General features: G+C 59.8%; 45 protein-coding genes and 2 pseudogenes (2 of these 47 cut by a window edge). 34 read left to right on the plus strand and 13 right to left on the minus strand.

Annotated elements, in window-relative coordinates:
* From rimM to PCPL58_RS08775, 9 genes are all read left to right on the plus strand, one after another.
* On the plus strand, positions 1 to 151 hold the end of the coding sequence (gene rimM, locus PCPL58_RS08735) for a ribosome maturation factor RimM (protein ID WP_065349245.1). The gene continues 389 nt to the left of window position 1, outside the view; only the last 151 of its 540 coding nucleotides appear in the window; the start codon falls outside the window, past its left edge; it ends in the stop codon at positions 149 to 151.
* A gap of 5 nt (positions 152 to 156) precedes the next feature.
* The gene (gene trmD / locus PCPL58_RS08740; RefSeq protein WP_065349246.1) at positions 157 to 909 is read left to right on the plus strand and encodes a tRNA (guanosine(37)-N1)-methyltransferase TrmD; all 753 of its coding nucleotides are present in this window, start codon (positions 157 to 159) and stop codon (positions 907 to 909) included.
* Between the two features lie 44 nt (positions 910 to 953).
* Positions 954 to 1,304: a 50S ribosomal protein L19 gene (gene rplS, locus PCPL58_RS08745; RefSeq protein WP_002552524.1), complete on the plus strand. Its 351-nt coding sequence runs from the start codon at positions 954 to 956 to the stop codon at positions 1,302 to 1,304.
* Between the two features lie 103 nt (positions 1,305 to 1,407).
* Positions 1,408 to 2,304: a site-specific tyrosine recombinase XerD gene (gene xerD / locus PCPL58_RS08750; RefSeq protein ID WP_065349247.1), complete on the plus strand. Its 897-nt coding sequence runs from the start codon at positions 1,408 to 1,410 to the stop codon at positions 2,302 to 2,304.
* A gap of 145 nt (positions 2,305 to 2,449) precedes the next feature.
* The gene (gene dsbC / locus PCPL58_RS08755; protein WP_003364987.1) at positions 2,450 to 3,190 is read left to right on the plus strand and encodes a bifunctional protein-disulfide isomerase/oxidoreductase DsbC; all 741 of its coding nucleotides are present in this window, start codon (positions 2,450 to 2,452) and stop codon (positions 3,188 to 3,190) included.
* A gap of 136 nt (positions 3,191 to 3,326) precedes the next feature.
* Positions 3,327 to 4,631 (plus strand): homoserine dehydrogenase, encoded by a 1,305-nt coding sequence (locus tag PCPL58_RS08760; RefSeq protein WP_054080742.1) that lies wholly within the window; start codon positions 3,327 to 3,329, stop codon positions 4,629 to 4,631.
* A gap of 98 nt (positions 4,632 to 4,729) precedes the next feature.
* Positions 4,730 to 6,139, plus strand: a complete 1,410-nt coding sequence (thrC, locus tag PCPL58_RS08765; protein WP_065349248.1) for a threonine synthase — start codon at positions 4,730 to 4,732, stop codon at positions 6,137 to 6,139.
* Between the two features lie 183 nt (positions 6,140 to 6,322).
* Positions 6,323 to 9,889 carry an ATP-binding protein gene (locus PCPL58_RS08770; RefSeq protein ID WP_065349249.1) on the plus strand — a complete coding sequence of 1,189 codons (3,567 nt, stop codon included), beginning with the start codon at positions 6,323 to 6,325 and terminating at the stop codon, positions 9,887 to 9,889.
* Between the two features lie 113 nt (positions 9,890 to 10,002).
* Complete coding sequence (locus PCPL58_RS08775; protein ID WP_072365658.1) at positions 10,003 to 11,283, plus strand: EAL domain-containing response regulator; 1,281 nt, start codon at positions 10,003 to 10,005, stop codon at positions 11,281 to 11,283.
* On the opposite strand, the gene PCPL58_RS08780 is transcribed toward PCPL58_RS08775, so the two are convergent.
* On the minus strand, positions 11,256 to 11,918 hold the full coding sequence (locus tag PCPL58_RS08780) for a response regulator (RefSeq protein ID WP_003364962.1): 663 nt from the start codon (positions 11,916 to 11,918) through the stop codon (positions 11,256 to 11,258). The genes PCPL58_RS08775 and PCPL58_RS08780 overlap by 28 nt on opposite strands.
* 289 nt (positions 11,919 to 12,207) lie before the next feature.
* Here PCPL58_RS08780 and PCPL58_RS08785 point away from each other — a divergent pair, with 289 nt between their 5' ends.
* Entirely contained in the window at positions 12,208 to 12,504 is a 297-nt protein-coding gene (locus PCPL58_RS08785; RefSeq protein WP_065349250.1) for a DUF3509 domain-containing protein, read from the plus strand.
* Positions 12,505 to 12,675: 171 nt separating this feature from the next.
* Here the strand turns inward: PCPL58_RS08785 and PCPL58_RS08790 are convergent, their stop codons facing one another.
* On the minus strand, positions 12,676 to 13,515 hold the full coding sequence (locus PCPL58_RS08790; RefSeq protein ID WP_065349251.1) for a TIGR02285 family protein: 840 nt from the start codon (positions 13,513 to 13,515) through the stop codon (positions 12,676 to 12,678).
* Between the two features lie 325 nt (positions 13,516 to 13,840).
* Here PCPL58_RS08790 and PCPL58_RS08795 point away from each other — a divergent pair, with 325 nt between their 5' ends.
* The 3 genes from PCPL58_RS08795 (at position 13,841) to PCPL58_RS08805 (ending at position 17,380) form a co-directional block, all read left to right on the plus strand.
* On the plus strand, positions 13,841 to 14,383 hold the full coding sequence (locus PCPL58_RS08795; protein WP_003314240.1) for a YaeQ family protein: 543 nt from the start codon (positions 13,841 to 13,843) through the stop codon (positions 14,381 to 14,383).
* A 62-nt stretch (positions 14,384 to 14,445) separates the two neighbouring features.
* On the plus strand, positions 14,446 to 16,161 hold the full coding sequence (gene recJ / locus PCPL58_RS08800) for a single-stranded-DNA-specific exonuclease RecJ (protein WP_003364955.1): 1,716 nt from the start codon (positions 14,446 to 14,448) through the stop codon (positions 16,159 to 16,161).
* A 112-nt stretch (positions 16,162 to 16,273) separates the two neighbouring features.
* Entirely contained in the window at positions 16,274 to 17,380 is a 1,107-nt protein-coding gene (locus PCPL58_RS08805) for an NADH:flavin oxidoreductase/NADH oxidase (RefSeq protein WP_003391177.1), read from the plus strand.
* 65 nt (positions 17,381 to 17,445) lie between these two features.
* Here the strand turns inward: PCPL58_RS08805 and PCPL58_RS08810 are convergent.
* A pseudogene (locus PCPL58_RS08810) lies at positions 17,446 to 19,533 on the minus strand (response regulator).
* A 299-nt stretch (positions 19,534 to 19,832) separates the two neighbouring features.
* On the opposite strand from PCPL58_RS08810, the gene PCPL58_RS08815 reads away from it, so the two are divergent.
* Complete coding sequence (locus PCPL58_RS08815) at positions 19,833 to 20,579, plus strand: tellurite resistance TerB family protein (RefSeq protein ID WP_044309237.1); 747 nt, start codon at positions 19,833 to 19,835, stop codon at positions 20,577 to 20,579.
* A gap of 274 nt (positions 20,580 to 20,853) precedes the next feature.
* On the opposite strand, the pseudogene PCPL58_RS08820 reads toward PCPL58_RS08815, so the two are convergent.
* A pseudogene (locus PCPL58_RS08820) lies at positions 20,854 to 24,514 on the minus strand (dermonecrotic toxin domain-containing protein); the annotation flags it as partial.
* Positions 24,515 to 24,809: 295 nt separating this feature from the next.
* On the opposite strand from PCPL58_RS08820, the gene PCPL58_RS08825 reads away from it, so the two are divergent.
* The 13 genes from PCPL58_RS08825 (at position 24,810) to PCPL58_RS08885 (ending at position 39,807) form a co-directional block, all read left to right on the plus strand.
* Positions 24,810 to 26,432: a methyl-accepting chemotaxis protein gene (locus PCPL58_RS08825; protein ID WP_065349252.1), complete on the plus strand. Its 1,623-nt coding sequence runs from the start codon at positions 24,810 to 24,812 to the stop codon at positions 26,430 to 26,432.
* Between the two features lie 7 nt (positions 26,433 to 26,439).
* Entirely contained in the window at positions 26,440 to 26,976 is a 537-nt protein-coding gene (locus tag PCPL58_RS08830) for a chemotaxis protein CheW (protein ID WP_003364934.1), read from the plus strand.
* Positions 26,973 to 28,241, plus strand: coding sequence for a CheR family methyltransferase (locus PCPL58_RS08835; RefSeq protein WP_003364932.1), 1,269 nt, complete (start codon positions 26,973 to 26,975; stop codon positions 28,239 to 28,241). The genes PCPL58_RS08830 and PCPL58_RS08835 overlap by 4 nt, the downstream gene beginning before the upstream one ends.
* Positions 28,241 to 28,930 carry a chemotaxis protein CheW gene (locus tag PCPL58_RS08840; protein ID WP_003433418.1) on the plus strand — a complete coding sequence of 230 codons (690 nt, stop codon included), beginning with the start codon at positions 28,241 to 28,243 and terminating at the stop codon, positions 28,928 to 28,930. Before PCPL58_RS08835 ends, PCPL58_RS08840 begins: the two co-directional genes overlap by 1 nt.
* A complete protein-coding gene (locus tag PCPL58_RS08845) occupies positions 28,927 to 31,302 on the plus strand; it encodes a hybrid sensor histidine kinase/response regulator (protein ID WP_046719801.1) in 2,376 nt (791 codons plus the stop codon). The genes PCPL58_RS08840 and PCPL58_RS08845 overlap by 4 nt, the downstream gene beginning before the upstream one ends.
* Positions 31,299 to 32,309 carry a chemotaxis response regulator protein-glutamate methylesterase gene (cheB, locus tag PCPL58_RS08850; RefSeq protein WP_065349253.1) on the plus strand — a complete coding sequence of 337 codons (1,011 nt, stop codon included), beginning with the start codon at positions 31,299 to 31,301 and terminating at the stop codon, positions 32,307 to 32,309. Before PCPL58_RS08845 ends, cheB begins: the two co-directional genes overlap by 4 nt.
* A gap of 45 nt (positions 32,310 to 32,354) precedes the next feature.
* Complete coding sequence (locus PCPL58_RS08855) at positions 32,355 to 33,359, plus strand: response regulator (protein WP_065349254.1); 1,005 nt, start codon at positions 32,355 to 32,357, stop codon at positions 33,357 to 33,359.
* 116 nt (positions 33,360 to 33,475) lie between these two features.
* Positions 33,476 to 34,571, plus strand: a protein-coding gene (gene prfB / locus PCPL58_RS08860) for a peptide chain release factor 2 (protein ID WP_096102164.1) whose coding sequence is annotated in 2 segments (ribosomal slippage) — positions 33,476 to 33,547 and positions 33,549 to 34,571 — 1,095 coding nt in all. Because the reading frame shifts where the segments join, the coding sequence is not laid out codon by codon here.
* Between the two features lie 69 nt (positions 34,572 to 34,640).
* Complete coding sequence (gene lysS, locus PCPL58_RS08865; protein ID WP_003364921.1) at positions 34,641 to 36,143, plus strand: lysine--tRNA ligase; 1,503 nt, start codon at positions 34,641 to 34,643, stop codon at positions 36,141 to 36,143.
* 92 nt (positions 36,144 to 36,235) lie between these two features.
* Positions 36,236 to 36,961, plus strand: coding sequence for a TetR/AcrR family transcriptional regulator (locus PCPL58_RS08870; RefSeq protein WP_065349255.1), 726 nt, complete (start codon positions 36,236 to 36,238; stop codon positions 36,959 to 36,961).
* 134 nt (positions 36,962 to 37,095) lie between these two features.
* Complete coding sequence (locus tag PCPL58_RS08875) at positions 37,096 to 38,373, plus strand: flavohemoglobin expression-modulating QEGLA motif protein (RefSeq protein ID WP_003433414.1); 1,278 nt, start codon at positions 37,096 to 37,098, stop codon at positions 38,371 to 38,373.
* Positions 38,374 to 38,593: 220 nt separating this feature from the next.
* Positions 38,594 to 39,490 carry an alpha/beta hydrolase gene (locus PCPL58_RS08880; protein WP_065349256.1) on the plus strand — a complete coding sequence of 299 codons (897 nt, stop codon included), beginning with the start codon at positions 38,594 to 38,596 and terminating at the stop codon, positions 39,488 to 39,490.
* On the plus strand, positions 39,487 to 39,807 hold the full coding sequence (locus tag PCPL58_RS08885; protein ID WP_003364912.1) for a hypothetical protein: 321 nt from the start codon (positions 39,487 to 39,489) through the stop codon (positions 39,805 to 39,807). The genes PCPL58_RS08880 and PCPL58_RS08885 overlap by 4 nt, the downstream gene beginning before the upstream one ends.
* 80 nt (positions 39,808 to 39,887) lie before the next feature.
* Here PCPL58_RS08885 and PCPL58_RS08890 read toward each other — a convergent pair whose 3' ends face one another.
* Both PCPL58_RS08890 and PCPL58_RS08895 read right to left on the minus strand, forming a co-directional pair.
* Positions 39,888 to 40,670 (minus strand): OmpA family protein, encoded by a 783-nt coding sequence (locus PCPL58_RS08890; protein WP_003364910.1) that lies wholly within the window; start codon positions 40,668 to 40,670, stop codon positions 39,888 to 39,890.
* A gap of 59 nt (positions 40,671 to 40,729) precedes the next feature.
* Positions 40,730 to 41,143 (minus strand): DUF4398 domain-containing protein, encoded by a 414-nt coding sequence (locus PCPL58_RS08895; protein WP_003409265.1) that lies wholly within the window; start codon positions 41,141 to 41,143, stop codon positions 40,730 to 40,732.
* 380 nt (positions 41,144 to 41,523) lie between these two features.
* On the opposite strand from PCPL58_RS08895, the gene ppc reads away from it, so the two are divergent.
* From ppc to PCPL58_RS08925, 6 genes are all read left to right on the plus strand, one after another.
* Positions 41,524 to 44,160: a phosphoenolpyruvate carboxylase gene (ppc, locus tag PCPL58_RS08900; protein WP_003433410.1), complete on the plus strand. Its 2,637-nt coding sequence runs from the start codon at positions 41,524 to 41,526 to the stop codon at positions 44,158 to 44,160.
* Positions 44,161 to 44,442: 282 nt separating this feature from the next.
* Positions 44,443 to 45,090: an adenylate kinase gene (gene adk / locus PCPL58_RS08905; protein ID WP_003364903.1), complete on the plus strand. Its 648-nt coding sequence runs from the start codon at positions 44,443 to 44,445 to the stop codon at positions 45,088 to 45,090.
* A 92-nt stretch (positions 45,091 to 45,182) separates the two neighbouring features.
* A complete protein-coding gene (tsaB, locus tag PCPL58_RS08910) occupies positions 45,183 to 45,857 on the plus strand; it encodes a tRNA (adenosine(37)-N6)-threonylcarbamoyltransferase complex dimerization subunit type 1 TsaB (protein ID WP_003433409.1) in 675 nt (224 codons plus the stop codon).
* 244 nt (positions 45,858 to 46,101) lie between these two features.
* Positions 46,102 to 46,413: a hypothetical protein gene (locus PCPL58_RS08915; RefSeq protein ID WP_003364898.1), complete on the plus strand. Its 312-nt coding sequence runs from the start codon at positions 46,102 to 46,104 to the stop codon at positions 46,411 to 46,413.
* Positions 46,414 to 46,415: 2 nt separating this feature from the next.
* A complete protein-coding gene (locus tag PCPL58_RS08920) occupies positions 46,416 to 47,279 on the plus strand; it encodes a DUF72 domain-containing protein (protein WP_065349257.1) in 864 nt (287 codons plus the stop codon).
* 133 nt (positions 47,280 to 47,412) lie between these two features.
* The gene (locus PCPL58_RS08925; protein WP_065349258.1) at positions 47,413 to 48,102 is read left to right on the plus strand and encodes an extensin-like domain-containing protein; all 690 of its coding nucleotides are present in this window, start codon (positions 47,413 to 47,415) and stop codon (positions 48,100 to 48,102) included.
* A gap of 10 nt (positions 48,103 to 48,112) precedes the next feature.
* Here PCPL58_RS08925 and PCPL58_RS08930 read toward each other — a convergent pair whose 3' ends face one another.
* The gene (locus tag PCPL58_RS08930; protein WP_003364895.1) at positions 48,113 to 48,736 is read right to left on the minus strand and encodes a hypothetical protein; all 624 of its coding nucleotides are present in this window, start codon (positions 48,734 to 48,736) and stop codon (positions 48,113 to 48,115) included.
* Between the two features lie 96 nt (positions 48,737 to 48,832).
* Between PCPL58_RS08930 and PCPL58_RS08935 the strand changes: the two genes are divergently transcribed.
* The gene (locus PCPL58_RS08935) at positions 48,833 to 49,642 is read left to right on the plus strand and encodes a class I SAM-dependent methyltransferase (protein ID WP_003364894.1); all 810 of its coding nucleotides are present in this window, start codon (positions 48,833 to 48,835) and stop codon (positions 49,640 to 49,642) included.
* A 71-nt stretch (positions 49,643 to 49,713) separates the two neighbouring features.
* Here the strand turns inward: PCPL58_RS08935 and PCPL58_RS08940 are convergent, their stop codons facing one another.
* The 6 genes from PCPL58_RS08940 to PCPL58_RS08965 form a co-directional block, all read right to left on the minus strand.
* Positions 49,714 to 50,403: a DUF4197 domain-containing protein gene (locus PCPL58_RS08940; protein WP_003364891.1), complete on the minus strand. Its 690-nt coding sequence runs from the start codon at positions 50,401 to 50,403 to the stop codon at positions 49,714 to 49,716.
* A 317-nt stretch (positions 50,404 to 50,720) separates the two neighbouring features.
* Positions 50,721 to 53,222, minus strand: a complete 2,502-nt coding sequence (gene plsB / locus PCPL58_RS08945) for a glycerol-3-phosphate 1-O-acyltransferase PlsB (protein WP_058398134.1) — start codon at positions 53,220 to 53,222, stop codon at positions 50,721 to 50,723.
* A gap of 177 nt (positions 53,223 to 53,399) precedes the next feature.
* The gene (locus tag PCPL58_RS08950) at positions 53,400 to 53,777 is read right to left on the minus strand and encodes a hypothetical protein (RefSeq protein ID WP_003433406.1); all 378 of its coding nucleotides are present in this window, start codon (positions 53,775 to 53,777) and stop codon (positions 53,400 to 53,402) included.
* A 19-nt stretch (positions 53,778 to 53,796) separates the two neighbouring features.
* Positions 53,797 to 54,606, minus strand: a complete 810-nt coding sequence (locus PCPL58_RS08955; protein ID WP_003433405.1) for a putative RNA methyltransferase — start codon at positions 54,604 to 54,606, stop codon at positions 53,797 to 53,799.
* Positions 54,606 to 55,757 (minus strand): succinyl-diaminopimelate desuccinylase, encoded by a 1,152-nt coding sequence (gene dapE, locus PCPL58_RS08960; protein ID WP_065349259.1) that lies wholly within the window; start codon positions 55,755 to 55,757, stop codon positions 54,606 to 54,608. Before dapE ends, PCPL58_RS08955 begins: the two co-directional genes overlap by 1 nt.
* A gap of 99 nt (positions 55,758 to 55,856) precedes the next feature.
* Positions 55,857 to 57,671 carry the 3' portion of a glycosyltransferase family 2 protein gene (locus PCPL58_RS08965; protein ID WP_065349260.1) on the minus strand. 699 nt of this gene lie beyond the right edge of the window, so the window shows 1,815 of its 2,514 coding nt (coding positions 700–2,514); the start codon falls outside the window, past its right edge; the stop codon is at positions 55,857 to 55,859.

Raw genomic sequence — 57,671 nt, forward strand, 5'->3', positions numbered from 1 at the left:
CGAAACCGGTTCGAACGATGTAATGGTTGTAAAGCCCTGCGCGGGTAGCCTGGATGATCGCGAACGCCTGTTGCCCTATACAGAGCAATGCGTGTTGGCAATCGATATGGCTGCTGGCGAAATGAAGGTGGATTGGGACGCGGACTTCTGAATGCCATGGCCAGCCTGCGCATAGAAGTCATCAGTCTGTTTCCCGAGATGTTTTCCGCCATCAGCGAATACGGCATTACCAGCCGTGCGGTGAAACAAGGGCTGTTGCAGCTTACTTGTTGGAATCCGCGGGATTACACCACTGATCGCCATCACACTGTGGATGATCGCCCATTTGGCGGTGGTCCTGGCATGGTGATGAAGATCAAGCCCTTTGAAGATGCTCTGGTTCAGGCCAGGCAAGCGGCAGGGGATGCGGCGAAGGTGATTTACCTGTCGCCACAAGGCCGCCAGCTGAATCAGTCTGCGGTACGCGAACTGGCGCAGGAGGAAGCGATTATCCTCATCGCCGGTCGTTATGAAGGCATTGACGAGCGTTTTATTGATGCTCATGTCGATGAAGAGTGGTCGATTGGTGACTATGTTCTTTCCGGTGGCGAGCTGCCGGCGATGGTCCTGATTGACGCGGTTACGCGGCTGCTGCCTGGAGCTTTAGGGCATGTGGACTCCGCGGAGGAAGATTCCTTCACGGACGGTCTGCTGGATTGCCCGCATTACACCCGACCTGAGGTGTATGCGGATCAGCGTGTTCCCGACGTGTTGCTAAGTGGCAATCACGCGCACATCCGGCGTTGGCGTTTACAGCAGTCCCTTGGGCGGACCTATGAACGACGCGCTGATCTTCTGGAAAGCCGCTCGCTTTCTGGAGAAGAGAAGAAGCTGCTGGCGGAATACATCCGCGAGCGGGACGATAGTTAACGTATCGATGGTCGATCCAGACGGATTACCTTAGGAGCACCAGCATGACTAACAAAATCATTCTTGCCCTCGAAGCAGAGCAGATGACCAAAGAGATCCCTACCTTTGCACCAGGCGACACCATTGTCGTCCAGGTTAAAGTGAAGGAAGGCGACCGCGCTCGTCTGCAAGCATTCGAAGGCGTTGTAATTGCCAAGCGTAACCGTGGCGTGAACAGTGCTTTCACTGTTCGTAAAATCTCCAACGGTGTTGGCGTTGAGCGTACTTTCCAGACTTACAGCCCGCAAATCGACAGCATGGCTGTGAAACGTCGCGGTGACGTTCGCAAGGCCAAACTGTACTACCTGCGTGACCTGTCCGGTAAAGCAGCGCGCATCAAGGAAAAACTGTCCTGATACAGTTTTTCGATGCATAAAAAAGGCAGCCCCAGGGCTGCCTTTTTGCTGTCTGCTGTTTGATGATTCACCCCTTGTCTACCGACACACGCACTGAGTGAACATGGCTGCCATCGACCATCCGCTGATTGACCGGTTTCTGGACGCGCTCTGGCTCGAAAAGGGCCTGTCCGACAACACCCGGGATTCTTACCGCAGTGATCTGGCGCTGTTCAACGGCTGGCTGCAGGAGCGCAACGTTGATCTGATCAGTGCCGGGCGTGAAGTCATCCTCGATCATCTTGCCTGGCGCGTTGAAAATGCCTACAAGCCGCGCTCCACGGCGCGTTTCCTGTCTGGCGCACGTGGCTTCTACCGCTACCTGCTGCGCGAAAAGCTGATTTCCGTCGATCCCACCCTGCAGATCGACATGCCTCAGTTGGGCAAGCCGTTGCCCAAATCGCTTTCCGAAGCTGACGTCGAAGCATTACTTGCTGCTCCCGACCCGAGCGAGCCCATCGGCGAGCGTGACCGCGCCATGCTTGAGGTGCTGTATGCCTGCGGTCTGCGCGTGACCGAATTGATCAGCCTGACCCTGGAGCAGGTCAATCTGCGTCAGGGCGTGCTGCGCGTGATGGGCAAAGGCAGCAAGGAGCGACTGGTGCCCATGGGCGAAGAGTCCATCGTCTGGGTCGAGCGTTACCTGCGCGGCGCCCGCGACGAGTTGCTGGGCGGAAAGCCCAGCGACGTACTGTTCCCCAGCACCCGTGGCGATCAGATGACCCGCCAGACCTTCTGGCACCGTATCAAGCACCAGGCAACGGTTGCAGGCATTGGCAAATCCCTGTCACCGCACACCCTGCGCCATGCCTTCGCCACCCATCTGCTCAATCACGGCGCTGACTTGCGCGTGGTGCAGATGTTGCTCGGGCACAGTGATCTCTCGACAACGCAGATCTACACCCATGTGGCGCGGGCGCGGTTGCAGGAATTGCATGCCAAGCATCATCCACGCGGTTGACTCACGACGTATTTTGCGAAGCTTCTTACGTCGCTCCGAGTCGGCCCCGCGAGCCTTATGTGGTAGGCTTTGCCGGTTTCGCCTATCAAGGCTGGCACTCCTTTTTTCGACAGTTGCCAGCCTGTCCGCCGTCATAGGAGTTTTCATGCGTTTGCCACAGATTTTCGCTGCCGCGGCTTTGATGCTGGCCGGCACCTTCAGTATGTCTGCCCTGGCTGATGCAGCCCCTGATCAGGCCATCCGCAAGACGCTCGACTCGCTGGAATTGCAACTGCCGGTCGAGAGTATCTCGCCGAGCCCGCTCAATGGCCTTTATGAAGTGAAGCTCAAGGGCGGCCGCGTCCTGTACGCCAGTGCCGACGGTCAGTTCGTGGTTCAGGGCTATCTGTTTCAGGTGCAGAACGGCAAGCCGGTCAACCTGACCGAGAAAACCGAACGTCTGGCCATTTCCAAGACCATCAACGCCATTCCTGCTTCCGAGATGGTGATCTATCCGGCAGTGGGCGAGACCAAGTCGCACATCACAGTATTCACCGACACGACTTGCCCGTATTGCCACAAGCTGCACGAAGAAGTCGGCCAGTTGAACAAGATGGGTGTCGAAGTCCGTTACCTGGCATTCCCGCGTCAGGGCCTTGGCTCTCCGGGTGACGAGCAGTTGCAGGCGGTGTGGTGTTCCAAGGATCGCAAAGGCGCGATGGACCGCATGGTCGATGGCAAGGACATCAAGGCCGCCAAATGCGACAATCCGGTCAGCAAGCAATATGAGCTCGGCCAGTCGATCGGCGTGAACGGGACGCCTGCGATTGTCCTGGCCGACGGTCAGGTAATTCCGGGTTATCAGCCTGCAGCTCAGGTTGCCAAGCTGGCAATGGGCGCCAAATAAGCCGGTGTTTTCAGGCGCGCCTTGTGCATACACGGCGCAAGTGGCCGAAGTGTCGTCAAAATTTCAGCCGCATGGCGCCATGCGGCAGTTTTTCCACAGCCGATTCAGGTTCGGCTGTTTTTCGGGGAGTTCATCAGTGAAACCGGTCAAAGTAGGCATATGTGGGCTGGGTACTGTCGGTGGCGGTACCTTCAACGTACTTAAGCGTAACGCCGAGGAGATTGCCCGCCGTGCCGGGCGTGGAATCGAAGTTGCGCAAATTGCGGTTCGTACACCAAACCCCAATTGCCAGATTACCGGTACGCCTACCACCAGCGATGTGTTTGCCATTGCGACCAACCCTGAAATCGACATCGTCGTGGAGCTGATCGGCGGCTACACCGTTGCCCGCGAACTGGTACTCAAGGCCATCGAGAATGGCAAGCACGTGGTGACCGCCAACAAGGCGCTGATCGCGGTGCATGGCAACGAGATCTTTGCCAAGGCGCGTGAGAAGGGCGTGATCGTTGCTTTTGAAGCCGCTGTTGCCGGCGGTATTCCGGTCATCAAGGCCATTCGTGAAGGCCTGTCGGCGAACCGTATCAACTGGGTGGCCGGCATCATCAACGGCACCGGCAACTTCATCCTCACTGAAATGCGCGAGAAGGGCCGTACCTTTGCCGATGTTCTGGCCGAGGCTCAGGCCCTGGGTTATGCCGAAGCCGATCCGACCTTCGACGTCGAAGGTATCGACGCTGCGCACAAGCTGACCATCCTCGCCTCCATTGCCTTCGGCATTCCGCTGCAGTTCGACAAGGCCTACACCGAAGGCATCACCAAACTGACGACTGCAGACGTCAACTATGCCGAAGCGCTGGGCTATCGCATCAAGCACCTGGGCGTTGCACGCAGCACGGCTCAAGGCATCGAACTGCGTGTACACCCGACGCTGATCCCGGCCGATCGCCTGATCGCCAACGTCAACGGCGTCATGAACGCGGTGATGGTCAATGGCGATGCGTCCGGCTCGACGCTGTTCTACGGCGCGGGTGCCGGTATGGAGCCTACGGCTTCTTCCGTGGTGGCCGATCTGGTCGATGTGGTCCGTGCGATGACCTCGGATCCGGAAAACCGGGTCCCTCATCTGGCCTTCCAGCCCGATTCGTTGTCAGCCCACCCGATCCTGCCGATCGAAGCCTGCGAAAGCGCCTACTACCTGCGCATTCAGGCCAAGGATCACCCGGGCGTGCTGGCCCAGGTCGCGAGCATCCTGTCCGAGCGTGGCATCAACATCGAATCGATCATGCAGAAGGATGTCGAAGAACACGATGGCCTGGTGCCGATGATCCTGTTGACTCACCGGGTAGTGGAGCAGGGTATCAATGACGCCATTCAAGCCCTGGAAGCCCTGCAGGATGTCGTTGGCCCGGTGGTTCGTATCCGCGTCGAGCACCTTAATTAACATCAACTGCAAGCTGTCAGTTCCAGGCCGCAAGCCGATCGTTTCGACCTTGCAGCCCTGGAGCCCTGGCTTTCAGCCCAGACCAAAGGTTTGATCCCATGCGCTATATCAGTACTCGCGGCCAGGCGCCGGCCCTGAATTTCGAAGACGTGCTGTTGACTGGTCTGGCCAGCGATGGTGGCCTCTATGTGCCGGAAAACCTGCCACGCTTCACGCAGGAAGAGATCGCTTCCTGGGCAGGTCTGCCTTATCACGAACTCGCCTTCAGGGTGATGCGCCCCTTCGTGGCTGGCAGCATCCCGGATGCCGACTTTAAAAAGATTCTCGAAGAGACCTACGGCGTGTTTGCCCACAGCGCTGTTGCGCCGCTGCGCCAGCTGCATGGCAACGAGTGGGTGCTTGAGCTGTTCCATGGCCCGACGCTGGCCTTCAAGGACTTCGCACTGCAACTGCTTGGCCGCCTGTTGGACTATGTACTGGCCAAGCGTGGCCAGCGTGTCGTGATCATCGGCGCGACCTCGGGCGACACCGGTTCTGCGGCCATCGAAGGCTGCCGTCGCTGCGATAACGTCGACATCTTCATCCTCCACCCGAACAATCGTGTATCCGATGTTCAGCGTCGGCAGATGACCACGATCTTCGGCGACAACATCCATAACATCGCGGTCGAAGGCAACTTCGACGACTGCCAGGAAATGGTCAAGGCCAGCTTTGCTGACCAGAGCTTCCTGAAGGGCACACCGCTGGTCGCGGTCAACTCGATCAACTGGGCGCGGATCATGGCTCAGATCGTTTACTACTTCCACGCCTCGCTGCAGTTGGGCGGACCTGCGCATTCGGTATCGTTCTCGGTACCGACCGGTAACTTCGGCGATATCTTTGCCGGTTATCTGGCGCGCAACATGGGGCTGCCGATCAACCAGTTGATCGTCGCCACCAATCGCAACGACATCCTGCACCGCTTCATGAGCGGCAATCAGTACGTCAAGGAAACCCTGCACGCCACGCTGTCGCCTTCCATGGACATCATGGTGTCGTCCAACTTCGAGCGCCTGCTGTTCGACATGCACGGTCGCAACGGCGCTGCCATTGCCGGGCTGATGAGCACGTTCCGCCAGGGTGGCGGTTTCAGCGTCGAAGAAGAGCGCTGGACCGAGACCCGTAAACTGTTCGATTCGCTGGCAGTCAGTGATGAGGATACCTGCACGACCATTGCCGAAGTGTTTGCCAGCACCGGCGAGCTGCTCGACCCGCATACCGCTATCGGGGTGAAGGCCGCGCGCGAATGCCGCCGCAGTCTGGACACGCCGATGGTGATTCTGGGCACCGCGCATCCGGTCAAGTTTCCGGAAGCGGTGGAGAAGGCCGGTGTAGGAAAAGCGCTTGAGCTACCTGCACATTTGTCTGATTTGTTCGAGCGTGACGAGCGCTGCACTGTTCTGCCAAATGACCTGAAAGCCATACAGGCGTTTGTCAGCCAGCACGGCAATCGCGGTAAACCGCTCTGACAGAAGCGTCGTGTAACAACTTTAGGCCCGCCACTTGGCGGGCCTTTCTGTTTCTACGTGCCAAACTTCGCTGGTTTTTCGAACCATTGAGTTGAGTCATTCGTAGTGAAGCAGGCAAGTATGCAAGGCGTAGTCAGGGAGGCAGGCAACACATCGAGATGCCGCGCATGGCGCAGGGTATGGATGTTGCTGGCGATGGTTTTTGCCGGGGCAGCCAATGCGGCGCAAAGCTTGCCGTTTTCACTGACAGCCCCTTTTGTGGCTTCGGCGGATCTGATCCTCGAAGATCAGGACCGGGCCTGGCTCGACCAGCGAAAGGTGCTTCGGGTCGGCATTGCGATCGCAGACTACGAGCCGATCGATATCACCAGTGACCGCAACCGTTATCAGGGCATCAGTGCCGACTACCTGGGGCTGGTCAGCGACCAGTTGAACCTCCCGGTGCAGGTCACCGGGTTTGCCAAGCGTTACGAGGCTATCGAGGCGCTGCGCGACGGCAACATAGACCTGCTGACCAGTGCCAACGGTTTCGAGCGCGGTGTGAAAGGACTGTCCTTCTCAACCGAATACATGCCTGATCGATCGGTGGTCGTTGGCCGCGGCAACGATCTGAGCCCGTTGTCGAGCCTGGCCGGCAAGAAGGTCGTACTGCTTGACGGCTATGCCGATTCGGACGTCGTGCATCGCGTTTACCCTGACAGCCAGATCATTATCGCGCCTAACCTCTACAGTGCTCTGGAAGCGCTGAGTCAGGGTGAAGTGGACGTGTTCATCGGCAACGAAGTCATCGTCCGTACCTATACCGCCCTGCGGCCCTACCTCTATTTGCAGATCAAATTCGAAAGTCGTTTGCCCCCGGTGGGGTTCTCCTTTGCGGTGCGTGACGACGAGCAGCGCCTGCTGACCTTCATCAATCGGGCCCTGGACAGCATTGCACCTTCGACCAGTCGTGAAGTGCTCGGCCGCTGGACCATGGGTCTGGGCGCTGACGTGGAGGGGCAACGCATTCGCCTCACCAGTGCCGAGCGACGCTGGCTGCTCAAGCATCCGAGTGTGACCATTGCGACCGTGCAGCACCCACCGTATATCTACAAAGACAGTAACGGCCACTGGGTGGGATTGAACGCAGATGTGCTGTCACGTATCTCGCGCATGACCGGATTGCAGTTCGTCCATCAGGAATCGCCTTCCACGCAGCAGTCCATCGACATGCTGCGCGCCGGTCAGGCCGACATGAATACCACGCTCGCGGAAAATGCCGAGCGCCGCCGGTTTCTGGACTTCACCTATTCGTTCGGCGGCAATAGCTGGATGTTCGTGGTGCGCTCCGACCGCTCGTCGCGCATATCGCTCGACAGTCTGGCCGGGAAAGTACTGGCCCTTCCGGCCAGGCATGCGCTCGAGGACCTCATCAGGCGCGAGCACCCCTCGATCCAGCTGCGACTGGTGGACACCTATGATCAGGCCCGTGCGCTGGTGGAAAGTGGTGCTGCCGATGCGACCATTCAGAATGAAGTGGGGGCCTACCTGTTTCCGTCCGGACAATTGAAGGTTGCCAGAAGTGTTGAAGGCCAGTGGTCGCCCGACAGATTTTCAGTGATCAAGACCCAACCCGAACTGCTGGGGATTCTGAACAAGGCGCTGGAAGAGTTCCCGGTAGCCGAATTGCGTTCGGTCCGTCTGAAGTGGCTGGGATCGGCGCTGCCTCAGCCGTCGCTCTGGGCGCGCATACCGCAATGGGTATTCTGGGTAGTGTCCCTGGCACTGCTGACCGGTCTAGTGTCGCTGATCTGGAGCAGTCGCCTCAAGGTGCAGATTCGCCAGCGCCAAAGGGCGCAACGACAGCTCAATGATCAACTGGCCTTCAAACACGCTCTGTTCGACGGTATCCCCAATCCGATTTATGTACGCGATCTCAAAGGGCGTCTGATTTCCTGCAACCGTAGCTACGAGCAGAGTCTGGGCATCAGTTTCGAACAGATGAATGGTCGACGCCTCACGGACGTCAATCTGATCCCGCGCGCGCTGGCCGAGCAGATGCACACCGATTACCTCAATCTGCTGGAAAATCATCAGCCGGTCTTTTCCGATCGCACCATCGAACTGCCTGGCAAACGTATGGACGTCTGGCAATGGACGGTCCCGTTCTTCGCCGCCGATGGACAGTTGCAGGGGCTGCTTGGCGGCTGGATCGATATCACCGAGCGCAAGCAACTGGAGCAGCAGCTTCAGGAGGCCATGCATCTGGCCGCTCAGGCCAACGAGGCAAAAAGCGCTTTCCTGGCCAGCATGAGCCATGAAATTCGCACGCCGATGGGGGCAATCATTGGTTTGCTGGAACTGGAATGCGAACAGGCCTTGCGCCTGGGCAGGATTCCCTCGCAAGGCTTGCAAGTGGCCCACCGCTCAGCTACGGAGCTGGTAGCGCTGATTGGCGAAAGCCTTGATCTGGCCAGAATCGAAGCGGGCGGCATGCAGTTGTCACTGGCTGTCACTTCCCTGGAAGGGCTTTTCGACGGGGTGATCGAGCTTTTTTCCGCGCAGGCTCGGGAAAAGGGGGTGGAACTGCGCCTGGAGTTCTCCGGGCAGGCGCGGGGCGACTACTGGCTGGATCCCTTGAGGTTGCGTCAGGTGCTGCACAATGTGCTGGGCAACGCGTTGAAGTTCACTCGGCAAGGTGCGGTGGTCGTGACGCTTGATGTGACCAGTGACTCGCCTGAGTCCACGCGTCTGCGCATTGGCATTCAGGACAGTGGCGAAGGGATCGATCCGCAGCGTCAGCAGCAGGTATTTCAGCCTTTCACCCAGGCAAATGACGACACGGCCGCACACTACGGGGGCAGCGGGCTGGGGTTGAGTATCACCCGGCAACTGGTTGAACTGATGAAGGGCGACATCAGCCTGCACAGCGAGCCGGGCAAAGGGACGCTGGTCACCATCGACCTGCCGCTGACCAGGGTGAGCGAGCCGGTTTTGCCCGCGGACGATGTTGCGGATGCGCCCGTCGACACGCGTAGCCTTCATCTGCTGGTGGTCGATGACATGTCGGCCAATCGTCTGGTATTGACCCGGCAGCTGGAGTTTCTTGGCCATCAGGTAACGGCGGTCGAGGACGGCAGGGCGGCGTTGTCGAGCTGGTGTGAAGGGGCGTTTGATGCGGTTATCACCGACTGCAACATGCCGGGTATCAGCGGCTACGCATTGACCCAGGCCATTCGCCAGATCGAAGAGAAAGAGCAACGTCAGCGATGCCCGGTCATAGGCTGTACCGCCAACGCGATGAGTGACGAGGCGGCACGTTGCGAGCAGGCAGGCATGGACGGCCTGCTGATCAAGCCGCTGTCACTGGCGCGTCTGGCCCAGGAGCTGGCGGATCGGGTGCGTGAGCCGACGTTCGACATCGGCACGCTGCAAACCATGACTCAGGCTAATCCGCAACAGATGCAACGGTTGCTGGGCGAGTTATGGAAGAATCTGAGGCACGAATACGCTTTGCTGGAGCCTGCGGTGTCGGCCAATGACTGGAAGATGCTGAGCGCCTGTCTGCATCGCCTCAAGGGGGCGGCGAGCCTGGTTGACGCAGTGCCGCTTGCCAAGGCGTGTGCCGCGCTGGACGACAGTGTCCGGCTGCAGAGCACGGCCAGTCTGGCGGAACGCTGGCAGGCACTGGAGGTAGCCATGACCAGTCTGCGCGCTGATATCGAAGTGCAACTGGTGGTCGTGCCGGAGACTGCGGTGCCAGGCGGTTGAATCTTGCGAACAACGTGTGGCGGGTTTAGGACATGTCCTATGGGGCGGGTGTCCGGGACCCGCTACAGTAAGTGTTATCCCGGGCCGCTGGCTCTGACTCCGCAGGCGTGATCGTGCACTCACTCAAGGTTCTGATTCTCGAGGATCATCCCTTCCAGCTGATGGCTCTGCATCAGATGCTCAACGCCAATCAGGTGTTCGATGTGCTGACGGCCGATAGCGTGGAAGTCGCCAGGCTTTCCCTGCAAAGCCGTGGTCCGGTCGACATCGCGATCTGCGACTTGCAGATGGAAGGGCCTGACGGCCTGGAATTGATCCGCTTCATGGCTGAGAACGGTTTGGCGCGTGCGCTGATCATCGTCAGCTGTTCCGCCGCCTGCGTGCTGGAAGGGGCCGCGCAACTGGCGCTCGCCCAAGGCCTGAACGTTCTGGGGTATGTGCAGAAACCTGCGTCCGCCGGGGCGTTGTACGAGTTGCTTGAGGCGTATGGGCCCGGTCGGACAGACTGTGTAGAGCAGGCCCCGACGGGCAGCGCGTTTAGAGCTCTTTCCGCCATCGAATTGTTTGACCCGACGCGCAGCGGACCGATAGACGTGGCGTCCATTGCCGAACAATGGATCACCTATTTTCAACCCAAGGTCAGTCTGCAGGGCGAGTTGCTGGGTGCCGAAGCGCTGGTTCGCTGGCAGCACCCCGTGTATGGGCTGCTGGCACCCGGGCGATTCATCGACGTCATCGAGGCTGAAGGGCTGACCGTTGCATTGACCTGGCGGGTCCTGGATCAGGCCCTGCAGTTCTCTGCGCAGGTCATGCGCGAGCGGGGTGAGCCGCTGTCGGTTGCCGTCAACATTGACCCGCAAGTGCTGCAGCAGCTGGATTTCGCCGAGCAGATCATGCAAGCGCTTGCCCGGCATGGCGTACCGGCCACCGCGCTGACCCTGGAAATCCTCGAGCAGGACGCCGCGCGCCCGGAAACCTGGCAGCTCGAAGGCCTGCTGAGGTTATGCATGCAGGGTTGCAAGTTGTCTATCGATGACTTTGGCATGGGCGCTTCGAACATCGACCGCCTTCTGCAATTACCTTTCAGCGAGCTGAAAATACCAACCGAGTTCGTGCGCGGCATGGCCGACGACGCGCGTAAATCGGCGGTCGTGGCCGGTGCTTTGTTCATGGCGCAGCGGCTGTCGATGTCGGTGGTGGTTGAAGGTGTCGAGACGATTGAAGACGTTGACAGTCTGCTGGCGCTGGGCGATCCCGCCATTCAGGGGTATTTCATTGCCCGCCCAATGCCGGCCTCGGCCTTCATGCGCTGGGTGGCGGAGCGTGACAGCGGCCATCTGCAAGCTGTTTCCAGAGACAACCCGCCTCAGGACAGACCGCTTTCCTGCAAATAAATGAACAGAGCAGCGTCATTGGCCAGTCCGAGCTTGCGCATGGCGGCGACTTTCTGGGCGCTGACGGTCTGTTTGCTGCGATTGAGTTGCGCCGCGATCTGCCCCACCGTGTGGCCAGCCGAGAGCAGGCGTAACACTTCCAGCTCCCTTGGCGACAAGCGATCTGCCTGCAGCAGCGCGTCGGGCCCATGCTGGCGTGCTTCTCTGAGTACCCTGCGTACCGAATCGGCGACAAAAAGCCCACCGCGCCTGACCCCCTTGATGGCAGCAGGCAGTTCTCCGGCAAGGCTGGCCTTGCTCAACAAACCCCGGACACCCAGGTCCAGCATGGACTGAAACAGTCCGGCATTGCTCAGGGTGGTGACAACGATCACTGGCAGCGCCGGGAAATCCCGGCGAATACGTTGCAGCAGACGCAGGCCGTCGTTCTGCCGTTCGACGGGCATCATGAAGTCAGTCACCAGCACATCGCAGGCGTGGCGTTCGAGTACCTGGAGCAGTTCGTCCGGATTGCAGGCCTCGGCGACGACGCTGGCCAGATTGTCCTGCTCCAGTACAACGCGCAGGCCGATGAGAAAAATCGGGTGGTCATCAGCCACGATGACCCGCAACCGGCGATCAGCGGAATCGCTCAAGGGATGGCTCCGTCAAAAGGGCTATACGGGTATTGCACGCGATGGAATTGTTTAACGCAGTGATCAAGAGCATAGGCACCTTGTAGGACGCGTAGCGGAGTTGTGTTGGATTCTTCCTACAAGCTCACTTTCGGCTGGCATCGGCGTCCGTTTTTTTCCTTGTCACATTCAGCAGGCATGCTCGAAATGACAGACAGGTGCTGCGATCTGGCGATAGAAAGAACTTTCTGCTGTCGCCGATGGTCATTGGTTAGCACCTTTGCATTCAAACTGTTGAGTGGTGATCCGGATGGAAAATATCAGCTTACTGCTAAGCGAAGCGCTGGCTCCCTATCAGGCCAGTACTGGCCCGGCCGGTTCTCGGGGCGAACGTCTGGTGACTCTGAAAGATAAAGCGGGCACCTGTGTGATCGAGCGCGCATTCAGCGCTGATCAACTGAGCGACAAACGTCAGCTCACCGACGTGGTAGACGGTCTGCGCCGCGATCTTATGGTTGCCGAGGGGCGAATCGAACCCTGCGTCATTGCCGCCATGCGCAATGCTGCAATCAGCCGTACGTTTGTCGGCACCCCATCTTTTGCTTAACAGTTGCTTAACCGGCGTTAAAGGAACTGGAACCTGAAGGGTTCGCTGCACTCCTATGCATTACGTCAGTTTTGATCATTGTGCTCCGGTGATCAACGGCTGACGTCATGACCGATAAGGTCACGTTTACCCCGAGCAGGTCCCCCTCTGCCCGGGGTTTCTTTTGTCCGGTCATTCCTTGTCCAGCAGTGCCTTGAGGTCTTCCAGGTAGCTGGCCCGTTGCGCGGGCTCCAGCCACTGCGCATAAAAGCCCATCAGGCTGGTTTCACGCAGCACGCGCATCTCGCGGTTGATCAGTTCAATGGCCTGCTTGCCCTTGGGCGAGTTGCTGCAACTGACATAGACGAACTGGTATGCAGGATTGTCCTTGATCGGCAAGAAGGCCAGTTCCTCCGGCCTTATGCCTTGTTGCATGGCCTGATAGCGCGCTTCCGGCCAGAAGCTGATAAAGGCTTGCAGACGCCCCAGACGCTCCATTTGCAGCAGGCTGCCGACCGCATCGTTACCGTAGTGCGGCACGAGGATATCTTCATCGACGTCGTGCAGCGTGTGGTCGATCATTTCTCCATAGCTGCGTTCGGCAACGATGCCCAATTTGATCGTCCGGCTGGCCATCAAGGCCGCGAAGTTTAGCTTTCCGTCCTCCACGTAGGGCTCGAACTTCGACATCTCCTCCTTGCGCACAATCAGACCGCTGCTGAGGATGGCGCCGATCGGTATGGAAAAAAGCAGGGTTCTGGCTCTTTCTGCCGTCCACAGCATGGTGGGATCACAACTGAGAGACGTTTCGTCGCTCAGCATTTGCAGAGCCCTGGCGCGGTTGACCCGCATCAGCACGTGGTTGTACTCGGGCATTCGTGCTGTCAGCAAGGGCATCAACTGATCAATTGCACCTTGGCCGCGCATGGCACCGGAAAAAATCGTTGAAGGGGGGATGTCGCGCATCAGCCAGGTCAGCGTCTCCCTGGCCTGGCTGACGCACGACATGGCAGCCAGCGACAGGGCGAGCATCAATCGAGCCGTTGTACAGCACGAGGCAGGAAGGGGCATTCGCGGGTGTCATCCTCGAAAAGGGTTCAACAGTCTGAGGTAGGGTTGGCAGCTCTTTGAATGGTGCTGCGCCAGTGGCGTCACATTCAGGTGCCCCGGTTGGGAGTTCGGGTGCTCGCTGCAGATCGTCTTTAGCACAGATATGTATCAGAAATTTGTTTCAAATTATCGATTTTTGTTCGTCCTGCAAATGGGGGGCAAGCACATCCTTGCGCGAGCAAGTTCGTTCACAGGCCCGGCATCGGGTAGACTTGCTGTCTTCCCTCCAGACTCTAGAAGCCCGTTCATGGCCCAGCCGTCCACGACCTACAAATTCGAACTCAACCTCACCGACCTTGATCGCGGCGTGTACGAGAGCGTCAAGCAGACCATTGCCCGTCATCCTTCGGAAACCGAAGAGCGCATGACCGTGCGTCTGCTGGCCTATGCCTTCTGGTACAACGAACAGTTGTCGTTCGGTCGCGGCCTGTCTGATGTGGACGAACCCGCGCTGTGGGAAAAAAGCCTCGATGACCGCGTTCTGCACTGGATCGAAGTCGGCCAGCCGGACGCCGACCGACTGACCTGGTGCTCGCGCCGTACCGAACGCACCAGCCTGCTGGCCTATGGCAGCCTGCGCGTCTGGGAAGGCAAGGTCATCCCGGCGATCAAGAACCTGAAAAACGTCAATATCGCCGCCGTCCCGCAGGAAGTGCTGGAAGTGCTGGCCAAGGACATGCCGCGGGTCATCAAGTGGGATGTGATGATCAGTGAAGGGACGGTGTTCGTCACTGACGACCGCGGCCAGCATGAAGTCCAGTTGCAATGGCTTGCGGGCGAGCGCGGCTGACAGCCGCCGGTTCCTATCGAAAACACATTCATCGACACTGCAAAGAGAATCAGCTGACCCGCATGCGCATCGAACCTCGTCTATTGCCCGACACCTTGCCGTTCCTCGGCGACCTGCCGCCCTTGCTCACTCGACTGTACGCAGCACGAGGTGTGGCCTGCGAGGCCGAACTGGACAAAAGCCTGGCGCGGCTGATTCCTTATCAGCAACTCAAGGGGATCGATGCTGCGGTAGACCTGCTGGTGACTGCGCTACGCGAGGGCCAGCGTATGCTGATCGTCGGCGATTTCGACGCCGATGGCGCGACCGCCAGCACCGTGGGTGTTCTGGGCCTGCGTCTGCTGGGCGCGGCGCATGTGGATTATCTGGTGCCCAACCGGTTTGAATATGGCTACGGCCTGACGCCGGAAATCGTCGAAGTGGCGTTGCAGCGCGAACCTCAGCTGTTGATCACCGTGGATAACGGTATTTCGAGCGTCGAGGGCGTGGCGGCGGCCAAGGCGGCCGGCTTGCAGGTACTGGTGACCGATCACCATTTGCCTGGTCATGAGCTTCCTGCCGCAGACGCCATCGTCAACCCGAACCAGCCAGGCTGTACCTTTCCCAGCAAGTCGCTGGCCGGTGTCGGGGTCATTTTCTATGTACTAATGGCCTTGCGTGCGCGTCTGCGCGAGACCGGCTGGTTCGAGAGCAATCAGCGTGCCCAGCCCAATCTGGGCGAGCTGCTGGACCTGGTTGCGCTGGGCAGCGTGGCCGATGTGGTGCCGCTGGATGCCAACAACCGCATTCTGGTTCATCAGGGGCTGATGCGTATCCGTGCCGGGCGTGCCCGACCCGGGCTGCGCGCCATTCTGGAAGTGGCCCGGCGTGAACCTTCGCGCATCACCTCCACCGACCTGGGGTTCATCCTCGGGCCACGCCTGAACGCGGCAGGGCGCCTGGATGACATGAGCCTGGGCATCGAATGCCTGCTCTGTGACGACCCGACACTGGCGCGGGAAATGGCCGTGCAACTGGACGAGTTGAACCAGGATCGCAAATCCATCGAGCAGGGCATGCAGCGTGAAGCGCTCGCCCAGCTCAAGGACCTGCCGGTAGAGTCGATGCCGTTCGGCCTCTGCCTGTTCGATGCCGAATGGCATCAAGGGGTCATCGGCATCCTCGCTTCGCGTCTCAAGGAGCGTTACCACCGACCCACCATCGCGTTCGCCAGCGCCGGGGAGGGTGTGCTCAAAGGTTCGGCCCGCTCGGTGCCGGGGTTTCACATTCGCGATGCGCTGGACGCTGTGGCGGCCAGCCATCCGCATCTGATCAGCAAGTTTGGCGGCCACGCGATGGCGGCAGGTCTTTCGCTGCCTGAAGAGAACTTCCCGGCGTTTGCCGAAGCGTTCGATCTGGAGGTGCGTCGTCAACTCGATGAGCAGGACCTGACCGGACGTCTGCTGTCCGACGGCTCGCTGGCCGTTGAGGAATTCCACCTAGAACTGGCCCGCGCGCTGCGCAATGCCGGTCCCTGGGGGCAGCACTTCCCCGAGCCCCTGTTCCACGGCGTGTTTCAGCTGGTCGAGCAACGGGTGGTGGGCGAGCGTCACTTGAAGATGGTGCTCAAGACCGAGTGCGGCAGCGTCAAGCTCGATGGCATTGCGTTCGGCGTCGACCGGGATGTCTGGCCCAATCCGAATATCCGCTGGGTCGAGCTGGCCTACAAACTCGACCTCAACGAGTTTCGCGGCAACGAAACCGTGCAGCTGATGGTGGTGCATATCGCACCGCGTTGACGATAGCAGGAACCCCTCTCTCCACCGGGTTGTCGACACTACACGGTTTGCCAAACCTGTTCTTTGAATGAACGGAACCTGGACACCTGAATTTTCATTACGAGAGGTTGCCATGAGCCTGCTGCTTGAACCCTATACCCTGCGCCAATTGACCCTTCGCAATCGCATCGCAGTGTCGCCGATGTGCCAGTATTCCAGTGTCGACGGCCTGGCCAATGACTGGCATCTGGTTCACCTTGGAAGCCGTGCCGTCGGCGGTGCCGGACTGGTCATCACCGAAGCGATGGCGGTGACGCCGGACGGCCGCATCACTCCCGAAGACCTTGGGCTGTGGAACGACGAACAGATCGAACCGCTGCAACGCATCACACGCTTTATCAACGCTCAGGGCGCAGTTGCAGGCGTCCAGCTGGCGCACGCCGGCCGCAAGGCCAGCACCTGGCGCCCGTGGCTTGGCAAGCATGGCAGTATTTCTCTCAATGAAGGCGGCTGGACGCCAGTCGGGCCTTCAGCGATTGCATTCGATCCGCAGCACACGACCCCTGTGCAATTGAGCGAAACGCAGATTCAGGAGTTGATCAAGGCGTTTGTCGATTCTGCGCGGCGTGCCTTGGAGGCGGGCTTCAAGGTAGTGGAAATCCACGCCGCCCATGGCTATTTGCTGCATCAGTTCCTGTCGCCTCTGAGCAACCAGCGCACCGACGAGTACGGTGGTTCATTCGAGAACCGCATTCGCTTCACACTGCAAGTGACCGAAGCCGTGCGTGCGGTATGGCCTGCAGAGCTGCCAGTGTTCGTTCGCGTGTCCGCCACCGACTGGGTGGAAGACGGCTGGAACGCCGATGAAACCGTCGAGCTGGCGCGTCGCTTGAAAGCAATCGGGACGGACCTGATCGATGTCTCGTCGGGCGGTACGTCAGCCAATGCGGAAATTCCGGTTGGCCCAGGCTACCAGACGCGCTTTGCCGAGCGGGTTCGCAAGGAGTCCGACATCGCGACGGGCACGGTGGGCATGATTACCGATCCGGCTCAGGCAGAACATATTCTGCGCACCGGGCAGGCCGATATTATCCTGCTCGCGCGTGAGCTGCTGCGTGATCCGTACTGGCCACTGCGCGCCGATGAAGACTTGGGTGGCCGCCTGGCAACCTGGCCTGCGCAGTATCAACGCGCCACGCATCGTGATCAGCCCATTCATGAGTCTGACCTGCGCGACTGATCGCCAATCGGTTCTCTGCTGGCAATACCCGATAAATGAGCGCCGCACGGCGCTCAATTTTTTTGTTACTCGCCTTCCAGCAGTTCGGTGACGCGGCCGATCAGTTCGGCAATCGCGAACGGCTTGGGCAGCACATGCATGCCCGGCTCAAGCGTGTCATGCGCCAACGCGGCGTTTTCAGCATAACCAGTCACGAACAGGATTTTCAGGTCGGGCCGGACATCCCGCGCCGCGTCTGCGACCTGACGACCATTCATGCCGCCCGGCAGACCGACGTCGGTGATCAGCAGGTCGATCGCCGCTTTGGACTGCAGAATGGTCAGGGCATCGGCACCCCGTTCAGCCTGCAAGACAATATAGCCAAGGTCTTCAAGCAACTCGGCAATGAGCAAGCGCACGGCGGGCTCGTCATCGACGACCAGAATGGTTTCGTCACTCGTGCTGGAAGCGGGGACTTGCAACGGGCTGTCATCGAAGACCACCGTTTCAGCTTCGCCTTCGTGCATCGGCAGCAGAATGCAGACTTTCGAACCCTCGCCAACCTTTGACGTAATGTAAACGCCGCCACCGGACTGCCGTGCAAAACCGTAAATCATCGACAGCCCCAGCCCGGTGCCCATGCCTGTCGGTTTGGTGGTGAAGAACGGGTCGAAGGCCCGCGCCATGACGTCGTTGCTCATGCCGGTGCCGGTGTCGCTGACGGACAGTTCCACATAACGGCCTGCGGGCAGTTGATACTTGGTCGCCATGACTGCCGTCAGGTGGCGATTGCCCGTCTGGATCAGCAGTTTTCCGCCATCGGGCATGGCGTCCTTGGCGTTGATGCACAGGTTGAGCAGCGAATTTTCCAGTTGATGCGGATCAACCAGGGTCGCCCATAGCCCGCTTGAGGCATTGACCTGCATATCGATGGCCGGACCTACGGTGCGCCGAATCAGCTCGTCCATGCCCGCGACCAGAAGATCGATATCCGTGGCCTTGGGGGCCAGCGTCTGACGGCGCGAGAATGCCAGCAGCCGATGTGTCAGGGATGCGGCGCGTCTCGAGCCTTCCAGCGCTGCGTTGATGTAGCGGTCCAGTTCCGTGAAGCGTTCCTGTCTGATCCTCGACAGCAGCAGCTCCATGTTGCCGGTGACACCCATCAGCAGGTTATTGAAGTCATGAGCCAGCCCGCCGGTCAGTTGCCCGACCGCTTCCATTTTCTGCGATTGAATCAAGGCCTCTTCGGCAATACGCAATGCTTTGATGCGGTCCTTTTCGTGGGTCAGGTGCTTGCCCAGCGCAAAAATGATTCCGTTGCCGGGTGCCGCAGTCCAGCCGAACCAGTGGTAGCTGCCGTCGACATGCTGATAACGATTTTCAAACAGCGGCAGTACATGGTTGACAGTGTGTTTCAGAGCATTCTGGGTGTTGCTGACATCATCCGGATGCAGCAGGGTCATGATGGAGGTGCCCAGCAGCTCTTGTTCCGGGTGGCCCAGTAGCGCTGTCCAGGCCGGGTTTACCCGCAGAAAGATACCGTTGAAATCGAGTATCGCCAGCGGGTCAGGAGATATTTGCCAAAACGTGTCCAGCTCCAGCGTCCGTTGTTCAAGTCTGGCGGTCTGCTGTCGTTCCAGACTGACCAGATCGTCAATCAGTTTCAGGCTTTTGCGCTCGCTTTCCTGCAGCGCTTGCTGATTGAGAACATGCGCAGTGGTTTCGTTGGTGATGCAGAACATGCCGACTACCACGCCATGCTCGTCGATGACCGGTGAAAACGAGAATGACCACCATGTCTGCTCGACCTTGCCGTAGCGTGCCATGGACAGCGGCAAGTCCTGGTAGTGGCAGGGCTTGCCGGCGAGCGCGTCGATCACCAGCGGCGCGACTTGGTCCCAGACGTCTGCCTACAGATCCGGAATGAGTGCGCCGATAGCGTCGTGCTGGCGCGGGCCGAGGATCGGGGTATAGGCGTCATTGTGGAAAAACACCAGATCCGGTCCCCAGAGCAGGTACATGGACTCCGGAGAATTGAGGATCAGATTCAGGGTGTTTTTCAGCGATACCGGCCAATGCTTGATCGGTCCGAGTGAAGTCTGACTCCAGTCCCTGGATCGGATAATCCCGGCGGCCTTGCCGTTGGCGGTCGGGAAACCAGTGGGCGATATCACTTCGGACAAGCTCCTGAAGATCTGCATGAAGAGGCAAGGGTATTCATATGAATAGGGATGTGTGTTTGCTCAGTTCAGGAAAGGGGCTGCATACCTGCTTTTACCTGCAGCCTGTACTTTATTGACTCTTAGCCACAGGTGCGGGTTGCACGCAGTTCACCAATACGCGGGGCAGATTGACGAACGGGTATCTGCTCAAACCCGTAACATCCGGAAGCACACCGGTAATAGCCAGACAGTGACTTCTCTTCAACTTGTTGGTCAATGACTCATCTGACAAACCTTGTAGGAGGCTTCCTGTGAATACGCGTGGTTTACTCGATCAATTGCTCAAGTCCGGACAAAGCATGTTGCAGGACAAGAACAAAGGCAAATCCGGCAAGCAATCGTCGGGCAGCGACTCACTGATCAATGGCCTCGGCAGCCTGCTTGGCGGTGGCAAAGGACAGGGCGGTTCCCAGAATGGGCTGGGTGGTCTGCTGTCCGGCGCCGGTGGTGGCGCTCTGGCCGCAGGTGCCATGAGTCTTCTGCGCGGCAAGCGTACCCGCGGGATGGGTGGCAAGGTGTTGACCTACGGAGGCCTGGCGGCGCTGGGAGTACTGGCTTACAAGGCATACAACAACTGGCAGTCCAGCCAGGGGCTTGCCGCTCAACGTGAACCGCAAACCATCGACCGGCTGCCCGAGGCTGAAGCCGAGCAGCACAGCCAGGCAATCCTGCGCGCATTGGTCGCCGCCGCAAAGGCCGATGGCCATGTCGATGAGCGTGAGCGCGAACTGATCGAAGGTGAGTTCACCAAACTGAACAACGATCAGACGCTTCAGCAATGGCTTCACGCCGAGCTGAACAAGCCGCTGGACCCGGCAGAGGTGGCCCGGGCCGCGACCACGCCGGAAATGGCGGCGGAAATGTACATCGCCAGTGTGATGCTGGTGGATGAAGAGCACTTCATGGAACGCGCCTACCTCGATGAGTTGGCGCGTGAGTTGAAGCTGGAACCCGGCCTCAAGACCGAGCTTGAAGGCCAGGTGCGGAACGCTCAGTAAACCGGCTCTCCGGCCAGTGAGTTGCCTGGCACGCCTTGTGTGCCAGGCAACTGCCCCGATCAGGGGTGTTCCATTCCTTCGGCGTTGGTCAGTTCCCTGATCAGCGCCGTCTGCTGCTCCTTGAATGTGGCTTCGAACTCTACAATCCGTTCTTCGTACTCCGGGTCTTCGAGACTGATATTGCGTTGTTCGAACTCGTCGGTGAGCTGGTTCAGTTCAGTCCTGTAGGTACGTTCGAGTGCTTCGAAGCGTCCAGTGTGGGTTTCACGCAGGTACGGTTGCCATCCAGCTCCAGCCTTTCAAGCGTCGCAATCCGGCCGAAGAAATCGATGTGCTGTTGCTCTACCAGCATCCCTTGATCCATCAGCGATAGTGTACGAAGAGATCGAAGCTCAAGCAGCGCCGGTGGCAGTTGCAGTAGGGGGGCGACATGCCCGCTTATTTCCAGCGAGGTCAGATCCGTCATGCGGCGCAACAGTTGATCCAGGTCAGCGGCTGTGCCAATGATTCTGCTCAGATGCAGATAGCGTACCTGGCGATAAAAGAAATCCGGCAGGTGTCGGGGAAAGTCGGCCAACGCAATGTCTGCGAGGCGCAGTGGACTGTGGATTTGCCCCAGGCTGAAGGTTCGCCAATGATCGGTCAGAAGCCTGCCGATCTGACGGCGTGATTCGAGGGTCTGCTCGCTCGGTAAGGCCATCGAGCTGGAGGCATGCGTCCACCGATCAACGGCGGCAAATAATTCTGCACCTTCGTTCAATTGCCTGTTTACAGCGGCCTGCACGGCAACCGGAGTGTCCATGACAAAACTGAAGGAACTGCCGGCTACCGCTTCATTGATACGTGCATGCATCGCAGTGTGTCGGGACAGGATGTTGCCGCGCAAGTCAATCACTGTCCGATGCTCAGGGCTGGGAGGATTGTCGAGGATCCACCCGGGCAGTTCCGTCAGGTTATTGTGCGCCACCGACAGTTCGCGAATGTTGTTCGGGATTATGTCGGTCAGCCAGGACGGCCAGCGGTGCATGCTGACCCGCTCCAGCACCAACCGGTCGAGGTGCAGCCAGCTCAGGTCCATGGGCAGCACGCTGATCAGGCGATTGCCACTGAGGTTCAGCATCCTCAGGCCAGGCATGCTGCGCAAGGGGTCCATTTGCGCCTGGTCCAGAAAAATGCCCTGGTTGATCAGCCCCAGTTCGGTCAGTTGGGGCAGCACACGGGACACTTGCTGAGGCAGGTTGAGAAAGATCGAGGGCTCGGGGGCCAGACGGGAGGCGGGCTCACTGATCAGGTTCAGTGCGCGGGTATGCGGGAATGGTCAACGGTACACGTCGTTCTGTAACGAGTTGCAGTCTTTCGGCAGGCGAGGCATGGCTGGCCAGTTCCTCGGTTACCAAAGGCGGCAGACCGGGAAATGCCTTCTGCAGGGTTTGCGCACCTTGCGCCTCGCTGGTGTTCAATGCGCGGTAATGAGACTCGAACAGCCAGCCCCGCGTGGTACGGGCGCGTGCCGCCAATTGCGCCCGTAGCGTGATCAGTCGCGGTGACATGCCAAGCTGGCCTGCACCGAACTCTTCGTTGAGCAGGGTGCGGATTTCGTTGTTGCTCAGCTTTTCCAGCACCTGGCGCAGGGCATCCGGCTGGTCGGCATGAACAGTGATGTTGAGGGTGTCAGACACGACCGGCTGATAGGCCGGAGCGAATGTCTGCAGCGTGCGGCCCTCGGCATCCACCAGTACCAAGGCGCGATTGCTCGGCCAGCCACGGTCCTGGCTCAACAGTTCAAGTTGAAGGGGCGCTGCGGCGTTCGTATCGTTGGCTTCCAGCTGTTCGATGAAACGCTCGATCTCCTGGTCCAGCCTGAACCGGCGCGCCGTGTCCTCAAGCAATGCCGGAGGACGACGCTGATCGGTCAGTGCCTCGCGCATCACGGATTCAGGCGTGTTGCTGACTTTGACGATGCGCCTGGCGGTGCTGTCCGAAAACGTTTCACTGGAATAGCCCAACCGTCGAAACAGGTTCAGGCCTTCCATCTCCAGCGGCTGATCGAGCTCATGCAGCCATGCGCCTGCGCCGTTGTGCCGCAAGGCGGGCCGATAGCTGTCCGCGCGGGTCGGGTGCTCGATCAGGTAACCGTCGCCGCTCGTGGCAGGGCTGACTGAATAGGTACGTCCTTCAAGTGGCAACCACTGCTTGCCTTGCCAGGTGTACAGCCCGGTAGCGTCGGGCTGCAGACCCTTGGGCAGTACGATGTCATGGGCAAAGGGCGTCAGGTCAGGCTTCCACAGGCGGGTCGTGCCGCCCGGAAAATCCACGGGCTTGAGGCTTTTTACGAACTCGGGCGCCTGTACCGCCGGGATACCTGCGGCGCCCGTCGACGCAGCGCCAAGAGCCGATATCAGGGCAACGTTCTCGACTACATCGAACAGGTAGGCGAACGCCTGCTGTTTCTCGTCCTTGGCCCAGCTTTCCACGCCCTCATACACTTCGTGAACCAGCTGAATGGCGGTGACGGCCATCATCACTTCGCCCAATACCGGAACGACGAAGCCTGCGATATTCAGGACATTGAAGGCGGTGTCCATGAAGTACTGCACGCGCTCATCGAAGGTTTTCTGATCCTGTACTGCTGTAGGCACACCATGAAACAGTGCGTCGTCGCGCAAGGCCTCGCGTTTGCGCTCGTGCAGGTTGTCCAGCAGTGGACCTTGCAGCACGGTTTCTCTCAGGTGGAGTCGGGCGTTTCGGTCCGCCTCACGCTCCAGCCACTGGCGCTCGAAAATGCCGCCTTTCTTGACTTTGGGGTATAGGCGCTCGGATAACTTTTCAAACAAGGCACTTCGATGGCGCGCCGGTATGAAGCGCATGAAGAAGTTCAGGTAGTCGTTGATGAACATCCGGTCGCGTAATTCATTTATGAAGACTTCGACCGAGTCGTATTCCTTCAACGGCGCAACGGGATCATCCGGGATATACACCACAATCCGCTCTGCCTGAGTGGCAATATCCCGGTCCTTGCCAATAACCAGAAGACCGCTCAGTTCGATATCGCCCAGGCACACAACGCTGCAGTTGACTGGCCGGTTATCGAGGCGGACTTGTTGCTTGCCATCGAGAAGCTCCAGTAATGCGCCTTGCAAATCCGGGCTGATCTGTTGTTGCAGGGATGCAATCTGCAACTGCAGCCGGATCGACGATGCTTCCAGCTGCATGAAGGTCTGGCGCAGCCTCGATGCCGCAGCGTCTTCCGTTTCGTCAGGGGTCGAAGGCGTGCTGAAGACGGCCTGGATATGCGCCTGATATTGGCCGCCCAGGTCCAGCTCACGGCACAGCGCCGCAAAGCCGGCCGGGGAAATAGGCAGCGACTTGCCGGTGATCTGTGGGCCGAGGATTTCAAAGGAAGAAAACACCTGGGCCTTGATACCGGTGCTGGCGTCCATTGCGCCCGGTGCGGTTTCCCAGGCTTCGAAATTCTGTAGCGCAGCCTTGAGCAGGCTCTGGGTCGCGGCCCTCAGTGCAATGTTTGCCTGCGTTAGAGGGTCTCTGGATGCCGTATTGAACGATTGATCGACTCGCGCCCGACTGGCGTGGAACAGCCAGGTATCGGTGACGTCCACCTCCAGCCCGAAGCGGTCCTTGATGGCGGCTGTCAGCAAGGGCCTTGCGAAGTCCTCCAGTGTCGACAGGCGATCCAGCATCGGGCGAACCTGGTGCTCGTGCTTTCGGTGCTCGGCATACAGGCGCTGCAGTTCGGCGACCTGATCAGGGCTGGACTTGCGTGCGACTTTCAGCCATTGCACGGGGCGCCGCGAGGCCTTGCGCAAGGCCGCATGGGTTGGCGGCTCAGCCTGAAGCAGCCACTCGGGGGCTTTGTCTTTTATCAGTTGCAGATGCGGGAGTGCAGAAGCCTTGCCCGACAGAGATAGATCCAGCATTTAAGTGCCTTGTCGTGAATGAACAACGACAAAGCTTACGGTCGTGACTTGCCGTACAAGTGCTAACTATCTATGTGCTTTCGCTGTTTCTGAAGACCATCGCTCAAGTAGTGGTGGCGATGGCCGACAAGACATTGGATGGGTGAAGGAGCGGCGATCAATAGCGGCCGTGACTTCGTTCTGTATTACCCATGTAACGTTTGACGGCTGGGCTATACTCACGCCGTTTGGACCGTCCGTCGGTCCACTTCTTGAACACGGCCCGACGCCGTCGTTGAACTCTTGAGGGCTGACTGTGAAGAACTGGACCTTGCGCCAACGGATTCTGGCGAGTTTCGCCGTCATCATCGCAATCATGCTGTTGATGGTCGTTGTATCTTATTCACGGTTGTTGTCCATCGAGTCCAGCGAGGAAGATGTGCGTCTGGATGCGTTGCCCGGCGTGTATTACAGCACCCTGGTGCGCAGTGCCTGGGGCGAGAGTTACATCCGCACGCTGGAGCTGATTGCCGAAGGGCAGGCGCGGCCGCTGACCAAGCAGGAAAAGGAACAGTTTCAGGGCTTTGACGAAAACCTGCAGGCACAGATGGACGGCTACAAAAAGTCCATCTTCGATGATGCAGACAGAGACAGCTTCGCGCTCTTCGAAAAGCGCCGCGAAGCCTATTCGCGCATGCTCGCCGATGTTCACGCCAAGTACGATAGCGGCGACTACGCAGGCGCGCGCGCCGAATTCTATGGCGAAGTGAACCCGGTCTGGCTCACGGGACGCAAGCAGCTCAATGATCTCATTGTGGCCAATAAACAGCTGGCTGATCAGGCCACCGCCAACATTGTCAATGCCGTGCTGGCTGCCAAGATCAGCATGATCCTGTCGCTGCTGGTCGCCGTGCTGGCGGCTGCGGCCTGCGGTCTGCTGTTGATGCGTTCGATCACGGCACCGATGCAATTGATCGTTCGGATCCTGGACGTCATGCGTACCGGCGACCTGAGCACTCGATTGAACCTGTCGCGCAAGGACGAGTTCAATGCGGTCGAGACTGGCTTCAACGACATGGTCACCGAGCTCACCGCGCTGGTTGCCCAGGCGCAGCGCTCCTCGGTACAGGTCACTACCTCGGTCACCGAGATCGCTGCAACGTCACGCCAGCAGCAGGCTACCGCCACCGAGACCGCTGCAACCACCACCGAGATCGGCGCCACGTCGCGGGAAATCGCCGCCACCTCGCGGGACCTGGTGCGCACCATGACCGAAGTCACTTCGGCGGCGGATCAGGCGTCGGTTCTCGCCGGTTCCGGCCAGCAGGGCCTGGCACGCATGGAAGACACCATGCATCAGGTGATGGGCGCTGCCAATCTGGTCAACGCCAAGCTGGCGATCCTCAACGAGAAGGCCGGCAACATCAATCAGGTCGTCGTCACCATCGTCAAGGTCGCCGACCAGACCAACCTGCTGTCGCTCAATGCCGCCATCGAGGCCGAGAAGGCCGGTGAATACGGTCGCGGGTTTGCAGTGGTTGCCACCGAGGTCCGTCGCCTGGCCGACCAGACTGCCGTCGCCACTTATGACATCGAGCAGATGGTGCGGGAAATCCAGTCTGCGGTGTCTGCGGGTGTGATGGGCATGGACAAGTTTTCCGAAGAGGTGCGTCGTGGCATGTTCGAGGTCACCCAGGTCGGTGAGCAGCTGTCGCAGATCATCCATCAGGTTCAGGCGCTGGCACCTCGTGTGCTGATGGTCAACGAAGGTATGCAGGCCCAGGCCACCGGCGCCGAACAGATCAATCAGGCGCTGGTACAACTGGCGGATGCCAGCAGCCAGACCGTCGAATCACTGCGCCAAGCCAGTTTCGCGATCGACGAGTTGAGTCAGGTCGCGGTCGGGCTGCGCAGCGGCGTTTCGCGTTTCAAGGTCTGAAGGATCAATGAGCGATCAATCGCCGAGGCGCAATGGCACGCCACTGACCGCCAGCAAGCTTTTTCTGCTGTTTTGCATCGGCGAAGACCGCTATGCGCTGGACGCGACCGAGATCGCCGAAATCCTGCCGCGGGTAAAACTCAAGGCGATTGCCCAGGCACCGCACTGGGTGGCGGGAATCTTTGCTCATCGCGGCGAGATTGTCCCGGTGATCGACATCAGCGCGCTGAATTCCGGTCAGCCAGCGCGCTCGCGTACCAGTACGCGCATGGTGCTGGTGCATTATCGCTACGACGACGCGCACCCGGCTCAGTTGCTCGGGCTGATTCTGGAGCAGGCGACCGAAACGCTGCGCTGCCCGGTTGCGCAGTTCAAGGCGTACGGGCTGGACAATCGCCTGTCACCTTACCTGGGGCCGGTCCGCGAGGACGAGCAGGGCCTGCTGCAGTGGATTCATGTTCACGAACTGTTGAGCGAGCCGGTCCGCGAGTTGTTGTACCCGGTGCCGCCGATTGACCTTGAGCTGCTTGAGGACGCGCGATGAAGGTGGATGATTCGCGCTTCTTCAGCTTTCTCAAGGAGCGTATCGGACTGGATGTGACGTCCGTCGGCGAAGCGATCATCGAGCGCGCCTTGCGTCAGCGTGCGACGGCTGTCAATTGCCCTGACAGTGATGCGTACTGGCATCTTCTGGTCTCGTCGCCGCAGGAGCAGCAGGCGCTCATCGAAGCGGTGATCGTTCCCGAGACCTGGTTCTTTCGTTATCCCGAATCATTTGTCACCCTGGGTATGCTGGCCCGCGAGCGTATCGCCGGTCTTGCCGGTGCGCGCCCCTTGCGCATTCTCAGCCTGCCGTGCTCGACCGGTGAGGAGCCGTATTCCATCGCCATGGCGTTATTCGACGCCGGGGTCGACGCCCGGCAATTCAAGGTCGATGCCATCGATATCAGCCCTGTTTCGATTGCCAAGGCCGAGCACGGTGTCTACGGCAAAAACTCGTTCCGTGGCAGCGACATCAGTTATCGCGAGCGCTATTTCAGTCCTGTCGCTGACGGCTTTGAAATCGCTGACAGTGTTCGCGACTCTGTGAGTTTTCAGCCGGGTAACCTGCTCGACCCGAAACTCGCTTCACAAGTGGCCTATGACATCGTCTTCTGCCGCAATCTGGTGATCTATTTTGATCGGCAGACCCAGCAACATGTATTCAAGGTCCTCAAACAACTGACCCGTGAAGACGGCCTGCTGTTTATCGGTCCGGCGGAGGGCAATCTGCTGGCGGGTATCGGCATGCGCTCGACGGGTATCGCCCAGTCCTTCGCCTTCCGGCACGCGCCCGTCGATGCGGTGGTGCCGGTGCCTGTCGCTGCACCGATGGCATCGCGTCCGGTGGTCGAGGCACCTGCCAGAGCGGTCGCGCCACGACCTGCGCCGCGAACATCCGCAGCCTTTGCGCCCGTCGCAAAACCCGTCGCTGCGGCGGGCAACAGCGATGTTTCGGCCTTGCTCGACAGGATCGCGGGGCTGGCCAACGAAGGTAAAAGTGCTGAGGCTCGGGCTGCGTGCGAGCGTTACCTGCAGCAGCATGAGCCGGTCGCGCAGGTGTTTTACTGGCTGGGTCTGCTCAGCGAAGTGGAAGGCCAGGTGCCACAGGCGCAGGGCTTCTATCGCAAGGCGCTGTATCTGCAACCGCAGCACTCCGAATCGCTGGCCCAACTGGCAGCATTGCTGGCTGCCCAGGGTGACACTGCTGGCGCCCGGCGCTTGCAGGACCGCGCAGCACGTGGCACGAATAAACAAGGAAACCAATGATGGCGGGCGTGTCCGGTTTTTCCAGTCTGACCCATGATCAGGCCCTGGATATCGATGATTGCTGGAACCGCATCGGCATTCACGGCGATCGCTCCTGCCCGTTGCTTGCAGAGCATATCCACTGCCGCAACTGCGCGGTTTATTCGGCTGCCGCCACCCGTCTGCTGGACCGCTACTCGCTGGTCCAGGAGTCGCCTGAGCAGTTTCAGGGTTCGGTGTTGCTGCGCGACATCGAGACGCGCTCGATTCTGGTATTCCGGCTTGGTGAAGAGTGGCTGGGGCTGGCGTCGCGCTGCTTCTCGGAAGTCGCTCCCAGTCAGACCATCCATTCACTGCCACACCAGCGTTCGCGTGCATTGCTGGGTGTCGCCAATGTACGCGGCGCTCTGGTAGCGTGCATCTCGCTGGTCGAGCTGCTCGGGCTGGACAGCACCGCGGTGAGTACCCCGTCGACGCGGGTGGTACCGCGCATGTTGATCGTCAGCGTCGAAGGCGGCCCGGTGGTGGTGCCGGTCGACGAGGTGGACGGTATTCACGCCATCGACGAGCGTGAGCTGGAAGCTGCTTCGGCATCCGGTACGCATGCCAATGCCCGTTTCACCCGTGGCGTGCTGCAATGGAAGGGCCGCAGCCTGCGCTGGCTGGACGAAGAAGAGTTGTTGTCGGCGGTGTATCGGAGCCTCACATGACGCCAGATCAAATGCGTGACGCCTCGCTGTTCGAACTGTTCACGCTGGAAGCCGACGCGCAGACCCAGGTATTGAGTGCGGGCCTGCTGGCACTCGAACGTAACCCGACCCAGGCGGATCAGCTGGAAGCCTGCATGCGTGCCGCTCACTCGCTCAAGGGCGCAGCGCGGATTGTCGGCGTCGATTTCGGCGTGAGCGTCGCGCATGTGATGGAAGACTGTCTGGTCAGCGCTCAGGAAGGGCGTCTGCTGCTTCAGGCCGAGCATATCGACGCGCTGCTGTCGGGGACCGACCTGTTGATGCGTATCGCCACGCCCGGCAGCGACGGTATTGGTCAGCCTGATATCGACAGTTATGTCGAAAGGCTCAATACGTTGCTGGCTTCCGGCGCTGGCACGGCGCGTACGGTCAGTACACCACTGCCGGATCCAGCCTCGGAGGCCTTGCTGGCCAGCGCGATGCTGCAGCTTGAGACATCAAGCGGGTCGGTTGCGCCAGCGCCTGAGTCTGTCGCAGCGCCGTTGGCCGCCGAGTCGCCTGCGCCTGCCAGTCCAGCCGCCATGCCGGCTTCGGAACCAGAGGCACCGTTCACGCCCTTGCGTGAACGCCGTGTGGCCGAGGGCGGCGAACGCGTGTTACGAGTCACCGCCGAGCGCCTCAACGGGCTGCTGGACATGTCCAGCAAATCGCTGGTCGAGACTCAGCGCCTCAAGCCTTTGCTGGCCGGTATGCAGCGTCTCAAGCGCCTGCAAAGCAGCAGCGACCGTGCGCTGGAGGTATTGGGGGCCAGTTTTGGTGAAGAAGGTCCTTCGGCCGATGTGCAAAAAGCCCTGGAGGACGCGCGCAACCTCCTGTCCCAGGCGCAGCAGGTGTTGGCCCGGCAGACTGCCGAGCTGGATGAATTCGGCTGGCAGTCGGCACAACGTGCGCAACTGTTATACGACACGGCACTCGCGTGCCGCATGCGACCCTTCGCCGACGTACTGAATGGTCAGGCGCGCATGGTCCGGGATCTGGGGCGTGAGCTGGGTAAACAGGTCCGCTTGCAGATCGAAGGCGAGAAGACCCAGGTCGATCGCGATGTGCTGGAAAAGCTCGATGCACCCTTGACTCACCTGCTGCGCAACGCCGTGGACCACGGCATCGAGTCGCCCGAAAAGCGCGTGGCGTCCGGCAAGGACCCTGAAGGTCTGATTCGTCTGCAGGCGTCGCATCAGGCTGGCTTGCTGGTCGTTGAGTTGAGCGATGACGGTGGCGGCGTGGACCTTGAACGTCTGCGCCAGAACATTATCGACCGCAAGCTTTCGCCGGCCGAGACCGCTGCGCAGCTGAGCGAGGAGGAACTGCTGAGTTTTCTGTTCCTGCCGGGCTTCAGCATGCGCGACAAGGTCACGCAGATCTCCGGCCGTGGTGTCGGCCTCGATGCCGTGCAGCATATGGTTCGCCAGATGCACGGCAGCGTTGAGCTGCAGCAATGGGCGGGCGAGGGCAGTCGCTTCAGGATAGAAATGCCGCTGACGCTTTCAGTGGTACGCAGCCTGGTCGTGGAAGTGGGTGGTGAAGCGTATGCCTTCCCGCTGGCTCATATCGAGCGCATGCGCGACCTGCAGCCTGACGACATTCTGCAACTGGAAGGGCGTCAGCATTTCTGGGATGAAGAGCGCCATGTCGGTCTGGTTTCGGCCAGTCAGCTGTTGAATCGGCCGGCTGCGCAGAAGGCCGGAGAAACGCTCAAGGTTGTGGTGATTCGTGAGCGTGATGCTGTTTACGGCGTGGCCGTTGAACGCTTCATCGGTGAGCGCACGCTGGTGGTGATGCCGCTCGATGCGCGCCTGGGCAAGGTTCAGGACGTGTCGGCGGGGGCCTTGCTCGACGACGGTTCGGTGGTGCTGATCATCGATGTCGAAGACATGTTGCGCTCGGTGGAAAAACTTCTGAATACCGGCCGCCTGGAGCGCATCGACCGACGCACTCGTCAGGCAGACCAGGTGTCACGCAAACGCGTGCTGGTCGTCGATGATTCTTTGACCGTGCGCGAGCTGGAGCGCAAGCTGCTGCTCAGTCGCGGCTACCAGGTGTCGGTGGCCGTGGACGGAATGGACGGCTGGAACGCGCTGCGCGCCGAGGACTTCGACCTGCTGATTACCGACATCGACATGCCGCGTATGGACGGTATCGAGCTGGTGACCCTGTTGCGCCGCGATACCCGCTTGCAGTCCCTGCCGGTCATGGTCGTGTCCTACAAGGACCGTGAAGAGGACCGGCGTCGCGGCCTGGACGCTGGCGCCGATTATTACCTGGCCAAGGCCAGTTTCCACGATGATGCCTTGCTCGACGCTGTCGTCGAATTGATAGGAGACGCGCAAGGATGAAGATTGCCATCGTCAACGATATGCCCATGGCCATCGAAGCCCTGCGCCGTGCACTGGCTTTCGAGCCCGCGCATAAGATCATCTGGGTGGCGTCCAATGGTGCCGACGCCGTGCAGCGTTGCGTCGAGCAGACCCCGGACCTGATCCTGATGGATCTGATCATGCCGGTGATGGATGGCGTCGAAGCCACCCGCCGGATCATGGCCGAAACACCCTGCGCTATCGTTATCGTGACCGTCGACCGCGAGCAGAACATGCGCCGCGTGTTCGAAGCGATGGGGCACGGCGCGCTGGATGTGGTGGACACGCCGGCCATTGGTGGCCCCAATCCAAAAGAGGCGGCGGCGCCCCTGCTGCGCAAGATCCTCAATATCGACTGGCTGATCGGCCAGCGTGTTGGCGTTGAACGGGTCGCGGTTGCGCCGGTTTCCGCGCCGTTGAAACGTGACCGGCTCGTGGCGATCGGTTCCTCGGCAGGCGGGCCTGCTGCGCTGGAGATTCTGCTCAAGGCGCTTCCGGTGAGTTTCCCGGCAGCGATTGTCCTTGTACAGCACGTCGACCAGGTCTTCGCCGCCGGTATGGCCGAGTGGTTGAGCTCGGCCTCCGGCCTGCCGGTACGTCTGGCAAGGGAAGGCGAAACGCCACAGCCGGGTGTGGTGTTGCTGGCAGGCACCAATCATCATATCCGTTTGCTCAAGGACGGCACGCTGGCGTACACAGCGGAGCCGGTGAATGAAGTTTACAGGCCCTCGATTGATGTGTTTTTCGAGAGCGTTACCCGATATTGGAGTGGCGAGGCGGTTGGCGTTCTGCTGACCGGGATGGGGCGCGACGGTGCACAGGGACTCAAGGCCATGCGTGAGCGGGGGTTTCTGACCATCGCTCAGGATCAGGCCAGTTCTGCTGTATATGGCATGCCCAAGGCTGCCGCAGCCATTGATGCTGCCGTGGAAATCTGCCCATTGCCCGCCATAGCACCTCGCTTGATCGAGGTATTTACTCAATGACTGCTCTGCTGAACTCAGTGGCAGTCGGCGACCAGGAGAAAGATCATGAATGACCTGCAAACGGATGAGCTCAAGACGCCGGATGAAAACAGCGCAATGGTGCTTCTGGTGGATGATCAGGCCATGATTGGTGAAGCCGTACGACGCGGCCTGGCCGGCCATGAGTCCATCGACTTTCATTTTTGTGCCGACCCGCATCAGGCGATTGCACAGGCCGTGCAGATCAAGCCGACGGTGATTCTGCAGGACTTGGTGATGCCGGGCCTGGACGGGCTGACGCTGGTTCGCGAGTACCGCAGTAACCCGCTGACCCGCGATATCCCGATCATCGTGCTGTCCACCAAGGAAGACCCGCTGATCAAGAGCGCGGCGTTCACGGCCGGGGCCAACGACTATCTGGTCAAGCTGCCGGACAACATCGAGCTGGTGGCGCGCATTCGCTATCACTCGCGCTCGTACATGACCCTGTTGCAGCGCGACGAGGCCTATCGGGCCCTGCGCGTCAGCCAGCAACAACTGCTCGATACCAATCTGGTTCTGCAGCGCCTGATGAATTCCGATGGCCTCACGGGGCTGTCGAACCGCCGCCATTTCGACGAGTATCTGGAACTGGAGTGGCGCCGTGCAGTTCGCGAGCAGACCCAGTTGTCGTTGCTGATGATCGATGTGGACTACTTCAAACCCTACAACGACAACTTCGGGCATCTTGAGGGTGACGAGGCCCTGCGTCAGGTCGCCAAGGCAATCCGTAACAGTTGCAGTCGCCCGTCGGACTTGCCGGCTCGCTACGGCGGCGAGGAGTTCGCCATGGTCCTGCCCAACACCTCGCCGGGTGGGGCGCGTCTGCTGGCTGAAAAGCTGCGCCAGAGTGTCTCCAGCATGAATATCCCGCATATGGCGCCAGCGCCTGGCTCCAGCCTGACGGTGAGTATCGGCGTAGCAACCGTGACGCCGCAGCTCGGAATGCACAGCCGTCAGCTGATTCTGGATGCCGACAAGGGGCTTTATCAGGCCAAGAATAACGGGCGCAATCAGGTCGCGGCGGGCTGACGCCGGCAGCGACTGGTAAATAGGCCTCACAACGCCCGCTCGACGGGCTGCTTTCGTGGCCTTGCCTGGGGTATACTCGTCGGCTTTGAAAATTTCGCCTGCGAGTGCTGCCTACCATGGAAATCAACCCGATCCTAAACAGCATCAAGGATTTGTCCGAGCGCTCCGAAACCATTCGGGGGTATCTTTGACTACGATCACAAACATGATCGTCTGACCGAAGTCAACCGCGAGCTCGAAGATCCAAACGTCTGGAACAACCCGGCCTACGCCCAGGAACTGGGGCGCGAGCGCTCCCTGCTGGCGCAGATCGTAGAAACCCTGGACGAAATGTCCTCGGGTCTGGCCGATGCCAAAGACCTGTTGCTGATGTCTGCCGAAGAAGAAGACCAGGCTGCCGTCGATGACGTCGCCGCCGAAGTCGAGCGCCTGCGCGAATCGCTGGAAAAGCTCGAGTTCCGCCGCATGTTCAGCGGCGACATGGACCCCAACAACGCTTATCTGGACATCCAGGCCGGCTCCGGTGGCACCGAAGCGCAGGACTGGGCGAACATCCTGCTGCGCATGTACCTGCGCTGGGCTGACAAGCGCGGTTTCGACGCTACCATCATGGAACTGTCTGCCGGTGAAGTCGCCGGTATCAAGGGCGCTACCGTGCACATCAAGGGCGAATACGCCTTCGGCTGGTTGCGTACCGAAATCGGCGTTCACCGTCTGGTGCGCAAGAGCCCGTTCGACTCCGGCAACCGTCGCCACACCTCGTTCTCTGCCGTATTCGTTTCGCCGGAAATCGATGACAACATCGAAATCGACATCAATCCGGCGGATCTGCGCATCGACACCTACCGTTCTTCCGGGGCCGGTGGTCAGCACGTAAACACCACTGACTCGGCGGTGCGGATCACCCACGTTCCGACCAATACCGTGGTCAGCTGCCAGAACGAGCGTTCCCAGCATGCGAACAAGGACACCGCCATGAAAATGCTGCGGGCCCGTTTGTATGAGCAGGAAGTGCAGAAGCGCAATGCAGCGTCCCAGGCACTCGAAGACACCAAGTCCGATATCGGCTGGGGTCATCAGATTCGCTCCTACGTACTGGACGCCTCGCGTATCAAGGACCTGCGGACCAACATCGAACGCAGCGACTGCGACAAGGTGCTTGATGGCGATATCGACGAATACCTGATCGCGAGCCTCAAGCAAGGGCTGTAAACCGTCAGCCGACACCTCAAGTCCCTCGTCGCAAGGCGAGGGCGAACCTGTGATGGAATCTTTAAAGACATGAGCGACCAACAACTCGACCCGCAAGCCCTGCAACAGGAAGAAAACACCCTGATCGCCTTGCGCAAGGAAAAGCTTGCAGCAGGCCGTGCCAAGGGTCAGGCCTTCCCCAACGACTTCCGCCGCGACAGCTACTGCAATGACCTGCAGAAACAGTACGTCGACAAGACCAAGGAAGAACTGGCAGAGGCAGCGATTCCGGTCAAGGTTGCCGGTCGCATCATGCTCAACCGTGGCTCGTTCATGGTGATCCAGGACATGACCGGGCGCATCCAGGTCTATGTCAACCGCAAGACCCTGCCTGAAGAAACCCTGGCCGAGGTGAAAACCTGGGACCTGGGCGACATCATCGCTGCCGAAGGTACTCTGGCACGCTCCGGCAAGGGCGACCTGTACGTCGAGATGACCAGCGTTCGTCTGCTGACCAAATCTTTGCGTCCGCTGCCCGACAAGCACCATGGCCTGACCGATACCGAACAGCGCTACCGTCAGCGTTACGTCGACCTGATCGTCAACGAAGACGTGCGCGAGACCTTCCGCGTGCGCTCGCAGGTTATCGCTCACATCCGCAGCTTCCTGATGAAGCGCGACTTCCTCGAAGTCGAAACGCCGATGCTGCAGACCATTCCCGGTGGCGCGGCGGCCAAGCCGTTCGAAACCCATCACAATGCGCTGGACATGGAAATGTTCCTGCGTATCGCCCCGGAGCTGTACCTCAAGCGATTGGTGGTCGGTGGTTTCGAGAAGGTCTTCGAGATCAATCGCAACTTCCGTAACGAAGGTGTTTCGACCCGGCACAACCCCGAGTTCACCATGCTCGAGTTCTACCAGGCCTACGCCGATTACGAAGACAACATGGACCTCACCGAGGAACTGTTCCGCGAACTGGCACAACTGGTTCTGGGTACCACCGACGTGCCTTACGGCGACAAGGTGTTCCACTTCGGCGAACCGTTCGTGCGCCTGTCGGTGTTCGACTCGATCCTCAAGTACAACCCCGAGCTGACCGCTGCCGACCTGCAGGACATCGACAAGGCCCGCGCCATCGCGAAAAAGGCCGGTGCCAAGGTGCTGGGCTTCGAAGGTCTGGGTAAATTGCAGGTTATGATTTTCGAAGAGCTGGTCGAGCACAAGCTGGAACAGCCTCACTTCATTACCCAGTACCCGTTCGAAGTGTCGCCACTGGCGCGCCGCAATGACGAAAACCCGAATGTTACCGACCGTTTCGAGTTGTTCATCGGCGGTCGCGAAATCGCCAATGCCTACTCCGAGCTCAACGACGCCGAAGATCAGGCCGAACGCTTCCAGGCTCAGGTGGCCGACAAGGATGCCGGTGACGACGAAGCCATGCACTACGACGCCGACTTCGTCCGCGCGCTGGAGTACGGCATGCCGCCGACGGCGGGCGAGGGGATCGGCATCGACCGGTTGGTGATGCTGCTCACCGACTCGCCATCGATCCGTGATGTGATCCTCTTCCCGCACATGCGCCCGCAAGCGTAATCAGTGGAAAAACAGCCGCCTTCATTGGGCGGCTTTTTTTTAAGTGTTTTTTCAGATCGACTCATTTCAGAGCGACTTATAAGGAAGCTGTCGTGACGATTGCCAGAGAAGGGGCCGCCGGAGTAGCGAGCGCGGTGGCCAAAAGTGTCAAGTATCAGGGGCGCAAGGCTGCGTGTGAGGGCAGTGAGCAACGCAGGCAGGTCATTCTCGATGCCGCCATGCGTATCGTGGTGCGTGACGGCGTACGCGCCGTACGCCATCGTGCAGTGGCCGCCGAAGCCAGCGTACCGCTGTCGGCAACCACCTATTACTTCAAGGATATCGATGATCTGCTGACCGATGCCTTCGCCCAGTATGTACAGCGCAGTGCCGACTATCTGGCGCGGCTGTGGCAAAACACTGAAGGCATTCTGCGCGAGATGATGAGCCGCAGTTCCGGGAGCCCGACTGACCGGTTTCGTCTGGCGGACGACATTGCGCGTATGGTGACGGAGCATATTCGCCATCAATTGCTGACCCGGCGTGACTATCTGATCGCCGAGCAGGCGTTCTACCACGAAGCATTGATCAACCCGCGCCTGACGCCGCTGGTCATGGCCCATCAGGAAATTCTTCTGCAAGGCAGTTGTCAGTTCTTTCAGGTGATCGGTTCCCTGCAGCCCTATCAGGATGCTCAGGTGTTGACGGGGCTTATTCGTCGCATTGAGTATCAAGGTCTGCTGCATGGGCCACAGCGTCAGGCGGACGAAGAAATGCTCTGTATCCTGACGCGGCAGATGCGTCTGGTCCTGGGGACCCCGCAGCCGCTTCGAGGGTGACTATACTGCTGCGCGAGTGCCTGGGATCGGCTGTTCAGATGGCTTGACGATCCTGCCGGTTTCGATATTTTCCAGAGGTGGCGTGTTGTTCGGCGCCGCCAAGCAGTAGCGTGACAGCCAGCCAAGGAGTACCGGTGGACGAGTATCAACAGACTATTCGTGCTTTATCGGATCGGATCGTCGTTGCACAGACGCCGATTCGCATTCTGGATGCAGTTAAATGGGATGAGAACGTCCGCAAGGAGTTTCTGGCCGCCAAGGGCAAGGCGCTTCCTGCCGTGGACCGCGCCTACTACGAAAACCGTCCGCTGGGTTTCGACTCTTCCGCCTTGAAGCAGGAGTTTCAGAACATCGAGCGCGACGTCACGCGTCAACTGGGGCAGTTCAATCCGGTCGGTCAGATCATGCGCCGCATGTGCCGTGAGTACCGCATGGTGGTGCGTATGCTCGAGGCCCGCGGTACGTCCGACTTCGGCCTGATTTCTCAGGAACTGTACGGCGCGGCATCCGACGCCTTTCATGCGGGTGACCCGACGCTGGCCGATCTTGGCTTGATGCTTTCGGATTACCTGAACAACATTGCCGGACGCGGCGACCTGAAGGACGAGCCGAAAACGCTCACCGCCAAGGACGCCGTTTCGCTGCTGCAATCGCGTTTGAACCGCGTGTTCGGTGAGGCCGAGGAGACCATCCGGGTTTTCGAATCCGACGGGATCGTCGCTGATGCGGCTGCCGGTGCCGACTACATCAAGATCCGCACCGACGCCATGTTCAACGAGCGCGACGTCCGTGCGCTGGAAGTGCACGAAGGGCTGGTGCACGTGGGTACCACGCTGAACGGGCAAAACCAGCCGATCTGTACGTTCCTGTCAAAGGGGCCGCCGTCATCGACGGTGACGCAGGAAGGCCTGGCGATTCTCATGGAAGTCATCGCCTTTGCATCCTATCCCAGCCGCCTGCGCAAGCTGACCAACCGCACGCGCGCCATTCACATGGCCGAGCAGGGCGCTGATTTTCTGCAGGTGTTCGAGTTCTATCGCGAGCAGGGTTTTGGCATGTCGGAGAGCTACGGCAATGCCAGTCGCGTCTTCCGCGGCTCGGTGCCCAACGGCTTGCCGTTCACCAAGGACCTGTCCTATCTGAAAGGCTTCATCATGGTCTACAACTACATTCAGCTCGCCGTGCGCAAGGGCAAGCTTGAACAGGTGCCGCTGCTGTTCTGCGGCAAGACCACGCTGGAAGACATGCGTACCCTGCGCCAACTGGTGGACGAAGGGCTGGTGGTTGCACCCAAGTACCTGCCCGAGCAGTTCCGGGACATGAACGCCCTGTCGGCCTGGATGTGCTTCTCCAACTTCCTCAACCACCTGAGCCTGGACCGCATCGAAGCGGACTACTCGAATATTTTGTAGGCCGAACTGACTATCGTGCCAATGCTCCGCGTTGGCACGCAGTGGGTGACGCTCGGCGTCACAAATCTGCGCCGCGCTGCACAGTCAGGATCGGACGCAGAGCGTCCAGAACGGCATTCCCACGCTGGAGCGTGAGGAACGATAATCTTGTAACTATCGTGCCATTGCTCTGCGCCAGCACGGCAGTGATGTGGCGATGAAAACAACAAGGAAACCTCATTTGAAACTGCTCGGCATCTTCACCCTGATCCTTGCGCTCACCGGTTGCAGTTCGATGTTGTTCTACCCCGAACCAGGTGTTCCGTTCACGCCTGACAAGGCGCGCCTGCAGTATCAGGACGTGAACCTCACTGCGGCCGACGGTACACGCCTGCATGGCTGGTGGCTGCCCGCCAGGGAAGGCGTGCCGGTGAAGGGTACGGTGCTGCATCTGCATGGCAACGGTGGCAACCTGTCCTGGCACCTTGGTGGCGTCTGGTGGTTGCCCGAGCAGGGTTATCAGGTGCTGATGCTGGATTACCGCGGCTATGGCGAGTCGCAGGGCGAGCCAAGCCTGCCGGCGGTCTATCAGGATGTTCAAGCCGCTTTCGACTGGTTGAACACTGCACCGCAAGTGCAAGGCAAACCCCTTGTGGTTCTGGGACAAAGTATCGGTGGAGCACTGGCGGTGCATTACCTGTCCGAACATCCGCAGGAGCGCTCGCGGCTCAAGGCGTTGGTGCTGGACAGCGTGCCAGCCAGTTACCGCAGCGTCGCGCGAAACTCACTGAGTAAATCGTGGCTGACCTGGCCATTGAAAACGCCCCTGTCCTGGTTTATCCCGGAGGCCGACAGCGCGGTCAACGGCCTGCCACGATTGGCCGGCACGCCGATGCTGATCTTTCACAGCATGGACGACACACTGGTGCCACTCGCCAACGGTATCGAGCTGTACAAGGCCGCGCCACCACCGCGCGTATTGCAATTGACCCGGGGCGAGCACGTACAGACATTCGCAGACCCTCTCTGGCGTCAGGTGATGCTGCGCTATCTGGACGATCCGACGCATTTCAACGGCCTGCGCCGCCTTGCGGAAGTGCCCAACTACCCGACCCCCGCCACACCGCCAGCGCCATGAGTGGCGACCGTAACCTCAATGGCATGATCCTCAGCGCTGTCGGTGCAGTCATCGGCACGGTGGGCTGCCTGTGGTTTTACGGTTACCTGCACTTCGCAAAGCCAGAAGATGCGCTGCTGCTCGGTGAATTCACACTGCTAAAAACCGTACCCGGCGAGGATTACAAAGTCGCTGCCACGCCGGCCGCCGAGGTGGCGCAGTGCGTTGATGGCGTACTGGTGTTGTTCGATACGTCACGAAAAGGTCTGTCGGGCGTATTGATCGATGATCGCAGGCAGGCAGTACGTTGCCTGGGTCAGCAAACGCCCCGGCAATAAAGACAGCGGTAAAAACCCTCGCCCATGAAAAAGCCCCGCCTGTATGCGCAGGCGGGGCTTCGGTGCAGCAGCTCAGTCGCTTATTTCATCGAAGAGCGTGGTGCAACAGGCTGGTTGTCGTTGGAGATGGTGACTTCCACGCGACGGTTCATGGCGCGGCCCGAGTTGCTGGAGTTGTCAGCAACCGGGTATTCCTTGCCATAACCCATGGTCACAACGCGCGCTGGGTCTACACCCATGCGTACCAGAGCCATGCGCACCGAGTTGGCGCGACGCTCGGACAGCGACTGGTTGTAGGAAGCCGAACCGGTGCTGTCGGTATAGCCTTCGACAATCACTTTACGGTCCGGGTTTTCCTGCAGGAAGCCAGCCAGCTTGCCAATGTCGCCCTGGGCGGTTGGCTTCAGTTCGGCCTTGTTGTAGTCGAACAGTACGTCACCGAAAGTCACCAGCGTACCGCGTTCGGTCTGCTTGGCGTTCAGGCTGTTTTTCAGTGCAGCGATCTGCGCGTCACGCGCTTCCAGACGGGCCTTGGCGCGGTCGGCAGAAGCGTTTTGCAGAGCTGCTTCAGAGGTACGCAGGGCGATGGTCTGCTTGGCCAGCTCGATGCGCTGGTTGGTCAGGTACGACAGTTGATCGACTTTCTGTACGTCTTCATCGTTACGGAAGGCCTGTTCTGCCTTGGTCAGCCATTCGCTGGCGTCCTTGGTTTCCAGGGCTGCGACTTGAGTGGCCTGAGGGTTGGTCTGCAGCGCAGTGAAGTTGCTGCGAGCCTGTTCCAGGTTAGGGTTCGGCTTGGTTGCACAGGCTGCCAAGGCAACGCTCATGGCCAGCAGAGCAGGGATCATCAATTGTTTACGCATAATAGGGTCGTCCTTTAATCAGTTACGAATTCATGAAAACAGAAGGGGGCGCAGGGCAATCACTGCACCTGGCGCAGGCCTTCTTCACGGAGTTCGTTGACGCCTTGACGAGCGTCCTGCACGGCCTTGGCAGCTTTGGCGGCCTGGGATTTACGTTCTGCTACGCGAGCGTCCCACTCGGCTTGTTCAGCCAGACGGCGTGCTTCATCGTATTTGTGATCCTGCATGGCCAGATCAGCAGCTTTGAGCTTGTCCTGAGCCGACTTCATTTCTACCGCCGCGAACTCGGTACCGCCAGCGCTGACAGCGCTGTTGACGGCCGATTGCGAAACCGCGTACTGCTCGGAGGGCGGGTTACCGGCACAACCGGCCAGGATAAAGGTGCTACCGAGTGCCAGCGCAGCCAGCTTGAGACCGCGCAGGCCTTTGAACTTGGTTTTGGCAGTTAGGGTGTTCATGTTGATCAACTCCAATGTCTGACTCCAACGTGGTTATCCATGACAGTCGTTGCATCAAGTCCGGGCATCAGGTTGTACAACCGCCTACTGCCTTTCGGGCTTTCCTGTAATGGTTAATCGTTCCGACCTGCGCGGTTTTTGAATAGTTCAGATAAATATCTACTGAGTGGTCAGGATTTTTCAGAGGCCTTCAGACGATTGCCAATATGTTGTCCATCATATGAAGGGGCGTGAAGCCACGATCAATAACCCTGATGGCGTTCAGGTTTTTGCTGAAGCATTTGTCCAATTGCAGGCTTTTGGTGCACTGTTGGCACAGCGGATTTGAATTCACGTATGCCCGTGCTGCCGAGCGGGTACGCAACTGAGCCCAGATAAAAAACGGGAGAGGAACGATGGCCGATATCGATGCGCGTCTGCGCGAAGACGTTCACCTGTTGGGTGAGCTGTTGGGGAATACGATTCGTGAGCAGCGAGGCGCTGAATTTCTCGACAAGATCGAGCGTATTCGCAAAGGTGCCAAAGCGGGCAGGCGCGGTTCCGCAGAAGGGGCCGAGCAACTCAGTTCCAGCGTCGACGGGCTGGGTGATGACGAGCTTCTGCCGGTTGCACGTGCGTTCAACCAGTTTCTCAACCTGGCCAATATTGCCGAGCAATATCAGCTCATGCACCGCCGCGACGATAAACAGCCTCTGCCGTTCGAGTCGCGAGTACTGCCCGAGCTGCTTGATCGCCTGAAGGCCGAAGGCCATTCACCTGCTGCCCTGGCACGTCAGCTGAGCAAACTGGAAATCGAGCTGGTGCTGACTGCGCACCCCACCGAGGTCGCACGCCGTACGCTGATTCAGAAATACGACGCCATCGCTGCGCAGTTGGCAGCACTCGATCATCGCGATCTCAACAGCACCGAGCGCACACAGATTACTTCGCGCCTGCAGCGGCTGATCGCCGAGGCCTGGCACACCGAAGAGATCCGGCGCATCCGACCTACGCCGGTCGATGAAGCCAAATGGGGGTTCGCGGTCATTGAACACTCGCTCTGGCACGCCATTCCAAACTACCTGCGCAAGGCTGACCATGCGCTGCATGCGGCCACCGGCCTGCATTTGCCGCTGGAAGCCGCGCCGATCCGTTTTGCCTCCTGGATGGGCGGCGACCGTGACGGTAACCCGAATGTCACGGCTGCGGTCACCCGCGAAGTGCTGTTGCTGGCGCGCTGGATGGCGGCTGACCTGTATCTGCGTGACGTGGACAATCTCGCCGCAGAACTGTCGATGCAGCAAGCCAGTGACGCTTTGCGTGCCAGCGTGGGTGACAGCGCCGAGCCCTATCGGGCGGAGCTCAAACGCCTGCGCGAGCGTTTGCGTGCGACGCGCAACTGGGCCAATGCCTCATTGAGCGAAACCTTGCCTGCGCCGGAAGCGGTGCTGCGGGACAACCGTGAACTGCTGGACCCTTTGCTGCTGTGCTTCCAGTCGCTGCACGAATGCGGCATGGGTGTGATCGCCGACGGGCCGCTTCTGGATTGCCTGCGTCGCGCAGTCACATTCGGTCTGTTTCTGGTGCGTCTGGATGTTCGCCAGGATTCCAGCCGTCACTGCGCAGCGATGACCGAAATCACTGATTACCTGGGGCTGGGTCGTTACGAAGAGTGGGATGAGCAGGCCCGCATCGACTTTCTATTGCGTGAATTGAATAACCGCAGGCCGCTGCTGCCGAGCTACTTCAAGCCGGCAGCCGACACCGCAGAGGTGCTGGCAACCTGCCGGGAGGTGGCAGCCGCTCCAGCGGCGTCCCTGGGGTCTTATGTGATCTCGATGGCCGGCTCGGCCTCGGATGTGCTGGCCGTGCAACTGCTGCTCAAGGAGTCTGGGCTGCAGCGGCCCATGCGTGTGGTGCCGTTGTTCGAGACACTGGCCGATCTGGATAACGCCGGGCCGGTGATCGAGACGCTGCTCGGGCTGCCGGGCTATCGCTCGCGTCTGCACGGCCCGCAAGAGGTGATGATCGGCTATTCCGACTCGGCCAAGGATGCCGGCACGACGGCGGCGGCCTGGGCGCAGTACCGCGCTCAGGAAAGGCTGGTGGAGATCTGTCGCGAGCAGCAGGTCGAATTGCTGCTGTTCCACGGCCGTGGCGGTACAGTCGGTCGTGGCGGCGGTCCCGCGCACGCGGCGATCCTGTCGCAACCGCCGGGTTCTGTGGCCGGGCGTTTCCGGACCACCGAGCAAGGGGAAATGATTCGTTTCAAATTCGGCCTGCCGGACATCGCCGAACAGAACCTCAATCTTTATCTGGCGGCCGTGTTGGAAGCGACCCTGTTGCCGCCGCCACCTCCACAACCGGCGTGGCGGACGATGATGGACCAGATGGCCGGCGACGGGGTCAGCGCCTATCGCGCGGTGGTGCGTGAGAACCCTGAATTCGTCGAGTATTTCCGCCAGGCGACACCCGAGCAGGAACTGGGGCGTTTGCCACTTGGCAGTCGTCCGGCCAAGCGCCGCGAGGGCGGTGTAGAGAGTCTTCGTGCCATTCCGTGGATCTTCGCCTGGACGCAGACGCGTCTGATGCTGCCCGCCTGGCTGGGGTGGGAAGCTGCACTGAGCAAAGCCCTGGAGCGCGGCGAAGGCGAGGTGCTGGCACAGATGCGTGAGCAGTGGCCGTTTTTCAGAACCCGTATCGACATGCTGGAAATGGTCCTCGCCAAAGCCGATGCGGACATCGCCCGACTCTACGACGAACGTCTGGTCAGCGCCGAGCTGCAGCATTTGGGCGCACATTTACGCGACCTATTGTCGCAGGCGTGCAATGTGGTTCTGGGGTTGACCGGGCAGAAGCAACTGCTGGCCCACAGTCCTGAAACACTGGAATTCATCAGTCTGCGCAACACCTACCTTGACCCGTTGCATTTGCTTCAGGCAGAGCTGCTGTCGCGCTCGCGTAATCGTGAAGCCAGTCTGGACAGTCCTCTGGAACTGGCGCTGCTGGTGTCTGTAGCGGGGATTGCTGCCGGTCTGCGCAACACCGGCTGATGGATGAGGCCCATGCCATCGTCTGGCCTTTTCGGTCCGGCGATGGCCAGCGCCGGATTTGCAGGCTGGCCTGCCGTAAACCTTGATACAGGTCATATCACTCTGAAATCAAGGCTGACAAGGCGGTACGCCTGCGCTCACTGCGACTTTCGGCGGCTTGTGCGGCCTCGGTCTGCTGTGTATCTTGATCAGCCTTTCGGCCTATTGGCCTGATTCATTTTTTAGATTGGCCCCCGAGGCGAATCCGATGATTTCACTATAAAAAATTTGAGGAGCATGACGATGCGCGTGATTCTGCTGGGAGCTCCCGGGGCCGGTAAAGGTACTCAGGCAAAATTCATCACTGAAAAGTTCGGCATCCCGCAGGTTTCGACAGGCGACATGCTGCGCGCTGCAGTCAAGGCTGAAACCGAGCTGGGCCTGAAGGCCAAAAGCGTCATGGACTCGGGCGGTCTGGTTTCCGATGACCTGATCATCGGCCTGATCAAGGATCGTCTGGCCCAGCCGGACTGCGCGAACGGCGTGCTGTTCGATGGCTTCCCGCGCACCATTCCACAGGCCGAAGCCCTGTTGAAAGCCGGTCTGGAAATCGACCATGTGCTGGAAATCGCCGTCGATGACGAAGAAATCGTCAAGCGCATGTCCGGCCGCCGGGTTCACGAAGGTTCCGGGCGCATCTATCACACCATCTTCAATCCGCCGAAGGTTGAAGGCATTGATGATGTGACCGGCGAACCACTGCTGCAGCGCAAGGACGACGTCGAAGAGACCGTGCGTCATCGCCTGTCGGTGTACCACGCCCAGACCAAGCCGCTGGTCGAGTTCTACAGCAAGCTGGAAGCGAAGAACGGCAAGCCCAAGTGCAGCCATATTCCGGGCGTCGGTTCGGTTGAGGACATCACTGCGAAAGTACTGGAAGCCCTGAAGTAAGGCTCTCGGCCTGAACAATAAATGGCCCGCTTGCGGGCCATTTGTCATTTATACTGCTGCACTTTTTCACATTGACCACGACGGAAACACCGATGACCACCTTGCTGGCCCTGGACACCGCCACTGAAGCCTGCTCGGTCGCTTTGCTGCATGACGGCAAGGTGCTGAGCCACTACGAGGTGATCCCGCGCCTGCATGCCCAGCGGCTGCTGCCCATGATCAAAAGCCTGATGGCCGAGGCGGGCATTGCCATGTCGGCGCTGGACGCCATCGCTTTCGGGCGCGGTCCCGGCGCGTTTACCGGCGTGCGTATTGCCATCGGCGTCGTGCAAGGCCTGGCATTTGCCCTTGAGCGTCCGGTGCTGCCCGTGTCGAACCTCGCCGTGCTGGCGCAGCGCGCCTTGCGCGAACACGGCGTGTCGCAGGTGGCATCGGCTATCGATGCGCGCATGGACGAGGTGTACTGGGGTTGCTATCACGAGGCCGCCGGGGAAATGCGCCTGTTGGGCGAAGAGGCGGTGATGGCGCCCGAATTGGCCGCGCTGCCTGCGCACGCCAGCGGGCAATGGTTTGGCGCCGGTACGGGCTGGGGCTATGCAGAGCGTATTCCGCTCAGCCTGACAGGCCATGATGCAGCCATGCTACCGCACGCGCAGGATCTGTTGACGCTGGCAACCTTTGCCTGGCACCGCGGCGAAGCCCTGCCTGCGGATGACGCTCAGCCGGTTTACCTGCGTGACAAGGTGGCTACGCCGAAGGCGCGTTGACGCAAGGGCGGGGCTTGCACGACAGCCTGCCGCATTCCATTCAGGTGTCTTTCAATACTCGCCAACCGCGCAACCAGTATTGGAAAAATATCAGTTTGCCATCTACCGTTTATCGTCTGAATGGTCTTTAATCTCATTTGGCGATAACAAGTTGCAAGATATGTGGTCTAGTTATCGCTACGCAATTTGCGAACTACAAGGCAGTAACGCTAAATTGCCACTATCGACGCCGAGTACATAATCGATGCGCATAGACGGAACCTCATCACGCTCGTATCCCATCAAGCGAAAGCCGCAGAAAACGCCTTCGACCGTCGAAGGGTCTTTTGAGGAAGTCGTAGTTGATGCCGAGTTGCCGCCGCCCCCAGCGCGCGCTCGCCGTGAAACGGGTGATTCACCGATTGGCAGCACTGCCAATGTGCCTGCGCGTCCGCAAGACATCATTTTCCCGCGCTCCATGAGCTCTCGTGTCGCCCACGCGCTGGCCAGTTATATGGCCACTGCCAGTTTTGTCGATTGGGACCTTGAAGTATCGGGGCTCGATCTGCACGTTTGATTGTGTCCCGTCTGCCTTACTACGTTGGTTGTCCGTCATGGAGTGAAAACGCCTGGCGCGATTCGCTGTATCCAGAAGATGCCCGCCCCAATGATTTCCTGAATCTTTACACTCAGGTATTCAACGCTGTCGAAGGCAACACCACTTTCTACGCCCGTCCCGCCGCCACCACGGTGCAGCGCTGGGCAGAAACGATGCCCGACGATTTTCGTTTCACCGCCAAATTCCATAAAGACATCAGTCATAACGGCGACCTTCGTGAGCAGGTCGGCGCCGCTGAGGAATTCATCCGGTTACTTGCGCCTCTGGGCGGGCGGATTGCGCCGTTCTGGCTGCAGTTGCCAGCCAGCTTCACGCCGCAGCGTCTGGCCGAGCTGGCCGGCTTTCTCGACGAACTCAACGTGCCGCTTGCCGTAGAAGTGCGCAATATGGCGTTTTTCCTGAAGGGTGATGAAGAGCGCATGCTCAATCGCCTGTTGCTGGACCGAGGCGTCGAGCGCATCTGTCTCGATTCCCGCGCGTTGTTCAGCTGCTTCTCAAGCGATCCCGCAGTCTTGCACGCCCAATCGAAAAAACCCAAGGTGCCACCTCGTCCGGCCGCGCTGACCCTGTTTCCTCAGGTCCGTTTCATCGGCGGTCCTGACCTGGAGGCCAATGATCAGTTTTTGGTGCAGTGGGTGGAAAAGGTCGCCGTGTGGATCGAAGAGGGGCGCACGCCTTATGTCTTCCTGCACACCCCGGACAACATCAGGGCTGCCGAACAGGCCATGCGCTTTCATCAGCAACTGATGGCGCGATTGCCTGGCCTGCCGGCATTGTTCGAACTGGATCGCGGGCCTCAGGTGGAACAGTTGGGCTTGCTCTGAGGTCTTCCAGGTGTGGGCTGACAGAGTCCGACCTTGTGGAGAGCCCGCTTATGGATTCGCAACTGCGCTGTTTTGTCCCTGTTCACAGATTTTCTGTTCGATTCGCACCCGTTGCGCGGGTCAAGGTTTAAGCATGCGCGTACTGCTGGTATTCCTGCTGCTCTGTGCAATGGGGGCGTTCGCCGTCTGGCGCGGCTGGGTCGATGTACCCGAGCGCTGGAACCCGTGGGCGCCGTTGGATGTGCGGGCCGAGCCCAACTTTCTGACGTCTTACAAGCTGTCGCGACTGCAAAATGATCCCGCGCTGTGCGATCAGGTGCTGAGTTCGTCAGGGTTGCGTTTCAGTCGCCAGGCCGACAGTGATCCTTCTGCCCGTTGCCCCCTGGAAAATACCCTGCGCATTCAGGGTGGCGACGTGGCGCTGAGCAGCAGCTTTCTGGCCAGTTGCCCGTTGGCGGTCGGCTATGCGCTGTTTGATATTCACACGTTGCAACCCGCCGCTCAGGCCGTTTTCGGCCAGCGGGTAGCGCGGATCGATCATTTGGGCAGCTTTGCCTGCCGCAACATCTACAACCGCGCCAATGCTCGGCTCAGCCAGCACGCCACGGCCAATGCGCTGGACATGGCAGGTTTTCGCCTGGCAGACGGTCAGCGCATCGTTGTTCTCAAGGATTGGGGCGACGAGGGGGAAAAGGGGCGTTTTCTGAGGCTGTTACGTGACGGTGCCTGCAAAAACTTCAGCACGGTGCTCGGGCCTGAGTACAACGCGGCGCATCGCGATCATTTTCACGTCGACATGGGGCGCTGGTCGGTGTGCAGGTAAGTGTTCGGGCTTATGCCGCCATCCGCAGGTTCTGCAGGATCAACGGACGTGCCCAGCCGTTCTCGTAGTCGAACTGGCGCTGTTGGGCGGCGATCGTCTGCTCATCCAGAGGTTGGGCAGGCTTGTCGGCCAGTTCCCATTCGAATTCGGCAATCGGCAGATGCAGCGGGCGTGGCTGCGGGCCTGGGCCTGGTTTGACGCTATCGTCATAAGGGTTCAGAACGGTAGGGCGTACCCAGTGGCTCTCGAACTCCAGATGGCGTTGCTGTTCGATCATTTCAGCCATGCTGAACGGCTCTGCAGGCGGAGGCAGCAGATCAAGGTCAAACTCGGCAATCGGCAGGAACAGCGGCTCTGGAGGCTTGACCTCGGTATCGGTGACCGGGCAGGTACGTTGCTCGACGATCTTGCTCAGGGTTTTGGCGCCAGCGACCGGCTCGCCTGTTTCTACATCCACCTCAACAGCCGTCGGGTGTACGGGTACTGAAGCGCTTTCACTGACCTGATCCGCCATCGCCCGGGCAAATGCATCCGACCACAGCTGTGTCACACCACCCAGTGTGCGGCTGTTGCGTACGCTAAAGTCGCCTGAGTGCGACAAATAGCCGATGGATGATTGAACAATCTCTGACATAGCGATCAGTACTGGCCTTGGGTCTGGCAAAATGCCGGATACTTGGTTATCGGCAGACTTTGCCGATCATTAACAATTTTTGAGTGTGTAGACGCAATGATTGAGCAGCAAGCAGGCAGTCGTATCCGGGTCGAAGCCCTGGCCGTTGGCGAGCAGGAGCAGGCGGCGCAATGGGCGCAGCGCCTGGGCCTGCCGTTGAGCGATGCGCACGCTGATTTTGCACTGCAACTGACTGACGACGGGCTGCAATTGCAGCAGTTGGGCGATGATGCACCGGGCGCTGTACGTGTCGACTTTGTCGAGGGCGCAGTCGCTCATCGGCGGCTGTTCGGTGGTGGGACCGGGCAGATGATTGCCAAAGCGGTCGGTATTCAGCCAGGCATTCGCCCCAGCGTGTTGGACGCAACGGCAGGCCTTGGCAAGGATGCGTTCGTGCTCGCGAGTCTCGGTTGCGACATGAGCCTGATCGAGCGCCAGCCGATCATCGCTGCATTGCTGGAAGACGGTCTGGCCCGTGGGCGCGGTGATCGTGATGTCGGTTCTATCATTGCCCGGATGCGCCTGTTGACCGGCAACTCGATCGATATCATCCGCGCCTGGACAGGGGAGCCGCCTCAGGTGATCTACCTGGACCCGATGTTTCCGCACCGGGAAAAGACCGCACTGGTGAAAAAGGAAATGCGTCTGTTCCGGCCATTGGTCGGTGATGACATGGACGCGCCTGCGTTGCTTGAGGCAGCACTGGCGCTTGCCACCCACCGCGTGGTGGTCAAACGCCCGCGCAAGGCCCCCTGCATCGACGGCCTCAAGCCAGGTTATGCGCTGGACGGCAAATCCAGCCGCTACGACATTTACCCGAAGAAGGCCTTGAAGCCCAAGGCAGCCGCAGAGGAAAGCGGTGCATAGCGCCTATTCTCAACGGCCCGGGCCCGAGTCAAACGCAGAGGCGCCCGTGAATACAGGCGCAGACCTTATACTCAAAGCGCGCCAAATACCTTCTTCGCCAGGCCCGTAGCGGCAGCAGCAGGGTTGGCGCGGATGCTTTCTTCCTGTTTGGCGATCATTTCGAACAGCCCGTTCAGCGCTTGTTCGGTCACGTAGCCTTCAAGGTTGGCACTTTTGCTGTCAAGCGCGCCAAGCGCCGCCGCTTTGCCGGCAAAGGCATTGTACTTCTGGGCCAGACCCACCTGATCGGTGGACTTCTTGACGATAGGCAGGAACCTGGCGCGGATCTGCTCGCGGCTGGTGCTGCTCAGGTACTGGGTGGCCGAGTCCTTGCCGCCGCTGAGAATGGCCTTGGCGTCGGTTACGCTCATCTTCTTCACTGCATCCACAAGCAGTGCCTGAGCTTGAGGCACGGCGGCTTCGGCGGCCTGGTTCATGCTGGTTTCCAGCTGATCGACCTGAGTGCCCATGCCCAGCATTTTCATCTTCTTCGCGATCTGGCCGAGTTTGCCCGGCAGCTCGATGCGCACCTCTTCATTTTTGCTGAAACCACCGGGAACGCCGAGCTGTTTGACGGCGACCTGTGCGCCCTGAGTCAGGGCATCCTTGAGTCCACCGGTTGCGTCCGATTGCGAGAGGTCGCTCAACGACAGAGCGAAAACGTTGGCCGACAGCAGAAGGCCAGCGCACAGGCCGGCCAGGGAGAACGAAAAACGAAGCATGAGAGCGTCCTTGTTGAAGTGGGTTCTGACCTGAACCCGGGGCGATAGTGGTGCGGTGCGTGAGCAAGCGTATCAGGAAGTCGCGACAGGCACTTGCACCCGTTAGCGATGGACGTCAATCGATGTCGAGGGGATGAAGCTTTGTGAGACGACAACGGCGCGCCGAGGCGCACCGTTGAAGGGAGCATTCAGTGTTGAACGGATCAGCAGGCTGCCTGAGTTGATAGGCACCAGTCATTGGTGCAAACCAAACCCTGGCAGGGGCCAGACAGCACAAAACACTCGTCTAAAGATCCCTGCCAGATTAAGGAAAATCCCTACGCTGCGCCTTGATCAGTTCCCACATCCTGCTCCTCTTCGTTGCTGTGCAAGGCCACTTGCCGTATCGAAAGACGGATTTCGGCAGGCAATACGCGCTTGGCCGCCCCTTCCGCCAGTTCGCCCAGCATCGGGTGATAGCTCAGCTTGCCGGCACTGTCCTTGCGCAGCACGCCCAGGTCCAGCAGGGTCTGGATGAAGTGCCGGAACAGGCTCTTGTCGAAAAACTCCGGCGCATTGAGGCCGTGCAGAATCGACAGGCGCTGGGCCATGACCGTGCACAGGTCCTCGAGCTGTTCGGGACTCAGCGTGTTCTGCCCGCTGTTGAGCAACAAGGCGATCGCCATGTAGAAGCGCTGCAGGGTCTGGGCGATGGCGCGCGACAACAGGGTCAGCAAGACGAACTCGCGCGAGCTGGGCTCGGGGCGCACGTAGGCGTCCTTTTTGAAGCGCAACAGACCTTGTTCCACGAACGCAGCGAGCCATTGATCGACCACCTCATCCAGCTCATTCAGCGGCCAGCGAATGAACAGCTCCGATTGCAGGAACGGGTAAAGTGCACGTGTGTAGCGCAGGATCTGATCGCGGGTCATGCGCGACGAGCTCTGGAAAAAGCTCGCGAGCAGCGACGGCAGGGCAAAGATGTGCAGAACGTTGTTGCGGTAGTAGGTCATCAACACCGCATTCTGTTCGTTCAGGTACAGAATTTTGCCCAGCGCGTCTTTTTGCTCGGCGAGCAGGTCCATGCCTTTGACATGCTCGATCAGCGAGCGGCCGTCGCCTTCGGGCAGCGTCGTGTGCGGGGAGTACGGAACGGCGCGTAGCAGGGTCAGGTACAGGTCGAGAACCCGCTCCATGGCCTGATCGTCCAGCGCCAGCCTTTGCGTCGACAGTAACGCCACGGCAACCAGGTTCATCGGGTTGACGGCAGCGGCTTCGTTCAGGTGCTGGGCCACACGCTCACCCAGGCGGTGCGTGGTCTCGCTCAGCCATTCGGGGCGAAATTGCGGGTCCAGTTGCTGTTCACGCCAGTCCGGTTGCTCGCCATCGAGGAACTCGGCCAGTTTGATGGGCGCACCGAAGTTCACCGAGACTTGGCCGAAGCGCTTTTTCAGCGCGCCAATGACTTTGAAGATATCGAAGATCGACTCTTTCTTCTTGGTTGCCCCGCGCAGCTCGCCCAGGTAGGTGCGGCCCTCCAGAACACGCTCGTAGCCGATGTACACCGGAATGAAGACGATGGGCATCCGCGAGTTGCGCAGGAAGCTGCGCAGAGTGATGGCGAGCATGCCGGTTTTCGGTTGCAGCATGCGCCCGGTGCGCGAACGGCCGCCTTCGACAAAGTATTCGACCGGAAAGCCCTTGATGAACAGCGTGTGCAGGTACTCGGTGAACACCGCCGTATACAGCGGGTTGCCCTTGAACGTGCGGCGCATGAAAAATGCCCCGCCACGTCGCAGCAGGCTGCCGACCACAGGCATATTCAGGTTGATGCCGGCGGCGATGTGCGGCGGCGTGAGGCCATTGCGAAACAGCAGGTAAGACAGCAGCAGATAATCGATATGGCTGCGGTGGCAAGGTACATAAATGACCTCATGTCCCGGCGCCACTTCCTGAACGCCTTCGATGTGGCTGACCTTGATGCCATCGTAGATCTTGTTCCAGAACCAGCTGAGGACCACTTCCATGAAGCGGATCACCGAATAGGTGTAGTCCGAGGCGATCTCGTTGCCGTAGCTCAGTGCCCGTTCCCGCGCCTTTTCCTGGGTGATGTGTTCACGCTCGGCCTCTTCGATGATCGCCTGCTTGACCAGTGGCTCATCCAGCAGACCCTTGACCACCGTGCGCCGGTGCGAAACGTCCGGGCCGATCACGGCGCTTTTCAGGTTGCGAAAATGCACGCGCAGCAGACGTTGAGTCATGCGCAGCGTCAGTTCGTAACCCTTGTTTTCACCCACCAGTTCGCGCATGTGAATCGGCGCAGAAAACTGCACGCGGGTCTTGCGGCCCAGAATCAGGATGCTGACCAGACGGCGTAAGCGACCGGTCACCGCCCAGCTGTCGGCGAACAGCAGCTTCCAGGCACTGGACTCGCGGTCAGGTGACTGGCCCCAGAACACGCTGACCGGGATGATCTGCGCGTCTTCGCCGGGGTTCTGGCTGATGGCTGCAACCACACGCTCCAGCGTCGGGGGCGCACCGCGCTTGTCCTGGCGACCGAGCCAGTCAGGGGAGGGGGTCAGGTAAAAGAATGCGGCGGGCTCAATCAGGTTACCGACCGCCACCGACAGCACCGGACGAGGCAGACCGGCCTTGCGGCATTCTGTGTCGATCACTGCCAGATCGCTGATCGACGGCGATTGCAGTGCGTAGAACACCGGACGACTGCGGTCCAGATTCAGCGTGAAAGACGATTGATTGATGGTTTCCGAGCGAACCCAGAGATACAACAACCGGCGCAGGGTGCCGAACACAAGACGACGGAATGGAGAACGGGTCATACGGCTTCTGCTGAGTGAGGGGCGGGCGATTGCCCTGGATGGGCGCCAGTGTGACGTATCCCGCAGCGATCGGCAAAAGCGCCGTATGCCGGCTGAACGGATCAAGTCTGAATGACCGCGTACCGAGCCGGGTTCACCTCACGACGGCACGCATCGGCAACGTCGCAGCGAAAAATCCTACGAGGTTCGCCAGGTTATCTCTTCTTCGCCGTCGGCACTCACGCGTATCCAGCGATCGGCAGTCTCGTCGCTTTCTTCTTCAACCCAGGTGCCCGGGGCGCAACGTACTTCAACGTTCAAGGCCTTGAATGCAGCGCGGGCGCAGGCGATGTCGTCTTCCCACGGGGTCTGGTCGCTGTCCAGATGCAGGCTGTTCCATTTGCCGACCGCTTTGGGCAGCCAGGTGACGGCCACAGTGCCCGCTGTGCATTTCCAGGTCTGGCCTTTCTGCTTCCATTCGCTGCAGGAGCCCAGCGCGTCGCCGAGCCATTGGGCGATTGCCTTGTGATCGACGTCTTCGTCTTTCAGGTAAATCTCGATATCGGGTTGGCGCATGGGGGCCTCTGTTGAATGCTTATTGCAGCACGAAATAATCGTAGCGCATGGAAACGGTGACCTTGAAAGGTCCTGGTTGCTCGATGACCGCTGCCCGACGTTCGGCGCTGGCGCGCCAGCCGTGCGGTGTCATGGCCAGCAGATCGGCGCGGGACTGGCCGTCGATCAGCTTCAGCGTGTAGCGCAGGGTTTCGCTGTGTTGCAGCTGCATGCCTTGCGGCACCAGCGACAGGTGCTTGTCATCGGCATAATCGCGCACTTCATCATAGAGCCGCTGACGCAGCTCCATCAGATGCTCATTGGTCGGGCCGACCCGCATCAGTCCGCCGCCAGGGGTCAGCAGGCGTTTGGCTTCCTGCCAGTCCAGCGGGCTGAACACGCTGGCCAGAAACTGGCAACTGGCATCCGGAAGTGGCACACGCGCCATGCTGGCGACCATCCAGGTCAGCGTCGGGTCACGACGGCAGGCGCGCTTGACCGCTTCACGGGAGATGTCCAGCGCATAGCCATCGGCATGAGGCAAGGCTTCGGCAATCTGCGCGGTGTAATACCCTTCGCCACAGCCGATGTCCAACCAATGCGCGGGGGATCGCTCGGCGGCCAGTTCAGCCAGACGCCGGGCTACCGGAGCGTAGTGCCCGGCGTTGAGAAAGTCGCGTCGCGCCTCGACCATGGCCTGATTGTCGCCAGGGTCGCGGCTGTTCTTGTGCTGCACCGGCAACAGGTTCAGATAACCCTGACGGGCGCGGTCGAAGCGATGATTGGCCGGGCACACAACGCCGTTGTCGGCAGTGCTGAGCGGCGCTGAGCAGATCGGGCAGGTCAGCATCAGGCGAGCAACTTGACCAGGGTCTGGTAGTAGATCTCGGTCAGCACATCCAGATCGCTGGCCAGAATACGTTCGTTGACCTGGTGGATCGTCGCGTTGACCGGCCCCAGCTCGACCACCTGGGTACCGAGGGTGGCAATGAAGCGACCATCGGAGGTTCCGCCGCTGGTCGAGGCTTTGGTGTCACGGCCCGTGACGCTTTTGATGCTTGAGGACACGGCGTCCAGCAACGCGCCCGGCTCGGTCAGGAATGGCAGGCCGGACAATGCCCAGTCCACGTGCCAGTCCAGTTCATGCTTGTCGAGGATGTCGGCAACGCGCTGCTGCAAGCCTTCGACGGTAGATTCGGTGGAAAAGCGGAAGTTGAAGACCGCCACCAGATCGCCCGGGATGACGTTGGTGGCGCCGGTGCCAGCGTTCAGGTTGGAGATCTGGAAGCTGGTCGGCGGGAAGAAATCGTTGCCATGGTCCCAGTGCTCGGCGGCCAGTTCGGCCAGGGCCGGCGCGGCCAGATGAATCGGGTTCTTCGCCAGATGCGGGTAAGCCACATGGCCTTGCTTGCCGCGCACCGTCAGCGTGGCCCCCAGCGAGCCGCGTCGACCGTTCTTGACCACATCGCCGACCAGTGTGGTGCTCGAAGGCTCGCCGACGATGCACCAGTCCAGACGCTCGTTACGGGCCGCGAGGCGCTCTACGACAGCCTTGGTGCCGTGATGCGCCGGGCCTTCTTCGTCGCTGGTGATCAGAAATGCCACCGAGCCCTTATGATCAGGATGATCGGCGACAAAGCGCTCGGCCGCCACCAGCATGGCCGCCAGACTGCCTTTCATGTCTGCCGCGCCGCGCCCGCAGAGCATGCCGTGCTCGTCGATCAACGCATCGAACGGATCGTTCTGCCAGTTCTGTACTGGACCGGTCGGAACCACGTCGGTATGACCGGCGAAACACAGCATCGGGCCGTCGGTGGTGCCGTGTGTGGCCCAGAAGTTGTCGACGTCTTCGATACGCATTGGCTCCAGCTTGAAGCCGGCATCGCCCAGGCGCTGCATCATCACGGTCTGGCAATCGGCATCGACCGGCGTCACCGAAGGACGGCGGATCAGATCGCAGGCGAGTTGGAGGGTGGGCGAGAGGTCGGCTGGGGCCGTCATGTACAGAACTCCGGTAGCAAGACTTTGGGCGCGAAAAGGCAGATATCTTAAAGCAAAACGACGACCTGAGGCCGTCGTTTATCGTGCGCTGTGGATAGGTCAGGTTGTGGATGGGGCGGGGCGGGTTGCGCGAGCGGACAGGATTGCCATGGTAATGGCTGCCAGATAAGGGAGTGATTGTGCGAACAGCATGGTTATCCAGAAACCGGAATTCGTATCGATGGATGCCCTGCCTGTGAGCAAAAGCACAATCGCGATCCAGGAGATCGCCAAGGTAGACAGTTCTTCCCTTACATCGAGCAGGTTTTGTCCGATCCGGTTTGCAGAGGTATGTTTGGGCGTTCTGTAGAAAGGCATTGCCGAGGTGAAAAGCCCCGCCAGCACTGCCTTGCCCAAGGTCGGATAAAGCGCCATGCCGGCCAGTATCGCCGCCAGTGCCTCTTTGGTGTGTGTGCTGACCAACTGCCGGTAGAGCACAATCATCTTTAACGAGCGCAGGGCAAACATCAGTATCAACGACGTGGAAAATATCCATGGCAGCGGCCCGAAAGTCTCGGGCTTAAGGATCATTGCCATCGACCAGGCCAACGCAGCCAGCGTTAACAGATAATTCATGCCTTCTGCCACCCACGGCATCCACCCCGCGATGAAATGGTAGCGTTGCATCGCGCTCAGGGACGCGCAGTTTCCTGCAATCAGGCTTCCGGCGTGCCGCTTGACGATCTGCATAGCTCCATATGCCCAGCGATATCGTTGTTTCTTGAAGTCCATGAACGTATCGGGAGTCAGCCCTTTGCCATAGCTGATAGCGGCGTAACCCGTGGAGAAACCACTTTCCAGCATACGCAGGCCAAGTTCGGCGTCTTCGCATATGCACCACTCCGCCCAGCCCAGTCGGTCCAGTGCTGATCGGCGGATCAGTGTCATGGTGCCGTGCTGGATAATTGCATCGTGATCGTTACGGATCACCATGCCGATGTTAAAAAAACCTTGGTACTCGGCCTGACAGCAATACTTGAACAGGCTTTCGTGACCGTCGCGATAATCCTGCGGCGATTGAATGACTGCAACCTTCGGGTCCGTGAAGTGGGGCACCATATGTTTGAGCCACTGTCGATGGACGCAGTAATCAGCGTCGATGACTGCCACTACTTCTGCGTCTTCAGCGGTATGTCTCAGGAGATAGTTAAGTGCACCCGCTTTGAATCCGGGAAGTGGACTGACATGAAAAAACTGGAACCGAGGGCCGAGCTGCTGACAGTATCGCTCGATAGGCTTCCAGATGGCCGGGTCCTGAGTATTGTTGTCGATGACCAGCACCTCGAAGTCCGGGTAGTCCAGCTTTTGCAACGAGTCGAGGGTCCGTTTCACCATATCCGGAGGTTCGTTGCAGCACGGAACATGCAGGGAAACTTTCGGGGCGGGACCAACAGGACGATGGACGGGGCGGAAAGACCGTGGGGTGTCCGGTCCCCAGCAGGCTTCGAGGAATTCGTGCGTTTCGATACCCACGTAAGTCAGCACGCTGGCAGCCCAGATAAAGGCGACAGGCAGCGCGAGCCAGGCGGGCAGTGGCTGTGAGTAGTGCATGCCGAACCCTGACAATACGCAATAAGCCAGCACGATTATCAAGGCGCCTGTAGGCCACGACTCCGGTTTAAGGCGGGTGATAAGCCTGAGTATTTCCGAGAGCATGTTGACCGGCATTTTTACCGGGCCGTTGATGTGCAGTTTTAATCTGCGCTTTGCATCGAACAAACCCCAATTAGGCCAGGGCAGACCTTCTTCAGTCTTCCAGTGCTGATCGAAGGCTTCTATCACGAAATAGTCATGGTCGTGCTGATCCAGTAATGGAATCTGGTTGCGCAGGTATATCGAGTGCTCTGCGTCAGAGGTCGTCATCCGCCTCTTGGC

Origin of the sequence: Pseudomonas cerasi, assembly GCF_900074915.1 — a bacterium.
Classification (GTDB): Bacteria; Pseudomonadota; Gammaproteobacteria; order Pseudomonadales; family Pseudomonadaceae; genus Aquipseudomonas; species Aquipseudomonas cerasi.

What these genes read in the sequence shown, in the direction of transcription:
- trmD (WP_065349246.1), top strand. Translation starts at nt 157, where the DNA reads ATGGCCAGCCTGCGCATAGAAGTCATCAGTCTGTTTCCCGAGATGTTT.
- rplS (WP_002552524.1), top strand. Translation starts at nt 954, where the DNA reads ATGACTAACAAAATCATTCTTGCCCTCGAAGCAGAGCAGATGACCAAA.
- xerD (WP_065349247.1), top strand. Translation starts at nt 1,408, where the DNA reads ATGGCTGCCATCGACCATCCGCTGATTGACCGGTTTCTGGACGCGCTC.
- dsbC (WP_003364987.1), top strand. Translation starts at nt 2,450, where the DNA reads ATGCGTTTGCCACAGATTTTCGCTGCCGCGGCTTTGATGCTGGCCGGC.
- thrC (WP_065349248.1), top strand. Translation starts at nt 4,730, where the DNA reads ATGCGCTATATCAGTACTCGCGGCCAGGCGCCGGCCCTGAATTTCGAA.
- PCPL58_RS08770 (WP_065349249.1), top strand. Translation starts at nt 6,323, where the DNA reads ATGTTGCTGGCGATGGTTTTTGCCGGGGCAGCCAATGCGGCGCAAAGC.
- PCPL58_RS08785 (WP_065349250.1), top strand. Translation starts at nt 12,208, where the DNA reads ATGGAAAATATCAGCTTACTGCTAAGCGAAGCGCTGGCTCCCTATCAG.
- PCPL58_RS08790 (WP_065349251.1), bottom strand. Translation starts at nt 13,515, where the DNA reads ATGCTCGCCCTGTCGCTGGCTGCCATGTCGTGCGTCAGCCAGGCCAGG.
- PCPL58_RS08795 (WP_003314240.1), top strand. Translation starts at nt 13,841, where the DNA reads ATGGCCCAGCCGTCCACGACCTACAAATTCGAACTCAACCTCACCGAC.
- recJ (WP_003364955.1), top strand. Translation starts at nt 14,446, where the DNA reads ATGCGCATCGAACCTCGTCTATTGCCCGACACCTTGCCGTTCCTCGGC.
- PCPL58_RS08805 (WP_003391177.1), top strand. Translation starts at nt 16,274, where the DNA reads ATGAGCCTGCTGCTTGAACCCTATACCCTGCGCCAATTGACCCTTCGC.
- PCPL58_RS08830 (WP_003364934.1), top strand. Translation starts at nt 26,440, where the DNA reads ATGAGCGATCAATCGCCGAGGCGCAATGGCACGCCACTGACCGCCAGC.
- PCPL58_RS08835 (WP_003364932.1), top strand. Translation starts at nt 26,973, where the DNA reads ATGAAGGTGGATGATTCGCGCTTCTTCAGCTTTCTCAAGGAGCGTATC.
- PCPL58_RS08840 (WP_003433418.1), top strand. Translation starts at nt 28,241, where the DNA reads ATGGCGGGCGTGTCCGGTTTTTCCAGTCTGACCCATGATCAGGCCCTG.
- PCPL58_RS08845 (WP_046719801.1), top strand. Translation starts at nt 28,927, where the DNA reads ATGACGCCAGATCAAATGCGTGACGCCTCGCTGTTCGAACTGTTCACG.
- cheB (WP_065349253.1), top strand. Translation starts at nt 31,299, where the DNA reads ATGAAGATTGCCATCGTCAACGATATGCCCATGGCCATCGAAGCCCTG.
- PCPL58_RS08855 (WP_065349254.1), top strand. Translation starts at nt 32,355, where the DNA reads ATGAATGACCTGCAAACGGATGAGCTCAAGACGCCGGATGAAAACAGC.
- lysS (WP_003364921.1), top strand. Translation starts at nt 34,641, where the DNA reads ATGAGCGACCAACAACTCGACCCGCAAGCCCTGCAACAGGAAGAAAAC.
- PCPL58_RS08885 (WP_003364912.1), top strand. Translation starts at nt 39,487, where the DNA reads ATGAGTGGCGACCGTAACCTCAATGGCATGATCCTCAGCGCTGTCGGT.
- PCPL58_RS08890 (WP_003364910.1), bottom strand. Translation starts at nt 40,670, where the DNA reads ATGCGTAAACAATTGATGATCCCTGCTCTGCTGGCCATGAGCGTTGCC.
- ppc (WP_003433410.1), top strand. Translation starts at nt 41,524, where the DNA reads ATGGCCGATATCGATGCGCGTCTGCGCGAAGACGTTCACCTGTTGGGT.
- adk (WP_003364903.1), top strand. Translation starts at nt 44,443, where the DNA reads ATGCGCGTGATTCTGCTGGGAGCTCCCGGGGCCGGTAAAGGTACTCAG.
- tsaB (WP_003433409.1), top strand. Translation starts at nt 45,183, where the DNA reads ATGACCACCTTGCTGGCCCTGGACACCGCCACTGAAGCCTGCTCGGTC.
- PCPL58_RS08915 (WP_003364898.1), top strand. Translation starts at nt 46,102, where the DNA reads ATGCGCATAGACGGAACCTCATCACGCTCGTATCCCATCAAGCGAAAG.
- PCPL58_RS08925 (WP_065349258.1), top strand. Translation starts at nt 47,413, where the DNA reads ATGCGCGTACTGCTGGTATTCCTGCTGCTCTGTGCAATGGGGGCGTTC.
- PCPL58_RS08930 (WP_003364895.1), bottom strand. Translation starts at nt 48,736, where the DNA reads ATGTCAGAGATTGTTCAATCATCCATCGGCTATTTGTCGCACTCAGGC.
- PCPL58_RS08935 (WP_003364894.1), top strand. Translation starts at nt 48,833, where the DNA reads ATGATTGAGCAGCAAGCAGGCAGTCGTATCCGGGTCGAAGCCCTGGCC.
- PCPL58_RS08940 (WP_003364891.1), bottom strand. Translation starts at nt 50,403, where the DNA reads ATGCTTCGTTTTTCGTTCTCCCTGGCCGGCCTGTGCGCTGGCCTTCTG.
- plsB (WP_058398134.1), bottom strand. Translation starts at nt 53,222, where the DNA reads ATGACCCGTTCTCCATTCCGTCGTCTTGTGTTCGGCACCCTGCGCCGG.
- PCPL58_RS08950 (WP_003433406.1), bottom strand. Translation starts at nt 53,777, where the DNA reads ATGCGCCAACCCGATATCGAGATTTACCTGAAAGACGAAGACGTCGAT.
- PCPL58_RS08955 (WP_003433405.1), bottom strand. Translation starts at nt 54,606, where the DNA reads ATGCTGACCTGCCCGATCTGCTCAGCGCCGCTCAGCACTGCCGACAAC.
- dapE (WP_065349259.1), bottom strand. Translation starts at nt 55,757, where the DNA reads ATGACGGCCCCAGCCGACCTCTCGCCCACCCTCCAACTCGCCTGCGAT.